The following is a 56,466-nucleotide window of genomic DNA, read 5'->3' on the forward strand; positions in this document are numbered from 1 at the left end:
CTGCAGCAGGAAGCCCGTGATCGGGATGACGACCGCCATCGTCAGCATGAACGCCGTGGTCAGCCACTGCGCCTGCGAGAGCGTGATGTCGAGGTCGGTGACGAGGTGCGGGATCGCGACGCCCATGATCGTCTCGTTGAGGAAGACGACGAAGGTGGCGGCGAGCAGCAGCCAGATGACCCGCGAGTTGCGGGCCCCGTGCTCGGGCTGGTGGGCGACGACCGCCGCGTCCTGGGCGGCGGCCTCGGCGCTGATCGCCGGGGTCGAGTCGGTGGAGGGATCGAGGTCGGATACGGCGCGTTCGGTCACAGCGGTGAGTCCAATCGAGATCGGCGCAGGCGCGCCGGAGTCAAGCGTCGAAACGTGAAGAGGTCGAATAGGTGGGTCAACCCGCGAGAGGCGACGCGCTATTCCCAGATGCCGAGATCGATCGGAATGCATGGAACGCGGTCGCCGTGACGACCGCGTTCACGAGAATGCGGGGTCGCGGGTTACGGCGCCGGCGCCGGACCGTCGGTCGGCGTCGGACGAGGCAGCCAGCCCTCGAGCAGCTGCTCCTCGGGGGCCAGCTCGTTCTCGACGCGGTGGTCGCGTGCGGCGTCGTCGGCAGGTGCGGGAGTGGAATCGCTCATGGCGTCACGATACCGCGCACCGCCGACACCGCGCGGACCACGGCGGTCGCGGCATCCTCGATCTCGCTCGCCGTCGTCGACGAACCGAGCGTGAACCGCACGGCCGTCTGCGCGAGCTCGCCCGGCACGCCGATCGCCGTGAGCACGTGCGACGGCTCGTCGCTGCCCGCGGCGCAGGCCGAGCCGCTGGAGCAGACGACGCCGTCGCGCTCGAGTTCGAGCAGCACCGCTTCGCCGCTCGTGCCGGGGAAGACGAACGACACCGTGCCCGGCAGCCGCCGGGTCGCGTCGCCCGTGAGCCGGGCGTCGGGCAGCTCGGCGAGCACGCGCGCCGCGAGCCGGGCGCCGAGCGAGCCGACGCGGGCACAGGACGCGACGCGGTCGGCCTCGGCGAGCCGGAGCGCCGTCGCGAAGGCGACCGCGCCCGCGACGTTCTCGGTGCCCGAGCGTCGCCCGCGCTCCTGGCCGCCGCCGTGCAGCACGGCCTCGATCGGCAGTCGGCCGCGCACGACGAGTGCGCCGGTGCCCTTCGGGGCGCCGACCTTGTGTCCGGCGAGCGAGAGCGCGTCGACGCCGAGCGCGTCGAGCGAGAGCGGCAGCCAGCCGGCGGCCTGCACCGCGTCGCTGTGCATCAGGGCGCCGTGCTCGTGCGCGAGCGCCGCGAGTTCCGCGACGGGCTGCACGGTGCCGATCTCGTTGTTCGCGAGCTGCACCGAGACGAGGGTCGTGTCGGGGCGCAGCACGGCGGCGAGCGCCTCGGGCGAGACGAGCCCCGCGGCGTCCACCGCGACCTCGGAGACGGCGAAGCCGTGATGGCGTGCGAGGTACGCCGCCGACTCGAGCACCGCCTCGTGCTCGATCGGCGAGACGACGAGGTGGCGCCTACGGGGGGAGGCCAGCGCGAGCCCCTTCACGGCGAGGTTGTCGGCCTCGGTGCCGCCGCTCGTGAACACGACATCGCCCGGACGGGCGCCCACGACCTCGGCGACCGCGAGACGGGCGGCGGCGAGGGCGCGTGCGGCCTCGTCGCCGAGTCCGTGCCGGCTCGACGGGTTGCCGAACGCCCCCGTCAGGTACGGCCACATCGCCTCGAGCGCCTCGCGGCGCACGGGCGTCGTCGCCGCGTGGTCGAGGAAGATCACGGATGCCCCGCAGCGTCGTCGGCGGCGCCGCGCGCCGCCGGCGGCGTCTCGACGACCACGTCGAGTCCGAGGTCGAGCGAGCGCACCGAGTGGGTCAGGGCGCCGACCGAGATCACGTCGACCCCGGTCGCGGCGATCGCGGCGACCGTGTCGAGCGACACCCCGCCCGAGGCCTCCACGACCGCACGGCCCGCGATGCGGGCGACGCCGTCGACGAGCTCGTCGGTCGTGAAGTTGTCGAGCATGATCGTGTCGGCGCCGCCCGCGAGCACCGCGTCGATCTGGTCGATGCGGTCGACCTCGACCTCGAGGTGGGCGGTGTGGGGCATCCGCTCGCGCGCCGCGCGCAGCGCCTCGGCGAGGTCGGTGCCGTCCGCCGTGAGCACGGCGAGGTGGTTGTCCTTCGCCATGATCGCGTCGGAGAGCGAACGCCGGTGGTTGCGCCCGCCGCCGTCGCGCACGGCCTGGCGTTCGAGGCTGCGGAGGCCCGGCGTCGTCTTGCGCGTGTCGACGATGCGCGCCCGGGTGCCCTCGGCCGCGGCGACGTAGCGCGCCGTCAGCGTGGCGATGCCCGACATGCGCTGCACGAGGTTGAGGCCCACGCGCTCGGCACGCAGGATGCCCCGCGCCGGACCCTGCACGCGCGCGAGCACCTGGCCCGCGGCGAACGGCTCGCCGTCGGCGGCGAGCGGCTCGACCGCGATGCTCGCGTCGACGAGACGGAACGCCGCGGCGAACACCTCGATGCCGCTGAGCACACCCGGTTCGCGGGCGACGAGCTCGGCCGTCGCGGTCGCCGAGTGCGGGATCAGCGTCTCGCTCGTGAGGTCGCCCCACGGGGCGTCCTCGTCGAGCGCCATCGTCACGACGCGGTCGATCTCACGGGCTTCGGTCATCAGGCGGCCTCCAGTTCGGGAGCGGGTGCGGCGGCGTCGGGCGCGGCGGCGTCGGTGCGGAAGTGCGCCCCGACGCTGTCGCGCCGCGCGAGGGCGGCGGCGACCGTGAGCCGGGCGAGGTCGAGCAGGTTGCGGTCTTCCGCCGAGCGGCGGTCGACGGGTTCGGGGGCGCGCCAGGCGTCGAGCAGCTCGGATGCCTCGCGCAGGCCCTGCTCGTCGCGCTCGAGCCCGACGCGGTGCCACATGAGCTCCTGGAGGCCCGTGCGATCGACCAGGGTGCCGCTGCTCGTGCAGGAGAAGTGCTCCGACACCCGCTGTGGCGTGGTGCCGGTGCAATTCTCCTGCACGAGCAGCGCGGTCGACGCCGGGTCGGCGGCGATCGCCCGGGCCGCCCGCTCGGCGAACACCGCGGCCTCGAGCAGCGAGTTCGAGGCGAGCCGGTTGGCGCCGTGCACGCCCGTGCGGGCGCACTCGCCGACGGCGTAGAGCCCCGGAAGGCTCGCCCGCCCGTCGAGGTCGGTCGTGATGCCGCCCATCGCGTAGTGCGCCGCGGGCGTCACGGGCACGGGCTCGCGGCCCCAGTCGAATCCGGCGTCGCGCACCACGCGGTCGAGGCCCGGGAAGCGCTCGGCGAGGAACCCCGCGCCGAGCGCGGTGGCGTCGAGGCGCACGGGCTCGCCGCCCTGCGCGGCCATGCGCCGCCAGACCGCACGGGCGACCACGTCGCGCGGGGCGAGCTCGGCGTCGGGGTGCACGTGGGGCATGAACCGGTGCCCCGCCGCGTCGCGGAGCACCGCGCCCTCGCCGCGCACGGCCTCGGAGATGAGCGGAGTGCCTGGGGCGGCGAGCGCCGTCGGATGGAACTGCGTGAACTCGAGGTCGGCGACCGCCGAGCCCGCACGCCACGCGGCCGCGACGCCGTCGCCCGTCGCCACGTCGGGGTTCGTGGTGTGCCGGTAGAGGCGTCCGCTGCCGCCGGTCGCGAGCACGACCGCGTCGGCGCGTCGCTCGACGATCGCGCCGTGCTCGTCGAGGAGACGGGCGCCGACGACGGCCCGTCGGCCGCCGGGGCCGGGTTCGACGAGGAGGTCGAGGAGCATCGTGCGCTCGTCGATGCGCACCGCGCGCCGTCGCACGGTGCCGACGAGCGCCGCCTCGATGGCCGCGCCCGTCGCGTCGCCGCCGGCGTGCACGATGCGGGCGCGCGAGTGCGCCGCCTCGAGCCCGCGCGAGAGGCCGGAGTCGCCGCGGTCGAAGGCGACGCCGAAGCGGATCAGGTCGCGCACGCGCGCGGGCCCCTCGTCGCAGAGCACCCGCACGGCCTCGGGGTCGGCGAGCCCCGCCCCCGCAGCGAGCGTGTCGGCGACGTGCCGGGCGGCCGAGTCGTCGGGGAAGAGCGCCGCGGCGATGCCGCCCTGCGCGTACCTCGTGTTCGTCTCGGCGAGCTCGGTCTTCGTGACGAGCTCGACCGAGCAGCCGGCATCGGCCGCGCGCACCGCTGCCCAGAGGCCCGCGATGCCGCCGCCGATGACGAGCACGCGCGTCATGTCAGGCCCCGACGGATGCGGTCGCCGGTGCGGGAGGCTTCGCCGCGAGCATGCGCTCGAGGGCGAGGCGCGCGGGCTCGGCGACGTCGGCCGGCACCTGGATGCGGTTGACGACGCGCCCGGCGACGAGCTCCTCGAGCACCCAGGCGAGGTAGCCGGGGTGGATCCGGTACATCGTCGAGCACGGGCACACGACGGGGTCGAGGCAGAAGATCTCGTGCTCGGGGTGCTCGGCCGCGAGGCGCTGCACGAGGTTGATCTCGGTGCCGATCGCGAAGGTCGACCCGGCGGGGGCGGCCTGGATGGCCTTCACGATGAAGTCGGTCGACCCCGCGGCATCCGCGGCGTCGACGACGGGCATCGGGCACTCGGGGTGCACGATGACCTGCACGTCGGGGTGCGACGCGCGGGCGGCGGCGATCTGGTCGACCGTGAAGCGCTTGTGCACCGAGCAGAAGCCGTGCCAGAGGATGACCTTCGCCTCGACGAGCTCGTCGGACGAGGACCCGCCGAGCGCCTTCCTCGGGTTCCACATCGGCATCTGCTCGAGCGGCACGCCCATCGCCTTCGCGGTGTTGCGGCCGAGGTGCTGGTCGGGGAAGAACAGCACGCGCTGCCCCCGCTCGAACGCCTGCTCGAGCACGACGCGCGCGTTCGACGAGGTGCAGACGATGCCGCCGTGCCGGCCGACGAAGCCCTTGAGCGCCGCCGAGGAGTTCATGTACGTGACCGGGATGACCGGCACCCGCCCCGTGGCATCCACCGCGTCGAGGTCGCCGTAGACCTCGGCGAGCTGCTCCCAGCACTCCTCGACCGAGCTCTCGTCGGCCATGTCGGCCATCGAGCAGCCGGCGGCGAGGTTCGGCAGGATCACGGCCTGCTCGGGGCGCGAGAGGAGGTCTGCGGTCTCGGCCATGAAGTGCACGCCGCAGAACACGATCGCCTCGGCGTCGGGCCGGGTGAGCGCCGCGTTCGCGAGCTGGAACGAGTCGCCCACGAAGTCGGCGTGCTCGACGACCTCGTCGCGCTGGTAAAAGTGGCCGAGCACGACGACGCGGTCGCCGAGCGTCGCCTTCGCGGCGCGGATGCGTGCGTGCAGCTCGTCGTCGCTCGCGAGCCGGTAGGCCTCGGGCAGGGCGCCCTGGCGGGGCGAGCCCGTCGGGATGACGTCGCCCATCGAGGCGCCCGGGCCGTAGCCGGCGGGGCCGGCGTCGAACTCCCAGGGGCCGGCCGCGAGCTCGGGCGCGCAGCTCGCGCCCTCGGTCGCGCCCGCGGCGATGAGCTTCAGGCTGCGGTCGACGGATGCCGCGCGGCGGACGTCGGGGCTCGTGATGGTCATGAGGCGGGCCTCTCGCTCTGGAACGGTTCTCTGGCCTCGGCCGTGCGGGTGGCCGAGGGGTCGTAGCGGTACAGCTTCGGGGGGCGGTGCGCGGCGCCGGCGAGGAGCTCGCCGGTCTCGCGGAGCCGCCCGGAGGCGATCATCGTGCGGCGGAAGTTCGCCGGGTCGAGCGGCCGCTGGAGGACCGCTTCGTAGACCTCGCGGAGCTCGGCGAGCGTGAACGTGCCGCCGAGGAACGCGTGCGCGATCTCGGTGTACTCGACCTTCGTGCGCAGCCGCCAGAGCGCGTACTCGACGATGCGGTTGTGGTCGAACGCGAGGCCGGGCAGCGTGTCGGCGGGCACCCAGCGCACGTTCGGGCCGGCGACGGCGCGCGCCGCCTCGTCGCTCTGCACGAGCGCCCAGTAGACGACGGAGACGACGCGGGCGTCGGGGGAGCGGTCGACCTCGCCGAAGGTGTAGAGCTGCTCGAGGTACTTGGGTGCGAGCCCCGTGGTCGCGCGCAGGGTGCGGGCGGCGGCGACCTCGAGCTCCTCGTTGACGGGGAGCCAACCGCCGGGCAGTGCCCAGAGGCCGAGCTGGGGTTCGCGGGTGCGGCGGACGAGCGGGGTCCAGAGCACGGGCCGGCCTGCGGCGTCGGGGCGCAGCGCGAAGATCACCGTCGAGACGGCGAGCCTGGTCGGTGCGTCGAGCTGGTGCGGCATCCCTCGGTCCTTCCTGTCGGCCGGTGGATCAGCTTCGAGTCAGCATGACTCGAAGTGCGATCGACGTCAGCTTACAGTCATCGTGACCAGAAGGCGAACTCGGGGAACGCGCTGAGCGGGGATCCGTGCCGCCACTGATGCCGCGCCGAACGGCCGACGGTCACGATGGGGCATCCCGAACCCGATCGCCCTGGAAGCGAGGCGCCGCAATGCGCAAGCTCTACCTGACCGTCACGATCCTCTTCGCCGCCGGCGTCATGCTGCAGCTCTACCTGGCCGCGGTCGGCGTCTTCTCCGACCCCGAAGACGAGCTCTTCGCGATCCACGGCACCACGGGCCGCATCGTGCTGCCGATCCTCGCCCTGCTGCTGATCATCACCGCAGCCCTCGCGAAGGCCGGCAAGCGCACCGTCTGGCTGTCCGCGCTGCCGCTCGTCCTGCTCCTCGTGCAGACGCTGCTGTTCATCCTCACCGGCGTCGTCTTCGGCCTCGGACCCGACGACCACACCGCGCCGCCGCTCGGCGCGACGCTCATGGTCTCGCTGCACGGACTCAACGGCGCGATCATCCTGATCACGGCGATCGTGCTGGTCGGCCGGGCCCGCAGGCTCGTGCGCGAGGGGCGCCCGGGCGAACCGGCGGTCGACGGTGGGGCGGATGCCTCGGCGCCCGTCTCGCACGCGTCGACGGAGCCGACCGTCGATGCCGCCGCCGACCCCGCGGGCCGCTGAGCCGGCAGCGACCACGCTCACGGTGAGGAGGGCGCGATGACCACCGCCGCCCTCCTTGCCGTGTACGCGGTCGCAATCCTCGCCGCCGGCGGTGCGCAGCTCGCCGCCGGATTCGCCGCCGCCGGCACGGCGCACCCGCCGAACGCCCGCGAACGGCGGCTCGTCGTCGGGCTCGTCACGGGAGCCGCCCTCGCCGTGCTCGTCGCGACGCTCGCCGCGCTGCTCCTCGCCGCGCGCGGGTGGTGGTTCGCCGGCGAGAAGCTCCTCGTGGCGCTGCCCTTCACCGCGGTCGGCGTCGGCTGCGCGATCGTCGGGCTCGTGCGCTGGCGCCGCGAACCCGTCGCTCCGGGCCCTCGAGTGCTCCTCCTCGGCGGCGGCCTCGCCGTCACCGCCGGTGCCGTCGCGTCCTGGATCATCGGATACCCGCCGTCGCCCGTCGCCACCGCACTCCTCGCGGTGCTCGTGCTGCTCGGCACCGGGCTCGCCTGGGCGGTGCTCGCCCGCCGCGGTCGCCGCGCGATCGCCGGGTTCGCCGGCATCGCCGCGATCGTGCTCGCCGGATCGATCGGCTGGGTGTGGCTCGCCGACACGGCACCGCCGTCGATCGAGGCCTCGGCCGCGCACGCCCACGCCGACGGCGAGCCCGGCGCCGACCCGGACGACTCCGAGGGCGGCGCGGGGGGCGAGGCATCCGCCGTGGTCTCGGTCGACGAACTCCGCACCCCCGACACGGTCGACGCCCCGGTGCTCGGCATCGAACTCGTCGCCGCGCACCGCGAGTTCACCCTGTCGAGCGGCACCGAGGTCGAGGCGTGGTCGTTCGGCGATCGGCTGCCCGGTCCCGAGATCAGGGTGACCGAGGGCGACCTCGTCGAGGCGACGCTGCGCAACCGCGACATCGACGACGGCGTCACGCTGCACTGGCACGGCGTCGACGTGCCGAACGGCGAGGACGGGGTGGCCGGCGTCACCCAGGACGCGGTCATGCCGGGCGGCGAGTTCGTGTCGCGCTTCGTCGCCGACACCGCGGGCACCTACTGGTACCACACGCATCAGGTCTCGTCCGAGGGCGTGCGGCGAGGGCTCTACGGCATGCTCGTCGTCGAACCCGTGGGCGGGGTGGCCGAGGCGGTCGACCTCGCGGTCCCGGTGCACACGATCGGCGGCGCCGTCCTCCTCGGCGGCGACGACGGCGAACAGGTGCAGGTGGTCGAACCCGGCACCGCCGTGCGGCTCCGCGTCGCGAACACCGACCGCACGCCGCTGCGCGTCGCGGTGGGCGGCGCACCGTTCCGCGTCGTGGCGGTCGACGGACGCGACCTCGCCGGCGGGCGCGAGGTGACGGGGGAGTCCGTCCGGCTCGGCGCCGGAGCGCGCGCCGACCTCGTCTTCGACATGCCCGACGGCGAGGTGCGCTTCGGCGTCGACGCGTCGGACGACTCGGCGCTCGTGTTCCGGCCGAGGGCGGGCGTCGTTCCTGCCGCGGCATCCGCCGGCCCCGTGGCATCCGCGCTCGCCCCCGCCGAACTGCCCGAGCTCGACCTCCTCGACTACGGCCGACCGTCGGCGACGCCGGGCGAAGTGCCCGCCGAGTTCGGCGAGGTCACCGCCACCGCCGAGCTCGTGCTCGATCGCATGCCCCGATTCGTCGGCGGTGCGCCGAACTACGCGTACACCGTGAAGCGCCGCGTGTTCCCGCACATCGAGCCCATCGAGGTCGACGAGGGCGACGTCGTGCGGCTCACGATCGCGAACCGCGGATTCGAGGTGCACCCGATGCACGTGCACGGCCACCACGTGCTCGTGCTCTCGCGCGACGGCGAACCCGCTCGCGGGGCGCCGCTCTGGCTCGACACCGTCGACGTGCGCCCCGGCGAGGTGTGGGAGGTGCTCCTCGTCGCCGACAACCCTGGCATCTGGATGGACCACTGCCACGACCTCGAGCACGCCGCCGCGGGCATGATGATGAGCCTCGCCTACCGCGGCGTCGTGACGCCCTTCGAGCACGACGCGCACGGCAACCGGCCCGAGTGAGTCCGGGACGCGGCTCAGTCGCCGGCGCAGCGCCCGTTCGGCATCACGGTCAGGAGGCGCGCGAGGCCGGCGTACCCGCCGGACACGACCGTCGGTTCGTCGTACCGGCACACGGCATCGCTCGCGATCGCAGCGTCGAAGCGCGCCCGGCTGAGGTCTGAGAGGGCCCAGCCGAGCGGCGGCACGACACCCGGCGTGGAGTCGGGAGCGACGACCACGGTGCCGCCGGGCAGCACCTCGTCGCCGTGCAGCCAGCCGAGGGACTTCTCGCAGGTCTCGCCCTCGGGGCCGTCGGGGCATGCCCCGGCCGCCGCCAGCGTGATCCGCTGGATCCACGAGTCCTCGGCGGTCAGGTTGGTCTTGGCCGCCCCGCCGGTGATGGGCACGAGGGGCTCCGACTCCGCCCGCGCGACGTCCTCGGCGAGGTCGTAGCCCTGGGTGTTGCGCAGGTACACGAGCGTCGGCAGCAGCCAGGGCTCGCCCTCGACCCGCTCGCCGTTGTGCTCGGCGATCTTCTGGGAGATCAGCGGCGAGAGGTCGGCGAGCGCGGCGAGCGACGTCGGTTCGACATAGCCGCCGTCGACGAACTGGGCGCCCTTGGCGACGTCGCACCGGCCGGCACCGGGAAGGCCGCCGGTGGGCGTGATGATGGCGAATCGCGCCGACAGCATGACCGCCGTCGACCAGTCGAGCGACATCAGGCACTCCGAGATCGACTCGGGGTCGCTCTCCTCGTTCACCTGCAGGTCGCGGAACCCGAGCATCGAGGGGTTGCCGCCCACCGCCTCGCAGTCGGACGCCTGATCGACCAGCGAGGACGCGACCCCGGCCTCGGCCGCCGCCTCGGACACGAACGGCGCCTGGTCGACGAGCAGGCGGCATCGGGACACGACATCGGTCGAGCTCAGGATGAGCGATCCCGTGAGCGGCGAGATCTCGGGCGAGAACTGCTCGGCGAGCGTCGGCGAGCCGCGCTCCCAGAGCGCCTCGACGAACGCGGCACGGTCTCGCCAGCGCCACTGCACGGGGTCGTCGGACTCGGGGCCGAGTTCGAGGAACGAGGGGATGCGCACGCCGGTGCCCGCGGCGAACGCGTCGCCCACGGTGAGTCCGAGCACCGCGGTCGAGACGACGTCGGGTCCGGAGGTCTTGCGGGCGGCCTCGAGGATCGCCGAGCGCTCCTCTGCACGGAACTCGTCGTCCATGGCCGACTCGGCCGCCGAGGCGGGGTCGTCGAGGTCGTCGAAGGATCCCACCCGGTCGGCATCGATCGTCGAGGCGATCGCGAGCCCGAGAGAGCCGCCGCTGATGCCGTTGGCGACGAGTCCCGAGGTCGCGGCGCAGCCGTCGAGCTCGGCGAGCGCCGCCGCGGTCCAGTAGGCGGCGCGGATGCCTCCGCCTTCGGCGGCGATGAGGAACACGGGACGGACGGTGACCGGCTCGTCGCCCTCGTTCGGAGACAGGCCGAGGTCCTCGGTGATGTCGATCGCGCAGTCGTCGTGCTGGAGCGCGTCGAGCCGTTCGTCGATCGTGGTCGGGAGCCCGCTCGTGACCTGCGCCGCTCCGTCGTTGGAGACCTGCACGGCGTGCAGCGCCGAGTCGGCGGCGATCGACGACACCATGATGTTCACCACGAAGGGCACGAGGAACCCGAGGGTGAGGACGGGCGGCGCCTTCAGCCCGAGCCATCGGAACGGCGCGATGAGCTCGCGCGGTTGCACGATGAGCGTGAACGCGCCGAACACCGTCACCCACGCGGAGATCGCGACGAGGGCGGCGGCGACGCTGCCGATGCCCCACCCGAGCCAGCTCGGCACGACGAGGGCGAGCGCGAGCACGGCCGCGCCGACGATGAACGCGATCCACTCGACGGCGCCGGCATCGGCGACCTCGGCGACCGGCGGTCGCGCGGGACCGTCCTCCGTGGCGGCGGAGACGCCCACTCCGTCGTCGGGTGCGACCGCGCTCGCCGCGGCGCCCGCGTTCTCCTTCACCGCCGACACCGGGTCGAGCGCCGCTCGGCCCCAGTTCCAACGGCGGACGCGCGGCAGTACGCGCGGCGCGGCGACGGCGACCGCTGAGCCGAGCAGCACGACGGGCACGGACCAGGCGAAGGTCGAGGGCACGCCGGGATCGATACCGAGGACGAATGGGATGAAGAAGGACCGGACGACGCCGATCGAGCCGACGGCGATCACCAGCACGGCGAGCGCGTCGCCGACGATCCAGGCCGCCGCGGCACGCTCGGGGTCGTAGTCCAGCCGATCCTCGCGAGGTGCATCCTTCGCCGGGTGGAAGACGGCGGCGAGCACCGGCACCGCGCCGGTGATGACGAACACGCTGAGGAAGGTCGGGAGATGGATGCCGATCGGCCCGCCGGTCGCGAGCCCGACGACGAGCGCGACGAGACCGGCGGCGAGCACGATCCCGGGCGCGATGCACCACGGTGCGGCCGAGTGCCAACGGCGCTCGGGCCGACGGCGGTGCAGGCGGAGCACCCGGATCTCCACCATGAGCCGGGTTCGGCGACGACCGAGCACGAAGTTCACGAGGGCCGTCGCGAGCAGGGCCGCGCCCGCCCACAGGGCGTGGGTCCAGCCGAGGCGGTCGGCCCACTGCCGTTGGACGTCGGGCAGCTGGTCGAGAAGGTCGGACGCGGGGATGCAGGACAGGACGGCGATCACGGCGATCGCGAGCGTCGCGAGCCGGTGCACCCAGATCGCTTCCATGAGCCTCGCGAACCGAGGACGCATGGCCGCCCGGTAGTCGGGCAGGCGGAGGATCGCGACCACGAGCACGACGAGGGCGACGACCTTGAACAGCGTCGGGAGGATCATCACCAGGCCGGCCCCGGCCGCGACGGCCGCCGACCCGGCCATCACGCCGCCGCCCGCGACGATCTGCGCCGCGTTCTCGGCCACTTCGCTCACGAGGTACACGGCAAGGGCGACCTCGGGCACTCGACGCGGCCGGCCCTCGACCACGCCGATCGCTCGCCGACCGAGCTTGATGATCGCGAGCACCAGGGCGAAGTCGATCACCGCCGAGGCGATGATCCAGAACCCCAGTTCGACGTGGAGCGGTGCGTCGGCCCAGCGCGACCAGCTGTCGCCCTGCGTCACCGAGAGCGGGGTGAGCAGGACGTTGAGCGAATGGCTGCGGCCGTCAGAGCCGGGCACGCTCGTGATGAGCCGGTCGAGCTCGCCGAGCACGACCGCCACGAGCGACGCGACGACGAGCCACGACAGCAGCGATCCTGCACCGCGCCATCGGGCGTCGAGCCGCGACGGTGCGAACGCGGGGTCGGAGAGCCCCAGGGGCGGCTGTTCTCCGCCCTCAGGCGTGGACGCGCGCGACGATGCTGTCTGCTGCGACACTTCGGCCTCCAACGAAGCGAACCCGGACGATGCGAGCCTAGTCTCGCCGCCACCGCGGCTGTAGCCCCCGCATGCGGGACATCGTCGCGCCGATGGAGCCGGAGGGAGGCGAAGGCCGCCGTTCCGGGCGTCGGGGCGCTGCTAGGATCACGGTACAACCTCATACCGGGCCATCGACGCGTCGCGGGAGAGCCGGCAGCACTGTTCGCAGCGCAGCGCCGGCACCGAAGGAGCAAGCCTCCCTGCCAATCTCTCAGGTCTCACACCGCGACGACGAGGCCACTCTGAAAAGTGCTCCCGCACGAGATCGACGAATCTCAGCGGGGCCGCCCACGGTGAAAGCGCGTCAACGCGTGAAACTCTCAGGCTCATGACAGAGGGGGAGTTCTCATGCGGCATCCGCCGCACGAATCGCGACCGCGCGCACTGCACCCGCAGCCGCCAGTCAAGGAGAACTCGTGACGAACGACCCCGGTACCACCGCCCCCGCCGAGGAGCGCCTCAGCCCGCTCGACGCCGTGCACCGCGCCGTGGGCGCGAGCTTCACCGACTTCGCCGGCTGGCAGATGCCGGTGCGCTACTCGAGCGATCTCGCCGAGCACCACGCCGTACGCACCACCTCGGGCATCTTCGACCTCTCGCACATGGGCGAGATCGTGCTGATCGGCCCGCAGGCGGCCGCGGCGCTCGACTTCGCGCTCGCCGGCAAGCTCTCGGCGATCGAGATCGGCCAGGCGAAGTACTCGCTGCTGCTCGCCGAGGACGGCGGCATCATCGACGACCTCGTGGTGTACCGCACGGGTGACGACCGCTACATGGTCGTCGCCAACGCGTCGAACGCGGCGGTCGTCGCCGACGAGCTGCGCACCCGCGCAGCGGGCTTCGACACCGTCGTGTCCGACGAGAGCGACGACGTCGCCCTCGTCGCGCTGCAGGGCCCCGACGCCCGCGCCGTGCTGCTCGAGACCCCCGGGTTCGGCGTCGACGGCCCCGGCAACGACGCGGAGGACTTCGACGCGCAGATCGCCGCACTGAAGTACTACCGCGCGTTCCCCGCCACGTTCGAGGGCCAGCCCGTGCTCGTCGCCCGCACCGGTTACACCGGCGAAGACGGCTTCGAGCTCTACGTCGCCCCCGAGCGCGCGGCGCGCCTCTGGGAGGCGCTCGTCGAGACCGGCGGACCGCGGGTCGTGCCGTGCGGGCTCGCGAGCCGCGACACGCTCCGCCTCGAGGCGGGCATGCCCCTCTACGGGCACGAGCTCAGCCGCGACATCCTGCCCGTGCAGGCCGGCCTCGGCCGCGTCGTCGCCCTCGCGAAGGAGGGCGACTTCATCGGGCGCGCCGCCGTCGAGCAGGGCCCCGCCGCGGATGCCCCGGTGCTCGTCGGTCTCGCGGCCGAGGGCCGCCGGGCGCCCCGCGCCGACTACGAGGTCTTCGACGGCGACGGGGCCGACGCGGCCCGCGTCGGCGTCGTGACGAGCGGCGCGCTCTCGCCGACGCTCGGCCACCCCGTCGCCATGGCCCTCGTGAGCCCCGCGCTCGCCGAGGCCGGCACCCAGCTGTTCGTCGACGTCCGCGGCACCCGCATCCCCGCCGCCGTCGTGGCGCTGCCGTTCTACAAGCGCACCTCCTGATCCCGGCGCCGCGGTCTCGACGGCCGGCGGCGCGAACCCGAGTCATCCACACCACAAGGAGCACCCCATGACCGACCTCAACGCACTGCACTACACCGAAGAGCACGAGTGGATCGCGATCGACGGCGACGTCGCCACGATCGGCATCACCGACTACGCCGCCGAGAAGCTCGGCGACGTCGTCTACGTCGACCTGCCCGCCGCGGGCACCGCCATCACCGAGGGCACCGTCGTCGGCGAGATCGAGTCGACGAAGTCGGTCGGCGAGCTCTTCGCCCCGGTCAACGGCGAGGTCGTCGAGGCGAACCAGGCCGTCGTCGACACCCCCGAGCTCGTGAACAGCGACCCGTTCGGCGAGGGCTGGCTGCTGAAGGTCTCGACCTCGAGCCTGCCGAAGCTGCTCACGCGCGACGAGTACACCGCCCTCACCGGCGAGTAAGGACCCGACCCGATGACCACGCCCTCCTCCGCCTTCGACCTCGACGCCTTCGGGCGCCGCCACATCGGCACCACCCCGAGCGACCACGCGCTCATGCTCGCCGAGCTCGGCTACGACTCGCTCGAAGCGCTCATGTCGGCCGCGGTGCCGTCGTCGATCCGCATGGGGGAGGTGCTGAACTCCGCGATCCCCGCTGCGGCGACCGAGCGCGAGGCGCTCGCCGAGCTCGCCGCACTGGCCTCGCAGAACACCGTGCGCACGCCCATGATCGGCCTCGGCTACTACGGCACGATCACCCCCGCGGTGATCCAGCGCAACGTGCTCGAGAACCCGAGCTGGTACACGGCCTACACGCCGTACCAGCCCGAGATCAGCCAGGGACGCCTCGAGGCGCTCATCAACTTCCAGACGATGGTCGAGAACCTCACGGGCCTCGACATCGCCAACGCCTCGATGCTCGACGAGGGCACCGCGGTCGTCGAGGGCATGCTCCTGGCCCGCCGCGGCTCAAAGTCGACGTCGAACCGCTTCGTCGTCGACGCCGACGCGCTGCCGCAGACGAAGGCGCTGCTCGTCTCGCGCGCCGAGGCCGTCGGCATCGAGCTCGTCGAGGCCCCGCTCTCCGAGGGCACGGACGTCGCCGCCCTCGGCGAGCACTTCGGCGTCTTCGTGCAGTACCCGGGCGCCTCGGGGCGGGTCTGGAACCCGGCGGAGGTCATCGCGGCATCGAAGGCCCAGGGCGCCCTCGCCGTGGTCGCCGCCGACCTGCTCGCGCTCGCCCTCATCACGAGCCCCGGTGAGCTCGGCGCCGACGTCGCCGTCGGCACCTCGCAGCGATTCGGCGTGCCGATGGGCTTCGGCGGCCCGCACGCCGGCTACATGGCGGTGCGCAAGGGCCTCGAGCGGCAGATGCCGGGGCGCCTCGTCGGCGTCTCGCAGGACGCCGCCGGCCACCCCGCATACCGGCTCAGCCTGCAGGCGCGCGAGCAGCACATCCGTCGCGAGAAGGCGACCTCGAACATCTGCACCGCGCAGGTGCTCCTCGCCGTGATGGCCTCGATGTACGCGGTCTACCACGGGCCCCGCGGCATCCGCGCCATCGCCACCCAGACCGCCGGCAAGGCGAAGCTGCTCGCCGGCTGGCTCGAAGACCTGGGCCAGCACGTCGCGCACGACGCCTACTTCGACACGCTGAGCGTGCACGTGCCCGGCCTCGCGAAGAACGTCGTGGCGCGCGGGCGCGAGCTCGGCGTGCTGCTGTGGGAGGCCGACGAGGCGACCGTCCACGTCTCGGTCGACGAGACGACGACGCTCGACGAGCTGCACAAGGTCGCACAGGCCTTCGGCGGACCCGAGGAGCGCGAGCTCGACGGCCCGATCACCGAGACGGCGATCCCCGAGGCCCTCCGTCGCACGAGCCCGTACCTCGAGCACCCGGTGTTCAACACGCACCACTCCGAGACGCAGATGATGCGCTACCTCAAGCAGCTCGCCGACCGCGACTACGCGCTCGACCGCGGCATGATCCCGCTCGGCTCCTGCACGATGAAGCTCAACGCGGCCACCGAGATGCAGGCCGTCACGTGGCCGGCCTTCGCGAACCTGCACCCGTTCGCGCCCGAGGCCGACGTCGTCGGCTCGCTCGGCCTCGTCGAGCAGCTCGAGTCCTGGCTCGCCGAGGTCACCGGCTACGACACCGTCTCGCTGCAGCCGAACGCGGGCAGCCAGGGCGAGCTCGCGGGCCTGCTCGCGATCCGCGGCTACCACCTCGCCAACGGCGAGGGCGAGCGCGACGTGTGCCTCATCCCGTCGAGCGCGCACGGCACGAACGCGGCCTCGGCCGTGCTCGCGGGCATGCGCGTCGTCGTCGTCGCGACCGACGAGCTCGGCAACGTCGACCTCGACGACCTGCGCGCGAAGATCGCCGAGCACGCGGCATCCATCTCGGCCCTCATGATCACGTACCCGTCGACGCACGGCGTGTACGAGCACGAGGTCAAGCAGATCACCCAGGCGGTGCACGACGCCGGCGGCCAGGTCTACGTCGACGGCGCGAACCTCAACGCCCTGCTCGGCTACTCGCGCTTCGGCGACTTCGGCGGCGACGTCTCGCACCTGAACCTGCACAAGACGTTCTGCATCCCGCACGGCGGCGGCGGCCCCGGCGTCGGCCCGGTGGCGGCGAAGGCGCACCTCGCGCCCTACCTGCCCGGCCACCCGATGGCGCAGCGCGCCGACCACGCCGGCGGCTTCGTGCACGGCGGCGGACCGGTCTCGGCGGCGCCGTACGGCAGCCCGTCGATCCTGCCGATCTCGTGGGCGTACGTGCGCATGATGGGCTCGGAGGGCCTCAAGCAGGCGACCGCCTCGGCGGTGCTCGCGGCGAACTTCGTCGCCTCGCGCCTGCGCGAGCACTTCCCGGTGCTCTACACGGGCGACAACGGGCTGGTCGCGCACGAGTGCATCCTCGACCTGCGCCCGCTGACGGCCGAGACCGGCGTGAGCGTCGACGACGTCGCGAAGCGGCTCATCGACTACGGCTTCCACGCGCCGACGATGTCGTTCCCGGTCGCGGGCACGCTCATGGTCGAGCCGACCGAGTCGGAGGACCTCGCCGAGCTCGAGCGCTTCGTCGAGGCGATGGTCGCGATCAAGGCCGAGGCCGACGCCGTCGGACGCGGCGAGTGGCCGGCCGACGACAACCCGCTGCGGAACGCCCCGCACACCGCCGAGTCGGTCATCGCGGGGGAGTGGGAGCACCCCTACACCCGCGAGCAGGCCGTCTACCCGGTGCGTTCGCTCGTGCGCAACAAGTACTGGGCCCCGGTGCGGCGCATCGACCAGGCGTACGGCGACCGCAACCTCGTGTGCGCCTGCCCGCCGGTCGAGGCCTTCGCCTAAGCGGCGGAGCCCCAGCTCGCTCCAGGCTCGTCAGCTCGGGAGCCCGCCCCATACGGCGCGGGCTCCCGAGTCGCCGATGAGCACGAGCAGCACCATGGTGCCCGCCGCCACCACGACGGATGCCACGGCGAGTGCGACCCGGGTGGCCCTCGCAGCGCCGGGGGACGTGCGGCGCAGCCGTTCATCGGCGAACCGGAACCAGGCCCACTGTCCCGCGGCGACGACGAACAGCGCGATCGCCCACGGCAGGAGCATCTCGCCGAACTGCTGATGGCGTGCCACGGCGGGAATCGGCCCGAGGCGCTCCGCGAGCGAGCGTCCGGCGAGGACCGTGATCGGCACGAGCGCGAGCACGACGGCCGCCCCGAGGGCGGTCACGATGCCGAGCCGCCGCCTCGCCCGCGGCCAGAACGCGCCGAGCAGCAGCGCGAGTACCGTGAGTGGGGTGAGCACGACCACCGCGTGCACGATGAGCGGGTGCAGGGGCAGGCCCGCGACCTGGAAGAGGTCCTCCGCGGCGAGCGGCCCGAGTTCCGAGGGATCCATGCCGAGAACACGTCGTGCACGGCCCTCCGGTTCACCGCGGCCCGAAGTTGAACCATTCACCGAGCTCTCTCGTTCTCCCTGCAGAGGACAGGAGGTGGCGGATGCCGCTCGATGACGACCGTCGGCTGGTCGCGCTCTACGAGGCGCACGGGCCGTCCGTCTGGAGGTACGTCGTGCACCTCACCGGTGATGCCGCCGGTGCCGACGACATCGTGCAGGAGACGCTGCTGCGCGCCTGGCGGAGCCCCCGCATCCTGGCCCAGGAGCCGGCCTCCACACGATCGTGGATGATCACGGTGGCCCGCAACCTCGTCATCGACGAGGCGCGCAGCGCCCGCCGACGGCACGAGATCGGAGTCGCCGAGACGCCGGAGCGGCTCGCCGACGACGCGACCGACGCGCTGTTCGAGAGCCTGCTGGTCGAAGAGGCGCTGGTGACGCTGAGCCTCGAGCACCGGGCGGTGATCGTGCACGCGTACTACGGCGGATGCAGCGTGGCCGAGGTCGCGCGTCGGCTCGGCATCCCGGAGGGTACGGTGAAGTCCCGGCTGCATTACGGGCTTCGGGCGCTGCGGCTCGCGCTGCAGGAGAAAGGGGTGACGCGATGAACCCGGATCACGCGCGCTTCGCGGACTGGGACTCGGCCTACGTGCTGGGCGCGCTGTCGCCTGCCGAGCGCGCCGAGTACGAGCAGCACCTCGAGGCCTGCGAACGGTGCCGGCGCGCCGTCGCCGAGCTCGCCCCGATGCCCGGGCTGCTCACTCGACTCTCGCCCGAGCGTGCGTACGCCCTCCTGGGCGACGGTGACGCCGAACCGATCGCAGTTCCGCGCGACGACCTCCTCGACGTGGTCCGCCTGGAGGGCCGTCGTCGTCGCCGGCGGGCCCGCACCTGGTGGATCGCGTCCGCCGCGGCGGCCGTGCTCGTCGTCGCCGCGATCGCCGTGCCGCTCGGGATCGCCCGGTCGCCGATCGTCGGCGAGTCGGTGGCGTTCGAGTCCGTCGCCGAGGTGCCGCTCTCCGCGACGGCGACGCTCACCCAGGTCGCCTGGGGCACGAGGATCGAGCTCGACTGCCGGTACGCCGACGCCGTGGCATCCGATGCCCCGCCGGAGGGCTGGCCGTACGCGCTGGTGGTCGTGGGCCGCGACGGCGAGCGCACGGATGTCTCGACCTGGCGGGCGAGCCCCGGCGCCGCCGCACGCCTGTCGGCGGGGGCCGCGCTCGACCTCGACGACATCGCCTCGCTCGAGATCCGTGCGATCGGCAGCGGCGAGGTGCTCATGCGGGGCGCCTTCGACTGATCGGCGCCGGTCGGCGCCGTGCCGGATGCGCGGTGAACGATTCGGGGCCCGGTCTCGTGCTTCTGGAGAGGCCGCGATCGCGGCCGGGAGCATGAGAGAAGGACTTCGAATGAAGCTGCGCATCACCACAGGACTGGCCGCGTTGGGGCTCGTCGTCGCACTGGCGGGCTGCTCGGCGCCGGGCTCGGGCGACTCGGGCGACACCGGCTACGGCGGTGGGACCTCGACCGAGACGGAGGCGCCCGACACCGGGGCCGCCTCGTCGGGAGCGCTCCTCACGACCGCCGACTCGGACCTCGGCGAGATCGTGGTCGACGGGGAGGGAATGACGGTCTACATGTTCGACACCGACACCCAGGGCGGGGACGCGAGCAGCTGCGAGGGGCAGTGCGCCACGAACTGGCCCGCCGTGACGACGGACTCCGACATCCCCGAGGTCGAGGGCGTCACGGGAGAGGTCGGCACCATCACCGGCGTCGACGGCTCGATGCAGCTCACCCTCGACGGCTGGCCGCTCTACACCTTCGCCGGCGACAGCGCCGAGGGCGACACGAACGGCCAGGGCGTCAACGGCGTCTGGTGGGTGCTGAGCCCCGCCGGGGAGAAGATCGGCGGCTGACGACCGCGACTACGCGGGGCGCGGTGCCGCATGGCGACCGCGTTCCGCGTAGCCGCGCCGGGCGCTCTGCGCGGCGACCTGTTCGGCGCGCCGGGCCGCGACGCGCTCCTGCGCTTCGCGGATCTCCGTCTCGGTCGTGCGGAAGCGGCGGTCGGTTGCGCGGGCCGCGAGGTGGCCCGCGGCGAAAGCTGCGGCGAGGTGCATGGTTCCGTTCCATCGGTCGATCCCGGCGATGCCGGCGAGAGGCCCTCGGGTCGAGGGTTCCTCCATGCTCGCGAGCGTCGAGGATCGGCGGATCAGGGCGACCCCGTGGGCTTCCCCCGGGAGTACACTGAGGTTCACTCGGAAATCTCGCCCGGTGGCGGTTTCCGACGACCATTCGCACGAGGAGGTGCCGCATGCCGAGCATCGACGTGATCGCGGGACTCGCGTTCATCGTGACCTTCATCGCCGTGAGCATCGCGACGGCCGACACGGCCGGGCTCGAGCAGCGTCTGCGCCGCCGGGGGAGCGTCGCCGAATCCGCCCAGGCCATGCGGCACGCCCAGGACGTGATGGACTTCGCCCGCGGAGGCTACCTCGGCGTGGTCTGCACGCCGAGCCGTCGGGCCCTGCATCTCAGCGGCGACCTCGACGTCGAGACGCCGACGCCGCCAGAGCCGCCGCGCGCCGACGTGGTCGCGGCCGTGGTCGCGGTCGAGCGACGCTCGACCGAGCCGCCCGCCCGTCCCGCCGCGGACGCCCGGCACCTCGTCGCCTACCGGCGCCGGCCGCGCCGACGCCTCGCGCGGGGCATCCGCGCGCTCCTCCTCGCGAGGTCGGGGATCACTCCGCCGGGGGCGCGAAGAGCGTCGGCCACCACGCGACCGCCAGGGGATAGCCGATGAACGACACCATGTCGAGCACCCAGTGCGCGACGACGAGGGGCATCGTGCGCCCCCAGCGCTGGTAGCACCAGCCGAACACGACGCCCATCAGGGCGTTGCCGACGAACGGCCCGAAGCCCTGGTAGAGGTGGTACGTGCCGCGCAGCAGCGCGCTCGAGATGATCGTCGCCCACGGGCCGACGCCGAGCTCGCGGAGGCGCGTGAAGAGGTACCCGACGACGATCACCTCCTCGACGAGCGCCGCCTTCAGCGCCGCGAGCACGAGGATCGGGATCGTCCACCAGTGGGTGTCGAGCGGTGACGGCACGACGGTGACGGTCACGCCGGCGGCGCGCCCGATCGCGTAGAGCGCGAGCCCGGGCACGCCGATGACGGCGACGAGCGCGAGGCCGGATGCGACGTCGCGACCCGGTCTCGTGAAGTCGAGGCCGATGCGCCGGAAGGGACTTCCACCGGGCCGCGAGAGCAGGTAGAGCACGAGCGCCACGACGAAGAGCCCGAAGAACACGTCGAGGAACTGGTAGGTGAGGTCGAGCCACTCGCGGCTCGCGCGCGACTGGTTGATCGCGGCCGACTGCTCGGCCAGCGGACGGTCGTCGGTGACCCGCGCGATGATCGAGACGATCGAGTACACGGCCGATGCGCCCAGCGAGAGGCCGAGCACGATCGCGAGCTCGATTCGCAGTCGTCGTGCATCGGGCATGCTGCAATCCTCGCATGCGGGGCTCTCGCGCAACGATCGTGCGTGATCACGACGTTCCGTGTCGCTCCCGATGACGCTAGGTTGCGCATCGGTAACGGTTTCCGTCTCGACTTTGCTTCTCAGGGAACGATTCGTAGTCTTGCACCACGAAGCGCACAGTGCGGTCACGAGCCGCTCTGCCCCCGCGCACATCTCACAGGAGGAACATTGAAGATCAAGAGAATCGGCGTTGCAGCCATTGCTCTTGCTGCAGCCGGCGCACTGGTGCTCACCGGTTGCACGAGCGGCGGCGGAACCGAGGCCACCTCGCCCGCCGGTGACCCTGACGCGATCATCACGACGAACGGCTCCGAGCCGCAGAACCCGCTGATCCCGACCAACACCACCGAGACCGGTGGCGGCAAGATCATCACGTCGCTCTTCGCGGGCCTCGTTTCGTACACCGCCGACGGTGAGATCGAGAACGACGTCGCCGAGTCGATCGAGTCCGACGACTCGCAGCACTGGACGGTCAAGCTGAAGGAAGGCCAGACCTTCACCGACGGCTCCGACGTCACCGCGAACTCGTTCGTCGACGCGTGGAACTACGGCGCGCTCTTCAGCAACGCGCAGGGTTCGTCGTACTTCTTCGACAACATCGAGGGCTTCTCCTACGAGGCCGACTCGGAGCTCACGGGTCTCAAGGTCGTCGACGACCTGACCTTCGAGGTCACCCTCACCGCGCCCGAGGCCGACTGGCCGCTGCGTCTGGGCTACTCGGCCTACTCGCCGCTGCCCGAGGTCGCCTTCGACGACATGGAGGCCTTCGGCGAGAACCCCATCGGCAACGGCCCGTACATGCTGGCCGAAGAGGGCGCCTGGGTTCACGAGGAGCGCATCGACCTCGTGACCAACCCCGACTACGACGGCGTCCGCAAGGCTGCCAACGGCGGCCTCTCGATCGTCTTCTACGCTTCGCAGGACTCGGCCTACGCCGACGTCCAGGCGGGCAACCTCGACGTCCTCGACGCCGTGCCCGACTCGGCGTTCGAGACCTACGAGGACGAGTTCGGCGACCGCGCGGTCAACCAGCCGGCAGCCATCTTCCAGGGCTTCAACATGCCGTACTACCTCGAGCACTGGAGCGGCGAAGAGGGCGAGCTCCGTCGCGCCGCCATCTCGATGGCGATCAACCGCGACGAGATCACCGACGTGATCTTCCAGGGCACCCGTACCCCGGCGACCGACTACACCTCGCCGGTCATCGCGGGCTGGACCGACAAGCTCGAGGGCGCTGAGGTCCTCGAGTTCAACCCGGATGAGGCCAAGAAGCTCTGGGCCGAGGCCGACGCGATCGCCCCGTACGGCGACACCGTCTTCGACCTCGCGTACAACGCCGACGGCGGCCACCAGGCCTGGGTCGACGCGGTCGTGAACTCGATCGCCAACACCCTCGGCATCCAGGCCGTGGGCAAGCCCTACCCGACGTTCGCTGCGGCCCTCGACGACCGCACCAACGACAAGCTGACCGGTGGCACGCGCGCCGGCTGGCAGGGCGACTACCCCTCGATGTACAACTTCCTCGCCCCGCTCTACCAGACCGGTGCCGGATCGAACTACGAGGACTACTCCAGCGAAGAGTTCGACAACCTCCTCAAGGAGGGCGCTGTCGCCGCTTCGGTCGAGGACGCGACCGCGATCTACCAGCAGGCTCAGGAAGTCCTGCTGAAGGACCTGCCCGCGATCCCGCTGTGGTACTCGAACGTGACCGGCGTCTCCGCCGACACGGTCGACAACGTGGTGTTCGGCTGGGACTCGGTGCCGCTCTACCACCAGATCACCAAGGGCTGAGGCGTAACTCTCGTCTATAATCCCGTCTAGCATGATGTCCGGGGCGACAACGCCCCGGACATCATGCTGATATCCGATCGATTCTGTGATTGCGGCCCAAAATGCTCTCAGCACTACACCCTGAGGAGCGCTGATGCTCTGGTACACCGGAAAGCGCCTCCTCCAAATCATCCCCGTGCTCCTCGGAGCCACCTTCCTCATCTACTTCATGGTCTTCGCCATGCCGGGCGACCCGATCGCGGCGCTCTACGGCGACCGTCCGCCGGCCCCCGGCGTGATCGACCAGATCCGCGAGCAGTACCACCTGAACGATCCGTTCATCGTGCAGTACTTCTACTACCTGCTCGGGATCTTCCAGGGCGACTTCGGCGTGACCTACTCGGGTCAGCCGGTCAATGAGGTGCTCGCACGCACCTTCCCGGTGACGATCCGCCTCGCCCTCCTCGCGATCTTCTTCGAGATGGTCGCCGGCATCACCGTCGGCCTCATCAGCGGTCTGCGCAAGGGCGGCATCTTCGATGCGACCGGCCTCGCGGTGAGCCTCGTGCTCATCTCGCTGCCGATCTTCGTGATCGCCTTCGTCGCCCAGTACTTCATGGGCATCCAGTGGGGCTGGTTCAGTCCGACCGTCGGCACCGGAGCCCCGCTCGAAGACCTGATCCTGCCGGCCATCGTGCTCGCGACGATCAGCTTCGCCCAGATCGTGCGATTGACGCGCTCGTCGGTCATCGAGACCTCCGGCCTCGACTTCGTCCGTACCGCGTACAGCAAGGGGCTCACGCGACGACGCGTCGTCCCCGTGCACATCCTCCGCAACTCGCTGATCCCGGTGGTCACCTACCTCGGCACCGACTTCGGCACGCTGCTCGTGGGCGCGACCATCACGGAGGGCATCTTCAACGTGCCCGGCGTCGGTCGCACCCTCTATCAGGCGGTCATTCGAGGCGAAGGCCCCACGGTCGTGTCCTTCGTGACGATCATGGTGCTCCTCTACCTCATCGTGAACCTCCTGATCGACCTTCTGTACGCCGTGCTCGACCCGAGGATCCGCTATGCCTGACACGTCTTCATCGAAACCCCGCATCGAGCACTACGTCGCTCCGCTCGAGGAGACGCCGCTCGAAGCCATCGACTCCATCAAGGCCGAGGGCAAGCCGTCGAACCTCTGGATCGACGCCTGGGCCGACCTGCGTCGTCGTCCGATGTTCTGGATCTCGTCCGCGCTGATCCTGCTCATCGTCTTCGTGGCGCTCTTCCCGGGCCTGTTCACGAACGAGTCGCCCAGCGAGGGCTGCCTGCTCGCGAACAGCAACGGCGCCCCCGTCCCCGGTCACCCGCTCGGGTTCACCCGCCAGGGTTGCGACGTGTTCGCGCGCATCGTCTACGGCGCCGGCACCTCGCTGTCGGTCGGCATCATCGTGACCGTCCTCGTGTTCACCCTCGGCGTGCTCTTCGGTGCGTTCGCGGGCTACTACGGCGGCTGGGTCGACGGAGTGCTCTCGCGCCTCGGCGACATCTTCTTCTCGATCCCCTACATCCTCGCCGCCGTCGTCATCATGTCGGTGCTCGCGAACTACCGCAACGTGTGGGTCATCTCCCTCGCGATCGGTATCTTCGCCTGGCCCGCGACCGCGCGTGTGCTCAGATCCGAGATCCTGCGGGTCAAGAACTCCGACTTCGTCACCGCCGCCACGGCGATCGGCGTGTCGCGGTTCAAGATCATGTGGGCCCACGTCGTGCCGAACTCGATCGCGCCGGTCATCGTGATCGCGACGATCTCGCTCGCGGGTGCGATCGTCGCCGAGGCGTCGCTCTCGTTCCTCGGCGTGGGGCTCCCCTCGAGCATCATGTCGTGGGGCAACGACATCGCCCAGGCGCAGACGACGCTCCGCACCGCTCCGCAGGTGCTGATCTACCCGTCGATCGCGCTTTCCCTGACCGTGTTCTCGTTCATCATGCTCGGTGAAGTCATTCGAGACGCACTCGACCCGAAGGCGAGGGCACAGCGATGAGCACCCCCCTGCTCCAAGTCAAAGACCTCGAGGTCGCATTCCGCACCCAGAACGGCCTCGTGCAGGCGGTCCGCGGTGTGAGCTTCACGCTCGACCGCGGCTCCAGCCTCGCGATCGTCGGCGAGTCGGGCTCGGGCAAGTCGACGACCGCGCACGCGATCATCAACCTGCTCCCGGGCACCGGCCACATCTCGGGCGGGCAGATCCTGCTCGACGGGCAGGACCTGGCCAAGGCTCCGCAGAAGGAGATGGAGGAGATCCGCGGTCGCAAGATCGGGTTCGTCCCCCAGGATCCGATGTCGAACCTCAACCCGGTGTGGTCGATCGGCTTCCAGGTCGAGGAGGCGATCCGTGCGAACGGCATCGCCAGTGGCCGCAAGGAGGTCAAGCAGCGCGCCATCCAGGTCTTGAAGGAGGCCGGCCTGCACGACGCCGACCGGCGCCTCAAGCAGTTCCCGCACCAGTTCTCGGGCGGCATGCGCCAGCGCGTGCTCATCGGCATGGGCCTCGCGGCCAACCCGCAGCTCCTGATCGCCGACGAGCCGACCTCGGCGCTCGACGTGACGGTGCAGCGGGTCATCCTCGACCACCTCGAGTCGCTCACCCGCGAACTCGGCACGACGCTGCTGTTCATCACGCACGACCTCGGCCTCGCGGCCGAGCGCGCCGAGCAGCTCCTCGTCATGTACAAGGGCCAGGTCGTCGAGTCGGGCCCGTCCGCCCAGATCCTGCAGAACCCGCAGCACCCGTACACGCAGCGCCTCGTCGCCGCCGCCCCGAGCCTCGCCTCGCGGCGGATCCAGGCGACGGGCAGCATCGCGGCGGCCGAGTCCTCCATCGCGGCCGATGCCTCGGCGGCGGCCGGTGAGACGATCGACCTGCTCGCGACGGCCGAGGCCCGCGCCGAGGCGCTCGAGGCCGCGGCGTCGCAGCCGCCGGCGATCGTGGTCGAGAACCTCACCAAGGTCTTCAAGATCCGCGGTTCGGGCGACTTCACCGCGGTCGACGACGTCTCGTTCCAGATCCCCAAGGGCACAACCATGGCGCTCGTGGGCGAGTCCGGTTCGGGCAAGTCGACCGTCGCGAAGATGCTCCTGAAGCTCGAGGACGCGACCAGCGGCAAGATCGTCGTCGGCGGTCACGACCTCGCGAGCGTGAGCAGCAAGGAGATGTTCGGTCTCCGCAGCCGCATGCAGCCGGTCTTCCAGGACCCGTACGGCTCGCTGAACCCGCTGCGCAACATCGGCAACACGATCGCCGAGCCGCTGACGACGCACAAGGTCGGCACGGCGGCGTCGCGTCGCGAGCGCGTGTTCGAGCTGCTCGACCAGGTTTCGCTGCCGCGCACGCTGGTCGGCCGCTACCCGAACGAGCTCTCGGGCGGACAGCGCCAGCGCATCGCCATCGCGCGTGCGCTCGCGCTCAAGCCCGAGATCGTCATCCTCGACGAGGCGGTCTCCGCGCTCGACGTGCTCGTGCAGGCGCAGATCCTGCGTCTGCTCGCCGAGCTGCAGGCCGAACTCAACCTGACGTACCTCTTCATCACCCACGACCTCGCGGTCGTGCGCGTCATCGCCGACAACGTCTGCGTGATGCAGAAGGGGCGCATCGTCGAGGCGGCGACCACCGACGAGGTGTTCGACAACCCCAAGGAGCAGTACACCCGCGACCTGCTCGCGGCGATCCCGGGCGCGAACATCAAGCTCGGCGCGTAGCTCCCGCCCGTCCAGAACGCCCGGCATCCGACCCACGGATGCCGGGCGTTCGGCATTCACCCGGGTGCGCACGGTAGGATTGCTTGGCGCGAACCGTCGATTCACGGTCGTCCGCGCTCCCACAGACTCCCATCCAGCGCATCCGCGGCGCCCGGCCGAGCCCGTTTCCGGGCGGTCGATCAGACCGGATGCCTCACCGCGAGGAACCCATCCATGGCGAACGCCACCCGTAACTCCCTGCGCAACGTCGCAATCGTCGCGCACGTCGACCACGGCAAGACGACGCTCGTCGACGCGATGCTCAACCAGACGAACTCCTTCGACGCGCACGCGCACATCGAGGAGCGCGCGATGGACTCGAACGAGCTCGAGCGTGAGAAGGGCATCACGATCCTCGCCAAGAACACGGCGATCACGTACAACGGCGAGCACGCGGGCGGCGAGCCCATCACGATCAACGTCATCGACACCCCGGGCCACGCCGACTTCGGCGGCGAGGTCGAGCGCGGCCTGTCGATGGTCGACGGCGTCGTGCTCCTCGTCGACGCGAGCGAGGGCCCGCTGCCGCAGACCCGCTTCGTGCTCCGCAAGGCGCTCGAGGCCCGCATGCCGGTCATCCTCCTCGTCAACAAGACCGACCGCCCCGACGCGCGCATCGACGAGGTCGTCGCCGAGAGCCAGGATCTCCTGCTCGGTCTCGCCTCCGACCTCGCCGACGACGTGCCCGACCTCGACCTCGACGCCATCCTCGACGTGCCGGTGGTCTACGCCTCGGGCCGCAACGGCGCCGCGAGCCACACGAAGCCCGAGAACGGCGAACTGCCCGACAACGGCGACCTCGAGCCGCTCTTCGAGGCGATCCTCAAGCACATCCCCGCGCCGACGTACGACGACGAGCACCCCCTGCAGGCGCACGTGACGAACCTCGACGCCTCGCCGTTCCTCGGTCGTCTCGCGCTCCTCCGCGTGCACCAGGGCACCATCAAGAAGGGCCAGACGGTCGCCTGGGTTCGGCACGACGGTTCGGTGCAGAACGTCCGCGTGACCGAGCTCTTCCTCACCAAGGCGCTCGACCGCTACCCGGCCGAGAGCGCCGGCCCCGGTGACATCGCCGTGGTCGCGGGCTTCGAGGACATCATGATCGGCGACACGCTCGCCGACCCCGAGGACGTCCGCCCGCTCCCGGTCATCGCGGTCGACGAGCCCGCCATCTCGATGACGATCGGCACGAACACCTCGCCGCTCGTCGGCAAGGTCAAGGGCCACAAGCTCACCGCCCGCATGGTGAAGGACCGACTCGACCGCGAGCTCGTCGGCAACGTCTCGCTGAAGATCGTCGACATCGGCCGCCCCGACGCGTGGGAGGTGCAGGGCCGCGGCGAGCTCGCGCTCGCGATCCTCGTCGAGCAGATGCGCCGCGAGGGCTACGAGCTCACCGTGGGCAAGCCCCAGGTGGTCACGAAGCAGGTCGACGGCAAGACGCACGAGCCCTACGAGCACCTCACGATCGACGCCCCCGAGGAGTACCTCGGCGCGATCACGCAGCTGCTCGCCGCCCGCAAGGGCCGCATGGACAACATGTCGAACCACGGCACCGGCTGGGTCCGCATGGAGTTCATCGTCCCGAGCCGCGGCCTCATCGGCTTCCGCACGGAGTTCATGACCACGACCCGCGGCACGGGCATCGCGAACGCGATCTCGCACGGCTACGACGCGTGGGCGGGCCAGATCGTGACCCGCAACAACGGCTCGATCGTCGCCGACCGTTCGGGCGTCGTCACGCCGTTCGCGATCATCGCCCTGCAGGAGCGCATGACCTTCTTCGTGAACCCCACCGAAGAGGTCTACGAGGGCATGGTCATCGGCGAGAACTCGCGCGCCGACGACATGGACGTCAACATCACGAAGGAGAAGAAGCTCACGAACATGCGTTCGTCGACGGCCGACACCTTCGAGTCGATGACGCCCTCGCGCCAGCTCTCGCTGGAGGAGTGCCTCGAGTTCGCACGTGAGGACGAGTGCGTCGAGGTCACGCCGACGGCGGTGCGCATCCGCAAGGTCGAGCTCGACGCGACGGCGCGTGCGCGCATCACCTCGCGTCTGAAGAAGCAGGGCTGATCGGCCGCGCACCACGCAGCTGAACGCGGATGCCACGGGGGAGACCCCGTGGCATCCGCGTTTCTCGTCGGTGGGATGCCCGGCTTTCATGCATGTGCATCGGAGGGTTCTCCCAGAATCGCTGCGTACGGTACATGAGATTGTCTCGATCTCGAACCAGTTTCGCCACGAAACCCGACCCCCTCATACGTAACCTGTGATGACTTCCTTCCCCCAACGCGGCCGCCGCGCGGCCACCGCCCCCGACTCCACCCCGACGACGACCCCCCGTCGCGGACGCGTCCTTCCCCGATTCAGCGCCCGCCAGACCTTCTCGGTGATCGCCATGGCCTTCACCGGCGGCATGATCGTCGCCACGAGCGTGCCCGCACTCGCGATCACCGCGACCGACGTCGAGCAGCGCGCCTCCGTGTACGCCCCCGTCGAAGACACGGTGACCTTCACCCCGCAGACCGTCGAGGTCGGCAGCGAGGCGGTCGAATCGACCCTCGCCTCCGAGGCCTACGACGTGCACGAGGCGCCGCCGCCCATCGTCTCCCAGGTCGCCAGTGTCGGCGCCGTCTCGCTCGTCGAGACCGGCGCCGTCGTCTGGCCGGTGCAGAACCCCGACCGGCGCAGCTCCGGCTTCGGCCCGCGCGAAGCGCCCTGCGGCGGCTGCTCGACGAACCACGACGGCGTCGACTTCAACCCGGGTGACGGCACCCCGGTGATGTCGATCGCCGACGGCGTCGTCGTGCTGGCGACCGAGAACGGCGGCGGACTCGGCGTGAACGTCGAGGTCCAGCACAACATCGGCGGCCAGGTCGTCACGAGCTCGTACGGGCACATGCAGTTCGGCTCGCTCGCGGTCTCGGAGGGCCAGCGCGTCACCGCCGGCCAACAGATCGGCCTCGTGGGCACGACCGGCCAGTCGACGGGCCCGCACCTCCACCTCGAGATGTTCGGCAGCGACGGCGTACGGTTCGACGGCTTCGCCTGGTTGGCCGCCCACATCGGCTGAGTCCCGGCCGACGAGCAGATCGACGAGCCCGTCGAGACCCGCGTGGTCTCGACGGGCTCGCTCCGTCTCGGGCCTAGGCGCCCGTGAAGCGGGGTTCGCGCTTCTCGAGGAAGGCGGCAACGCCCTCGCGCATGTCGTCGGTGCGGAACGCGTCGCCGAAGGCTTCGATCTCGAGCAGCGTGGCGGTCGCCGTCGGCTGCCCCGTGGCATCGACGAGCACGCGCTTGGCGAGCCCGACCGCGGGCGCGGCGTTCTGGGCGATCAGCTCGAGGGTCTCGCGGGCACCCGCGAAGAGCGCCTCCCGATCGGCGAAGCGGCGGGCGACGAGACCGGCGGCGACGGCCTCCTCGATGCCGATGCGGCGGCCGGTGTAGATCAGCTCCTTCGCGAGTGCGAGCCCCACCACGCGGGGCAGCCGAACCGTGCCGCCGAAGCCGGGGATGAGCCCGAGCTTGACCTCGGGCTGGCCGAACGACGAGGCGTCCGTGGCGTAGATGAAGTCGCACGCAAGCGCCATTTCGAGGCCGCCGCCGAGCGCGAAGCCGTCGACGCACGCGATCACGGGGGCGGGCAGCGACTCGATCATGGCGGCGGCGCGGTGGCCGGCGTCGGCCGCCTCCTCGCCCTCCGCCGGCGTGCGGTCGGCCAGCGCGCGCAGGTCGGCGCCCGCGACGAAGGCCCGTCCGCCGGCGCCGGTGAGCAGCACGCCCCGGACCGCGGGGCCTTCACCGGCGAGGCCGGCGAAGGCGTCGGCGAGGGCGGCGAGCACGGCAGGGGAGAGCGCGTTGAGGGCCGCGGGGCGGTCGATGGTGACGATCGCGAACGGCCCGTCGCGCTCGACGCGCACCTCGGGCTGCTCGGCCGTCACGGGGCTCGTGCCATCGGTCATCGTCGTCGATCCTCTCCGTCGGGCGGTGTCGGCTCCACGCTACGGCACCGGTCGGGCCCGCAGCACGCCCCGGTAGACTCGGAGCCATGTCCAGGAGCCTCGTCACCGCACGCCGGGCCGCAGCGGCCGTCGCGATCGCCGCGCTGTCCGCCGCCCTCTTCACCGGCTGCGCCAACCCGATCGAAGACCTCGTGAACGACGGCGTCGAGGGCGCGATCGAAGACGCCACGGGCGGCGAGGTCAGCCTCGACGGCGAGCTGCCCAGCGACTTCCCGGCCGAGATCCCCCTCGTCGACGGCACGATCGCGCTCGGTGCGGGCACGGGCGGCGCCGACGGCTGGATCGTGATGATCACGACGACCGCCGCCGATCCGACCGCCGACGCGGTCGCGAAGCTCGAGGGCGCCGGCTTCACGAAGAGCACCGAGCTCTCGGGCAGCGGCGCCGACGCGCTCGTGTACTCGAACGGCACGTACCTCGTCCTCCTCGCCGCCGACGGCGAGACGGTCTCCTACACGGTCACCACGGCACCGTGAGCGGCCACACGGAGGCCGGCGGCCTCTCGCTCGCCAGCCGGATCGGCGGCCTGCTGATCGCGGCGGTGGTGGGCGTCGTCTTCGGGGCGGTCGCCACCGTCGGCCACCGTCATGTGCTCCGCATCGGCGAGGTCGCGATCCCGTGGGGCCTCATCGCGGCGCTTGTCGGCGTCGCCGCCCTGATCCTCGGCGTCCGCCTCCTGACCCACGGGCGTGCGACCGCCGCCGCGACCGCGGCCGGCATCGTCATCATCGTGGCCGTCCTCACGCTTCCGGGCCCCGGCGGCTCGGTGCTCGTGGCGGGCGACCTCGCCGGCACCGTCTGGGCGGTCGCACCGGCACTGATCGGCGTGCTCATCGTCGCCTGGCCCGAGCTGCCTTCGCGTGCCCGCTCGCGCGCGGCGGCCGACGCGCACGCATAGACTGAAGTCCCCGCCTCTCCGAAGGAGCACGAACCACCGTGACCTATGTCATCGCCCTCCCGTGCGTCGATGTGAAGGACCGCGCCTGCATCGACGAGTGCCCGGTCGACTGCATCTACGAGGGTGAGCGCTCGCTCTACATCCACCCCGACGAGTGCGTCGACTGCGGTGCGTGCGAGCCGGTGTGCCCGGTCGAGGCGATCTACTACGAAGACGACCTGCCCGACGAGTGGGCCGACTACTACAAGGCGAACGTCGAGTTCTTCGAGATCTCGACCGCGACCGTCGAGGCGGTCGGTTCGCCCGGCGGCGCAGCGAAGGTCGGGGTCATCGCGATGGACCACCCCATCATCGCCGCCCTCCCGCCGCAGGGCCACTGACCGTGGCTGGGCGCGAGCTGCCCGACTACCCGTGGGACCTCATGGTCCCGTACCGCGCGCGAGCCGCGGCGCACGCGGGCGGTGCCGTCGACCTGTCGATCGGCTCGCCCGTCGATGAGACGCCCGCCGTCGTGCGCGAGGCGCTCGCCGCCGCGAGCGACGCCCACGCCTACCCGCAGACGGTCGGCACCGACGAGCTGCGCGACGAGATCGTCGCCTGGTTCGCGCGACGCCGGGGCGTGACCGGGCTCAGCCGCGAGAACGTGCTGCCGACGGTCGGATCGAAGGAGCTCGTGGCCCTGCTCCCGTTCCTGCTCGGGCTCGGCGAGGGCGACGTCGTCGTGCACCCCAAGGCCGCGTACCCGAGCTACGAGATGGGCGCGGTGCTCGCGGGGGCGACCGCGATGGCGAGCGACGATCCCGCCGAGTGGCCCGCGGCCACGAAGCTCGTGTGGCTGAACAGCCCGGGCAACCCCGACGGCCGCGTGCTGTCGATCGACGAGCTGCGGGTGGCGCGCGAGCGGGCCCTCGAGCTCGACGCGGTCATCGTCGGCGACGAGTGCTACGCCGAACTCGGCTGGGCGGGCGACTGGGCGGATGCCCCGGTGCCGAGCCTGCTCGACCCCAGGGTCGTCGGCGACAGCCGGCGCAACACGCTCGTCGCGTACTCGCTCTCGAAGCAGTCGAACATGGCGGGGTATCGCACCGCGTTCCTCGCGGGCTGCCGCACGGTGATCGGCCGGCTCACGAACGTGCGCAAGCACGCCGGGCTCATGCTCGCGCAGCCGCTCCAGCAGGCGATGATCGCCGCGCTCCGCGACGACGCCCACGTCGCCGAGCAGAAGGCGCGCTACCGCGCCCGTCGCGAGCTGCTGCTGCCGGCGCTCGAGGCGGCCGGGTTCCGCATCGACCGCAGCGAGGCCGGGCTCTACCTCTGGGCGACCGAGGGGCGCGACGCCTGGGAGTCGATCGGCCGCCTCGCCGATCTCGGCATCATCGGCGGGCCGGGGCACTTCTACGGGGTCCACTACCCCGAGCACATCCGGCTCTCGCTCACGGCGAGCGACGAGCGCATCGCCGCCGCCGCCGAGCGCCTGCGAGCAGCCGCGGGCTCGTAGCCTCCGGTCACCACGAGGCATCCGTCGCTGTGACGACCAACCAATGTATACAAGGATCTCTTGGTGGATGCGACAGTGTGCCCCGAGCACGTCTAGGCTGTAGGTCGGGCCGCAGCCGACCCTACGCCGACGGCCCTGAAAGCAGGTGACCGCGCAAGTGACGATCACAGGAGGCGCCGTGAGCGACGTCGTGAACCCCGCGGCGGGGCAGAACCCCGAGACCGCAACCCTCAGCTTCCCCGGCGGGACCGCCGAGTTCCCGGTTCGACGCGCCGTCGAGGGCAATTCCAGCCTCGACCTCTCGACGCTGACCCGGCAGACCGGCCTCACCGGTCTCGACTACGGGTTCGTCAACACCGCGTCGACGCGGTCGGCGATCACCTACATCGACGGCGAGCAGGGCATCCTCCGCTACCGCGGCTACCCGATCGAGGAGCTGGCCGAGCACTCGACCTTCCTCGAGGTCGCGTGGCTGCTCATCTACGGCGAACTGCCGAGCGCCGACCAGCTCGCCGAGTTCGACGAGAAGGTGCGCCGCCACACCCTGCTGCACGAAGACCTCAAGCGCTTCTTCTCGGCACTCCCGCACACCGCCCACCCCATGTCGGTGCTCTCGAGCGCGGTCGCGGCCCTGTCGACCTACTACGAGGACTCGTCCGACCCGCACGACCCCGACCACGTCGAGCTGACGACGCTGCGCCTGCTCGCGAAGCTGCCGGTCATCGCCGCGTACGCGCACAAGAAGAGCCTCGGGCAGGCGTTCCTCTACCCCGACAACTCGCTCGACTTCGTGCCGAACTTCCTGCGACTGAACTTCGGCAACATGGCCGAGCCGTACCACATCGACCCGACGCTGGCGAAGGCGCTCGATCGCCTGCTCATCCTGCACGAGGACCACGAGCAGAACGCGTCGACCTCCACGGTCCGCCTCGTCGGCTCGACCGGCGCCAACCTGTACTCGTCGATCTCCGCCGGCATCCAGGCGCTCTCGGGCCCGCTGCACGGCGGCGCGAACGAGGCCGTGCTGCAGATGCTCGCGCGCATCCAGGATTCGGGCGAGGGCGTCGGCCGCTTCGTCGAGCGCGTGAAGAACAAGGAAGACGGCGTGAAGCTCATGGGCTTCGGACACCGCGTCTACAAGAACTACGACCCGCGCGCGAAGATCGTGAAGCAGTCGGCCGACGCGGTGCTCGAGAGCCTCGGGGTCAACGACCCGCTGCTCGACATCGCCAAGGAGCTCGAGCAGTTCGCCCTGCAGGACGACTACTTCAAGGAGCGCCGCCTCTACCCGAACGTCGACTTCTACACCGGCGTCATCTACAAGGCGATGGGCTTCCCGACGCGCATGTTCACCGTGCTCTTCGCGATCGGCCGCCTCCCCGGCTGGATCGCGCACTGGCGCGAGATGAACCTCGACCCGCAGACGAAGATCGGCCGCCCGCAGCAGCTCTACACGGGTGAGCCCGAACGGCACTACCCGGGCGTCTGAGCCCGGCCCGCGCCGAGCGCCCGCAACGACCGAACGGCCCCGATTCCTTCGAATCGGGGCCGTTCGCGTGCGTCGGAGGCGACCCGGCTCAGCCGGCCGGCCGCAGCACGAGCGTGTCGCGCGCGGCCTCGGCGACGGCGTCGAGGGTGAACGGCCACGGCCGGGTCTCGCCGCGCTGCCAGAGCGGCGCCTGGTCGTCGTAGTGCGGGTTGAAGGCGTGCCCGGATGCGCCGGTGAGGTTGATCCAGCGCGACTCGTCGAGGTCGTCGAGATCGACCACCATGCGCATCGACGGCACCCAGTCCACGCCGTAGCCGAGGCTCGCGTCCCAGCCGATCGCGTTGACGATCGCCGATCCGCCGCCGAGCTCGTACGGCCCGCGGTTGAAGAGCCACTCGATGGGGCCGATGCCCGACTCGCCGAAGCTCTGGTTGGTGAGGGTGAGGGTGTGCAGCTCGCCCCAGGTCCACGAGGCGGCATCGCCGCCCATGAGCTCGGAGGCCTCGCCCCACGCCGCGTCGAGCGCGCCCGCGATGGCCGCGTCGCGGCCGCCGTCGCCCCACCAGGCGTTCTCGGGTTCGCCGAGCAGCGTGCCCACGACGTTGAACCAGCGGTCGCCGCCCTGGGGTCGGCTCTCGTCGGGGAGCCTGCCGAACATGTCGTCGAGCAGCGTGCGCCAGAACACGGCGAAATAGGCGGCTTGGGGGCTGTCGGCGTCGGCCTTCGCGTCCCAGCCGTCGAGCAGGGCCGCGCCGCGCGCGGCATCGCCGTCGAGGCCGGTCGCGAGCTCGGCGATGAACGGCAGGAACTGCTGCGCGTTCATGTCGCTCGTGTCGAGCTGGATGGCGAGGAGATCGTCGGCCGTGAGCTTCTCGCCGGCGTCGAGACGCTCGCGGAGCAGCTTGTCGATGCCGGCCGCGCGGTAGCCGTAGTCCCAGTCCATCGTGAGCAGGGGGCCCTTCGGGCCCGCCGCGGCGTTGTTCGCCGTCACGATGTAGCCCGCGGGCGGGTTCTGCACGCTCGGCAGCTGCTCGAACGGCACCATGCCCGACCAGCCGTTCGCGCTCGTCCAGCCCGGCATCGGCACGGTGCCGTCGCCCGACTTGCGTACGGGGATCTTGCCGGGCGCCTGGTAGCCGATGGTGCCCGCGTCGTCGGCGTAGATGAGGTTCTGCGACGGGACGTCGAAGAGCGCGGCCGCCTGGCGGAACCCCTCCCAGTCGCGCGCGCGGTCGAGCGCGAAGATCGCCCGGGCGGTGGTGCCCGGGGTGAGCGCCGTCCATTGCAGGGAGACCTGGTACTCGCCCGCGGGAGCGTCGGATGCCGCGGGGGAGGTGTCGGCGACGGCGGCGAAGTCCGAGCCGATGTCGGTGACGATCGGTCCGCGACCGGTCGAGCGCACCGTGATCGTGACGGGGTCGCCGCCCGCGACCTCGATGACCTCTTCGCGGATCGTGAGCGGCACCATCGCGCCGTCGAGTTCGTACGCGTCGCCCTCGATCCGTTCGAGGTAGAGGTCGGCGACATCGGGGCCGAGATTGGTGAAGCCCCACGCGATGCGCTCGTTGTGGCCGATCACGATGCCCGGCAGCCCCGAGAACGAATAGCCGGCGACGTCGAACGGACACGCGTCGTTCACGACCGCGCAGTGCAGGCCCATCTGCGCCCAGATCGACGGCATCGCCGGGCCGAGGTGCGGGTCGTTCGCGAGCAGCGGCTTGCCGCTCTCGGTGAGGGCGCCGGAGACGACCCACGAGTTGGAGCCGAGGTCGCCGCCCTCGGGGCCGAGGAGTTCGGGGATGCCGTCGATCGTCTGCGCGAGCGAGGCGAGCGCCGCGAGGTGCTCGGGCGCCGAGGCATCCGCCTCGCTGCTCACCGGTGCCGCGGCGATCGGTTCGCCCGACTCGTCGAGCGGGGTGACCGAGGAGGCGGCCGGCGCCGCGGCGATCGGGCCGCCGACGATCGTCGGCATTCTGCCCCACGGGAAGTCGGGGTGGAGGCGCGCGACCTCCTCGGCCGGCAGTGCCGAGGCGAGGAGCGCACGATCGATCTCGTCGCCGAGGTTCGAGCGGAGGTCCCAGGCCATCGCCTTGAGCCAGGCGATCGAGTCGACCGGCGTCCACGGCTCGGGGGAGTAGGCGCCGTTCTGGAGGCCGAGCACCGCGTACTCGAGCGAGAGGTCGGCGCCGCTGCGTTCGCCGAGGTAGGCGTTCACGCCCGCGGCGTACGCCTCGTAGTAGGCACGCGACTCGTCGTCGAGCTGCTCGTACTCCTGCTCGGCGATGCCCCGCCAGTTCAGCGTCCGGATGAAGGTGTCGGTGCCGACCTGCGACTCGCCGAACATCTCGGCGAGGCGGCCCGCCGTCACGTGGCGGCGGAAGTCCATCTCCCAGAATCGATCCTGCGCGTGCACGTAGCCCTGCGCGAAGAAGAGGTCTCGGCTCGTCTCGGCGACGAGCTGGGGGATGCCGGCGTCGTCGCGGTACACCGTGACGCTCGCGGTGAGCCCGGGGACGTCGATGCGGCCGGTCGTCGTCGGGAACGAACGCTGCACCGTCCACCAGCCGAGCCCCGCGCCCGCGACGCCGAGCACCAGCACGGCGATCAGCAGGCCGATGAGAAAGCTCAGGCCGCGATGGCGGCGGGTCCTCGGGGCGTCGGTACCCACGTCACTCCTTCGTGAGGTGCAGGCGAGGCCGCCACGCGGCGACCTCGGAAGCACCACACTAGCCGAGCGGCGAGCGGCCGATCGTGCGATGCCGACAGGACGTGCCGAGCTGCATCCGAACCGTTACGCGTGCAGCGCCGCGTTGAGCGTCACGCCCTCGCCCGTGCGGCTCAGGGCCTCGACCTGCCCGTTCAGCGAGTTGCGGCGGAACAGCAGGTTGGGCACGCCTGACAGCTCGACGGCCTTGACCGCGCGCGGTCGCCCGTCGGGCCCGCCGAGGAGGACGACCTTCGTGCCGGCGGTGACGTAGAGGCCCGCCTCGACGACCGAGTCGTCGCCGATCGAGATGCCGATGCCCGAGTTGGCGCCGAGCAGCGCCCGCTCGCCGATCTCGACGCGCTGGGTGCCGCCGCCCGAGAGGGTGCCCATGATCGAGGCGCCGCCGCCGATGTCGCTGCCGTCGCCGACGACGACGCCCTGCGAGATGCGGCCCTCGACCATCGAGGTGCCGAGCGTGCCGGCGTTGAAGTTCACGAAGCCCTCGTGCATCACGGTGGTGCCGGGCGCGAGGTGCGCGCCGAGGCGCACGCGCGAGGCATCCGCGATGCGCACCCGCTCGGGAGTGACGTAGTCGAGCAGGCGCGGGAACTTGTCGAGCCCGGTCGCGTGGATGCCCGCGCGCTGGAGTGCGGGACGCAGCCGGTCGAAGTCGGCGGGATGCACCGGGCCGGCGTTCGTCCACACGACCGCAGGCAGGTACCCGAAGACGCCGTCGAGGTTCACCGTGTTCGGCGCCGCGAGCAGGTGCGAGAGCACGTGGAGGCGGAGGTACGCGTCGGCCGTGCCGGCGGGCGCCGCGTCGAGGTCGATCGTGAGCTCGAGCTGCTCGACGCGCACGTTGCGGCGCGAGTCGTCGCCGGCGAGCGCGGCGTGCTCGGCGGCGAGCGGGGATGCCTCGGCGCCGAGTCGCGGCGCGGGGAACCACGCGTCGAGCACCGTGCCGTCGCCGGCGATCGTGGTGAGCCCGGCGGCGGAGGCGGTGCGGGCAGGGCTGGAGACGGTGTCGGTCGCGGGCATGCTTCAAGGGTATCGAGGGGCGGCCCCGTGTGACGCGCGGTCTCGGGCGGGCCGTGCGCGGTCGGGCGTCGGATGCGGCGTTTGGACGCGCGGGGTCGGGCGTGCTACCGTCCACCGTATGACAGCGCTGTCTTATCAGGACACGGCCCGGGTGGACCCCGGCCCGTCGATCCGCGCCCCCCGCCCAAGACTCACCGCCATCCCGACCGCGCTCGCGCTGCTGGCCTCGGCCCTCCTGCCGCTGGCCGGGCCGGCGAACGCCGCCCAGGCCGCGACCGGCCCGACCGACTACACCCAGTACGTGAACCCGTTCATCGGGACCGAGGGCGACCACGGCCAGGACGGCCCCGGGGCCTTCGCCCCGTACGGACTGGCGACGGTCACCCCGACGACCACCCCCGGCAACCACGTGGGCTACGAGTACACGGCCGAGACCCTCCGAGGCTTCACGAACATCGCGCTCGACGGCGTCGGCGGCGGCGGCGGCGCGGGCGACGTGCTCGTCGTGCCCACCTATCAGAGCTACACGTCCCGGCCGTCGACGAGCAGCTACGACAAGGCGATCCGCACGAGCGACGGAGCCAAGGACGAAGCGGCGACGGCCGGCTTCTACCGGGTCGGCCTCGACGAGTCGGGCAAGAAGATCGACGCCCGGGTGACGGCCGCCACGCGCACGGGCGTGCACGACTACGCCTTCGACGACGGAGGCCACGCCTCGCTCGTCGTCGACCTCAAGCACACCGGCAACGGTCGCAAGGCCACCGACCTCGTGATCGGGACGAGCGAGGACGGCAACACGACGATCTCCGGTTCCTTCACCGGCTTCTTCTACAACTCGGCGTACAAGCTCTTCTACTACGCCGAAACCACCGTCCCGACGTCCTCCGTGCAGACGTGGGGGAGTGCAGGGCTCAGCTCCAGCGCGACGACGCAGGACGGCACGGACATCGGCGTCGTGCTCAACTTCGACGCCGACGCGGGCGAGCACGTCGGCCTCAGGGTCACGCTCTCCCCGGTGAGCGCGGAGCAGGCCGAACGCGACGCCGCCGTCGAGGTCGGCGGGAAGGCCTTCGACGAGATCCGCGCCGCGACGAAGGACGCGTGGAACGAGCGGCTCGGCAAGGTCGACGTCGACGCCACCGCGACGAACGACCCGACCGGCGACCTGCGGGTCCAGTTCTACACGCACCTCTACCGGCTCGCGAACACGCCGATGAACGCCACCTCGACCGACGGGACGTATCGGGGCGCCGACGGCGTCATCTACCCGGCTTCGGGCTACACGCACTACGACTCGTGGTCGCTGTGGGACGACTTCCACAAGTACGCGGCCGTGGCCTCGGTGTACCCCGACGTCTATCGCGACGTCGTGCAGTCGCTCGTCGACCTCTACGCGAGCGTCGCGACGAGCGGCAAGGGCTCGGTCGGGGGCCTCGTGCAGTCCGTGCCGACGGTGCGGTGGGAGCGCGCCCCGGTCGTCGTGGCGGACGCGATCTCGAAGGGCGTGCAGCTGCAGGGGCTCGAACGGGCCTATCCCGCGCTCGTCGCCCAGACCGGGGGCTCCGCGAGCCTCACGAACCTCAACTCCGTCAGCGGCGGCCTCCTCGGGTACTCCTACGACGCCTACGGCCTGTCGGTGATCGCCGACGCGCTCGGCGAGACGGCCGACGCCGAGCACTACCGGGCCGAGGGCGCGCGCTGGGCGAAGGCCTTCGACGAGGATGCCCTGAAGGACGACGCCAACGCGAAGGCCGCCACCGGCGTCGCCGAGGGCGTCGACGAGGTCGGCCTGCTCATGCCCCGCTCGAGCAACGACGCATCGGCGGGCTTCACGCGGAAGAACCCCGAGAGCTGGAGCAGCGGGCTCTACCAGGGCACGCTGTGGCAGTACAACTGGTACGACGCCCAGGACCTCGGCGGCATGGTCGACCTCATGGGCGGCAAGTCCGACGCCGCGAAGGCCGTGAGCTACTTCTTCGGCGACCAGGCTCCTGACGACTGCACGCGCAACCTCCACCTGTTCGCCAACGAGATCTCCGTGCACGCGCCGTTCCTCTACAACTACGTGGGCCAGCCCGCGCGCACGCAGGACTGGACGTACCGAGCGGTCACCGAGCCCGTGTGCGTGCGCTACACCGCCGACGGCAGCGGCACGACGCCGTCGAAGCGCATGGTGTTCCAGAACGATCCCAAGGGCCTGCTCCAGACGATGGACAACGACGCCGGGACCATGTCGGGATACTTCGTCTCGAGCGCGATCGGCCTCTACCCCGTGGTGGCGGGCGGCGATTCGTTCGAGATCACGACGCCGATCTTCGACCGCACGACGATCCACTACCCCGGCGGCAGGGACTTCGTCGTCGAGGCACCGGGCGTCAGCGCGACGAACCACTACATCCAGAGCGCGACGCTCAACGGCCGGCCGTTGGACCGCACCTGGCTCACCGCCGCGGAGATGAACGCCGGCGGGGTGCTGCACTTCACGATGGGTTCCGACCCGTCGTCGTGGGGCGCCGACGGCGTCGCAGCCGATTCCCTCAACGACCACGTCAGCAGCGCGCTCTACCACCCGGAGGACGCGATCTCCACGACCTCGCAGGTGTTCGAGGAGTCCGCGGCGAACGACGGCTCGATCGACGACGCGATCTCCGTGCAGGTCGGCGGGGCGACGTTCACCGGTGAGGTCGGCTCCGACCTGTCCTCGCAGGTCGAGGCGACCGGCCTGCCGAAGGGGCTCGAGCTCGTGGCGACGAAGTCGGGGAGCGAGACGCTCGACCTGACCCTGTCCGGCGAGGCCGCCCGGCATCTCGTCGACGACTCGACCGACGACCTCGTCGTCACGATCGCGCCCGGCGCCTTCTCCGGCACCGTGCCCGGCGCGGCCGAGCGGGAACTCGCGCTCAAGGTCCGCTTCGCCGGCCACCGCCTCACGCCCAGCACGACGACGCTCACCGCGGACGCGAAGGGGGCCGTGCGGGCGACGATCGACCTCACGCTCAGCGGCGGTGCGACGTTCGCCGGCAAGAACCGCCCGGCGCTCTCGAAGGGCGCCGTCGCGTTCCCGGGTCTCGACCCGGGCGTGACGGCGACCGTCCAGCGGATGAGCGACACCACGGCGCAGGTCACGTTCACGGGCAAGCTCGAGCGCTCGACGAGCTCGAACTTCACGGTGCTCCTCGACGACTCCGCACTCGACGGCGCCACTGCGGCCCAGGTGACCGGTGCCGGGACGACCGCGCTCGACCCGTTCACGGTCTCGCCGTCCTCGGGCACGCGCGCCGAACTGCAGGCGCTGTACGACGACGCGCGCCTCGTGACGGCCGACGGCTACTCCGCGGCGACGTTCGCGGCGCTCGGGTCCGCGGTGGCGGAGGCGACGTCGGCGCTCGACGACGAGGCGTCCTCGGAGCGCACGCTCTCCACGGCCCTCGCGCTCCTGCGGGCCGCGGCCGACCGGCTCGCGATCGGCGGCGACAGCTACCGGATGCTGCAGGCCGAGGCCTACGACCAGTGGTCCGGCGGGTCGCTCAAGACCGAGGCCGGCGGCAGCGGGACGAACGTCGGCGGCGTCTCGCCGGGGGCGTGGCTCGCGTTCCGCGGGCTCGACTTCTCCGAGTCCCCGCTCGCATCGGTCGTGATCGACTACGCGCACAATCCCGGCTCCGCGTCGGCGAACTCCGCCGTCGAGATCCGCACCGGCTCGGCGACCGGTCCGCTCGTGACCAGGGTCCCGCTGCCGACGACGAACGGCTGGGCGAACTACACGGCGCTCACGCACACGTTCACCGCCGAGGAGATCGCGAAGCTCGGCGGCGTCAACGACGTGTACTTCGTGTTCACCGGGCCCCTCGCGTCGGGTCAGAGCTGGATCGCGAACGTCGACTGGTTCCAGTTCCGTGCCGCCGCCGATGCCGTCGCGACCTCGAAGACGGTGCAGTTCGAGTCGATCCGCACCGGCTACGGCATGCTGAACGCCGCGGGCACGGGGCTCGTGGCCGGGACCGACTACTCGGGTGCCGACCTCAAGACCGAGGCCGGATCGGTGGGCGGCCAGGTCGCCGGCACGAAGAACGGTGCGTGGATCCGCTACCGCGACGTCGATCTGGGGGAGCGCAGCTCGACGAAGCTCAGCGTGCGCTACGACGCCCCGTCGACCAAGGTGGCCGACGGCCGGCTCGCCGTCTACCTCGACGAGATGTCCGGCGAACCGTTCGTCACCGTGCCGCTGCAGCCGACCGGCTCGAACTGGGGCACGTACGGCACCGCGACCGTCGCGCTCCCGTCCGAGATCACCGGCGAGCACGCGTTCTACTTCGCACTCCTGAGCACGCCCACGTCGACCCAGCCCTACGTCGGGAACCTCGACTGGTTCTCGCTCGAGTACGCCGTCGACAAGTCGGCGCTGCACTCGGCGATCGCGAAGCACTCGACCCTCGCCGCCGATGCGGGCTGGTACCTCGCGATGGACTTCGCCGTCTTCACCCGTGCGCTCGACACGGCGAAGCGCGTCGACGCGGCTGCCGCCGCGACGACCGGCGAGGTCGCGGAGGCGCTGCGCGTGCTGAAGGCCGCAGCCGGCCACCTGCAGTGGAAGGTCGTCAAGCAGCTCGCCGACCTGCGCGAGCGGGCCGGGGCGGTCGAGGCCGACGCGGTCACGCCCGTGTCCTATCGCAAGCTCCAGAACGCGATCGCCGCGGCCGACGAGCTCGACCCGGCTACGAGCACCCACGACGAGGTCGTGGCTGCGCTGTCCCGTCTCGTGTGGGCGTACGACGGCCTGGTCGACGCGAAGGCGAAGCGGTGACGACGGCCGTCGGCTGGGACGCCGAAAGCGCCGGGCGTCGGAAGGAGACCCGCGTGCACGCGACGTGATCGTCCGGCGGGTCGGCCTCGCGCCGGCCCGCCGAACACCCCCTCCGCCCGAACCGGTCGCGCCGTCGACCGGTTCGGGCTTGCTGAGACCAGGGGAGCCCGTGGAGCAACGGGCTCCCGGACGGAGAGAACACCGTGAATCCCAACCGGGTGCCGACCATCGAGCTCGGCGGAACCCACGTCGCCGTCGCCGTCGTCGACACGACCGCTCGCGCGATCGTCGACGGTACCTACCTGACCAGCCCGCTGAACTCGGGCGGCCGCGCCGATGCGATCCTCGAGCACATCGCCGCCGCGGCCCGAACGCTCGGATCCGACCACGACGGGCGATGGGCGGTCGCGGTCCCCGGCCCGTTCGACTTCGATGCGGGCATCGCGCGCTACTCCGATGTGGGCAAGTTCGACTCGCTGTACGGGGTCGACCTGCGCGCACGACTCGCGGACGACCTCGACGCGGACGCGACCTCGCTCACGTTCGTGAACGACGCCGACGCGTTCGCCCTCGGCGAGTATGCGGCCGGCGCGGCGCGCGGACTCTCGAGATTCTGCTGCGTCACGCTCGGCACCGGGGTCGGGTCGGGTTGGGTGGTCGACGGCGAGCGCACCGACGGCGCTGCGCCGGAGGGCGAGCTCCACCTGGTCGAGTTCGAGGGGCAGCGCATCGAGGCGCGGATGTCGCGGCGGGCGATCCGCGCCGCCTACGCCGAGCGGACGCGGAGCGCTCCGAATGCTCCGACGGTGCCCGACGTCAAAGAGATCGCCGAGCTCGCGCGCGGGGGCGACCCGATCGCGCGCGAGGTGCTCGACGATGCCTTCTCGTTCCTCGGCCGTGCGCTCGGCGGCCGGCTCGCGCAGTTCGGCGCCGATGCGCTCATCGTCGGCGGCACCATCGCCCGATCATGGGATCTCCTCGAGCCGCCGCTCTCCGCAGGAATCGGGCGCGCCGGGTTCCCCGTCCTCCGTGCGGAGCTCGACCACGAGGCACCGATGATCGGGGCCGCGTTCGCCGCCGGCGGGACTACTCGGCGCGCGGCGACTCCGAGTCGGAGGCTCGTCTCGCCGTCGATCGTCGCGGAGTGAGACGCATCGGGAGCACGACGTGCTCCACGGGCCGCGTGCGGTCGGCGAGCCGCGCGAGGGCCAGGCGCGCGGCGTGGTGCCCGGCCGCCTCGACGTCGCCGGCGACGGTGGTGATCCCCATCACGCGGGCCCACTCGGGTTCGTCGATGCCGATGACGGCGGGAGCGTCATCCGTGCTCGTCGTCGACAGCTCCTCGAGGACGCCGAGGAGGATCCGGTTGTTGCCCGCGACGATCGCCGTCGGCGGTTCGCGGAGCGCGACCAGCTCGCGGGTGAGCGCGCGGGACGAGGCGACGTCGTGCGCGTCATCGCGCAGGAGGTTCCGCCAGGACGAGGCCGCTTCGTCGAGGACTGCGGCCATGCCCTCGAGCCGTTCCCGATACGTGGGGAGCCACGCGTAGTCGCCGACGAAGGCGATCCGCGTGTGGCCGAGGCCGAGGAGGTGCCGGGCGGCGAGGCGGCCGCCCATCCGGTTGTCGAAGACGACGGAATCGGCGTCGAGACCGACGGCGGGGCGATCGACGAAGACCACCGGAACGCCGCGGGCCTGCACCTGCGCGTAGTCGGCATGGTCCGACATCGCCGAGACGACCACGAGGGCCTTGGCCTGGCGGCTGGCGAGGTCGTCGATGATGCGGCGCTCCTGCTCCGCCGACTCCCAGGACGTGGCGACGGACAGGTGCATGCCCTGCCGCCGGATGTCCTCTTCGACGCTCTGCGCGAGGGCGGAGTAGAAGGGGTTGGTGAAGTCGCCGGCGATGAGGCCGATCGACTCCGCGAGGTGCCCGCTGGCGAGCAGGCTCGCCGCCGCATTGCGTCGATAGCCCAGGGCGTTCGCCGCGGCGAGGACCTTCGTGAGGGTCTCGTGGCTCACGTACTGCTCTCCGCCGAGCGCGCGGGATGCCGTCTTCAGGCTCACGCCGGCGCGGTCGGCGACCTGGGCGAGGGTGACCCTCTGGGCGTGCTCACGTGCGTCCTGCATGACCCTCCCGGTGCCTTGGAGCAAGGACACAGTATCCCGTGCGATCGCTCCCCGGGCCGAGCCCCGCCCGCGCCGCCGACTTCTTCGCGGCGCCGCCTCGGTCGCTCACCCGGCGAGGAGCGTGCGCGCGATCCCGTCGAGGCCCTCGGGGACGAGCTTGTAGTAGGCCCAGGTGCCGCGCTTGCTCCGGCTGAGGAATCCGTTCTCCGTGAGGACCTTGAGGTGGTGCGAGACGGTCGGCTGGCTGAGGCCGACGGGCTCGATGAGGTCGCAGACGCACGCCTCCTGCCCCTCGGAGGCGGCGACGATCGAGAGCAGTCGCAGCCGGGTGGGGTCGGCGAGGGCCTTGATCGAGCGGGCGAGCCGTTCGGCGTCGGCGGCCGAGAGCGGCTCGCGAACGAGCGGCGCGCAGCACGCGCCGGCGGTGACATCGGTGACTTCGAGCATCGCGACCATGTATCGATACTAGTCGATATTGACAATCATCGATATCTGGTTCCATACTGACGACATCGACGTTCATCGATATCCATCGATCTCCAGGAGGAATGCAGTGACCCTGCTCGACGTGACCCCCCGGCCCGTGACCGACGACCGCCTGTCGGCGTTGCCCGTGGTGATCGTGGGCGCCGGTCCGATCGGGCTCGCCGCGGCCGCGAACCTCGTCGAACGAGGCATCGACTTCGTCGTGCTCGAGGTCGGCGACGGCATCGCCGACAGCGTTCGGGCGTGGGGGCACACGCGGCTCTTCTCCCCGTGGAAGCACCTCGTCGACCCGGCCTCGAGGCGCCTGCTCGAAGCGGAGGGCTGGACGCTTCCCGACCCCGAGCGTGCGCCGGCGGGCCGGGAGCTGGTCGACGCCTACCTGGTGCCGCTCAGCAGGCTCGAGCCGATCGCCTCACGCATCCGCACCGGTGCCGACGTGCTCGCGATCAGTCGCGAGGGGATGGACCGCACGCGGACGACGAACCGCCTCACCACGCCGTTCCTCGTGCGGCTCCGCACGGCGTCGGGAGTCGAAGAGCTGACCGCGCGCGCCGTGATCGACGCCTCGGGAACGTATCGCACGCCGAACTCGCTCGGATCGAACGGCCTGGGCCTGCTCGGGCTCGACGAGATCGCCGAACACGTGCAGCCGGCCCTGCCGGACGTGCTCGGGCGCGACCGGGAGGTCTTCGCCGGACGGCACACGACCGTGGTCGGTGCGGGCCACTCGGCCGCGAACACGCTGCTCGGGCTCGTGCAGCTCGCCCGCGAGGTGCCCGGCACCAGGGTCACCTGGCTGATCCGCAACGCCCAGGCCGTTCGGGTGTCGTCGTCGGCCGACGACGAGCTCGCGGATCGCGCGAAGCTCGGGGGCCGCGTCGACGCCGCCGTCCGCCGCGGCGACATCGAGCTCGTCGACGGGTTCGAGATCCTCCGCGCTCGCCGGGCGGGCGGCGGCGTCGAGCTCGTCGGGCAGCGCCACGGCGACCTGGCGGTGCACTCGACCGATCTCGTCGTGAACGCGACGGGCTTCCGGCCGAACCTCGACCCGCTGCGTGAGATCCGCCTCGAGCTCGACGAGATCGTCGAGGCGCCGAAGCGGCTCGCGCCGCTCATCGACCCGAACGTGCACTCGTGCGGCACCGTCGAGCCGCACGGCTTCGCCGAGCTCACCCACCCCGAGCGCGGCTTCTTCATCGTGGGCATGAAGTCGTACGGCCGTGCGCCGACCTTCCTGCTCGCCACGGGGTACGAGCAGGTGCGCTCGGTCACGGCCTGGATCGCGGGCGATCTCGCGGCCGCGACGAATGTCGAGCTCGTGCTCCCCGCGACCGGGGTGTGCTCGACCGACGTCGGCGGCGCGTCGAGCTGCTGCTCCGGCCCGGGGTGCTGACGGGGCCCGCGCCTCGCTCCCTCTGCCCGAGCCCGCCGGTCAGGCGCTCGTGCCCTGCGGGAGCAATTCGGCGAGGAGTGCCTCGACGCGGCTCCGGATCTCGTCGCGGATCGGGCGGACCGCCTCGATGCCCTGCCCCGCGGGGTCGTCGAGCTGCCAGTCCTCGTATCGCTTGCCCGGGAAGATCGGGCAGGCGTCGCCGCAGCCCATCGTGATGACGACGTCGGACTCCCGCACCGCCTCGGTCGTCAGCACCTTCGGCACGTTGCCGGCGATGTCGATGCCCTGCTCGGCCATCGCCTCGACGGCGATCGGGTTGATCCGATCCTTCGGCTCCGAGCCGGCCGAGAGCACCTCGACGCGATCACCGCCGAGCTCGCGCAGGAATCCGGCAGCCATCTGCGAGCGGCCGGCGTTGTGCACGCAGACGAACAGGACGGTGGGCTTGTCGGACATCGATGGATCCTCTCGTCGAACTCGAACAGCTCAATCATAGATCGTGGTCTATGCATAGCGAACGGCGAGCAGAGCGAGATTCACCCGACGTTCAGACGACCGGCTGCTCGAGGGCTCCGATGAGGCCGCGTACGCGCCGGTCGATGTCGTCCCTGATCGCGCGTACCTCGGCGAGCGAGCGTCCCACCGGGTCGTCGAGCTCCCAGTCGAGGTAGCGGGTGCCGGGGTAGACAGGGCAGGCGTCGCCGCACCCCATCGTGATCACCACGTCCGCGGCGCGCACGACCTCGTCGGTGAGCGGCTTCGGGAACTCGCCGCCGAGCGGGACGCCGACCTCCTCCAGTGCGGTCGCGATCGTCGGCGACACGGATGTCGCCGGCGCGGAACCGGCCGTCCGCACCCGGACGCGATCGCCCGCGAGGTGTCGCAGCAGCGCAGCGGCGAGCTGCGAGCGCCCCGCGTTCTGCACGCACACGAACAGCACCTCGGGGACCGCGCGGGCGCCGTGCTGCTTGGCCGCGACCGCGGCGAGCCGCTGCGCCGAGAACTCCGCCGTCCGTGACGCCAAGCGTGCGCCGCGGCCCGACCGGGCGAGCAGCTGCCGGCTCTCGGCGACGAAGCGTTCGACCGTCTCTCGGTTGAACGTGCCGGCGAACCGCACGGCCAGGTCGTCGGCGATCCGGGCGAAGACCTCGTCGTCCGGCTCCGCGGGTCGGCCGCCGAGCAGCTCCAGCACGTGATCCTGCTGGGCCGGGGCGACCGAGTACCAGACCTGCCGCCCCTCGGGTCGGCGCTCGAGCACGCCCGCCTCGGTCAGGAGCTTCGCGTGATGGGTGACGGTCGGCTGCCGCAGCCCGAGCTCCTCGGCCAGTCGTGTGACGGTCGAACGGCCGTCGGGGTCCGCGAGGATCATCCGGAGCGCGCGTGCGCGCGTCGGCTCGGTGATCAGCGCCGAGATCTCCGTCGTCCCGTCCGGTCGGCGCGCGGCCGCTGCATCCATAGGTGGAAGTCTATGCAACGCCGAAGGGGCACCGGGCTTCGCGCCGAGCCGGTCTGTGCGGCGACCGGCTACGCCGTCGTCCCGCCGCTCCCGCGCCCCAGCCCCGCGTCCCGCGCCGCGATGACGGCCTCGGCCCGGCCGGAGACCTGCAGCTTCGCGAAGATGTTCGAGACGTTGTTGCGCACGGTCTTCGGCGAGAGGAAGAGATGCTCGGCGATGTCGCCGTTCGAGCGGCCGGCGGCGACGAGCTCGAGGATCTCGCGTTCGCGACCGGTGAGCTCCGGGAACGCGACGGAATCGGCCGCGGCGGGCGGCCTCGCGAAGAACTCGGCGACCCGTGCGGCGATGCGCGGGCCGAAGATCGCGTCGCCGCCCGCCACGGCGCGGATCGCCCGCGAGATGTCGTCCTGGCCCGATCCCTTGAGCAGGTAGCCGCGCGCGCCGGCGCGCATCGCGTCGAACACGGTCTCGTCGGCCTCCGACATGGTGAGCACGATGATGCCGACGTCGGGATGCCTCGCCGCGATGCGGCGCGTCGCCTCGATCCCGTCCAGCCGCGGCATCTGCACGTCCATCACGATGACGTCGGGCGCGAGCGCCTCGGCGGCGGCGACCGCCTCCAGTCCGTCGGCGGCCGTGCCGACGACGTCGAGCCCGTCGATCGAGCGCAGCAGCACGGCGAGGCCGTCGCGGTAGACGGGGTGGTCGTCGACGAGCAGCACCCGGATGGCGGGCACGTCGTCGGGCGGGGTCTCGAGTGCGGGTTCAGACATCGACGTTCACCTCGGATTCGACGACGGGGTCGGGCAGGGGGAGCGCGGCGCGCACGACGGTGCCTCCGCCTGCGCGATCGGTCACCTCGAGCGTGCCGCCGAGTTCGACGGCGCGTTCGCGCATCGAGAGCAGCCCGACTCCGGCGGGCGCGTCGGGGGCGACCCCACGGCCGTCGTCGTCGACCTCGACGATCAGGCGTCCGTCGTCGCTCGAGAGCCGCACCCGAGCGCGCCGAGCCTGCGCGTGGCGCTGCACGTTGACGAGCGCCTCGGCGACGATGCGGTACGCAGCGACCTCGACCGCGGCGGGCAGCCGTTCGGGCAGCTCGCTCGTCGCGGTGACCTCGAACTCGCCGCCGAAGCGGCGGCACAGCTGCTCGACCGCGCCCGCGAGGCCGACGTCGTCGAGGCTCGGCGGACGCAGGTCGTGCGCGAGGCGGCGGATCTCGCCGACGGCCTGCTTCAGGTCGTCGGCCGCCGAGGCGAGCAGCCGGTCGGCCTCGACGGGGTCGGCCGCGCCGACGTTGCGGGCGGCCTCGATGCGCAGCTGCACCCCGGCGAGCTCGGGGCCGAGCCCGTCGTGGAGTTCGCGCCGCATGCGACGGCGCTCGTCCTCCCGGGCGTTCACGAGCTCGACCCGGATCTGCTGCAGCGCGGTGCTCAGGGTGCTCGCCCGCACGGCCGAGGTCGCGTGGCGCACGAGGTCGGCGAGCAGCCGCTCGTCGCCGGGGGAGAGGCGGGCCCGACGGCCCGGGGCCATCTCGAGCCGCCCGATGCGCTCGCCGCGGTACACGAGGGGGATCGACTCGGCGTCGCCGTCGGGCGTGCCGTGCCGCGCGATCAGGTTGCCGCCGTCTGGGGCCTCGACCTCGACGCCGACGTACGGCGACGCGAAGGCGGCCGCGATGGAGGCGGCGAGCGAGTGCAGCTGATCGCCCGGCTCCTCGGCCTCCTCGAGGCGGGCGGCCAGCGTCGAGACGACGCCGTAGGGGTCGCCGCGCCGCCCGTTCACGAGCCGGTTCGCGAGGCCGAGCACCCGGTCGCGGAGCGGAAGGTAGGCGAGCAGCACGATGAGCATGGCGGCGCCCGCGAGCACCTGGTGCCCGACCATCCCGCCGATCGCCGCGACGAGCAGCACGTCGACCACGACGACCGAGACGGCGACGAGCCCGTACACCACCGTCCAGCTGAGCAGCCGGTCGATGCGGTAGAGGCCGCGGCGGGTCACGGCGATGATGATCGCCGCGCAGATGACCGCGGTGCCGACGATGATCGTGGCCTGCCCGAGGTAGTAGGGCAGCGCGAGCGCCGAGACCACGAACAGGGCGGCGTAGACGAGGCCGGCCCACACGATCCACTTGATCTGCCGGCGCAGCTCGGCATCGGCGCCGACGAGGCGACCGAGCAGCACGATCGCGGTGAGCACGACGCTCGCGAGGATCGTCGGCATCCAGATCGCGCCGATGCCCTGCCAGACGGCCGGTGGCAGCGCCACGCCCCATTCGCCCGTCGCCCATCGCAGCAGGCGGAGGTCGGGGTCGCCGAACACGGCGCGCGCGACGCGCCACGGCATCGCGAGGTCGACCACCACGATCAGCACGTTGAGGGCGGCCGTCGCCATCGCCACGACGCGCAGCGGTCCGCGCGGGAACCGGCCGTCGGGGAACACGAGCAGCGCGAGCGGCAGCGCGAGGTACGCGGCGACCGAGAGGCGCTGCGTGAACACGAACGACTCGGCGAGCAGGGGCGCATCGGGCCAGAGCAGCACGCCGTGGTTGAGCCACGCGAGCGCGAGGCCGTCGATCGCCGCCAGCAGGCCGCCGGCGGTGAGCAGCACGGGCACCGGATGCCACGACAGCCGTGCGAGCAGCAGGGCGCCCGTGGCGCCGAGCACGAGCCCCCGCCAGGCGGCGACCCAACCCGGGGCGGCGGGAATCTCCTGCCCGGTGCGGAACGTCAGGTAGTCGAGCACGAGCGCCGCGACGGCGCACGCGAGCACCATCGTGAACGCGGCGACCGCGGTCGCACGCGCTGCGGGCAGGGCTCGGGCCGGGCGCATGGCTCCATCGTGGCAGGGAGCGCGGCGTCTGTCTCCGGGCGGATGTCCCGAATCGGGCGGGACATCCTCGGGCGGATCGAGGGCGCCGGCGCTCTGGAGGCCCGGGACGGTCGGCCGCGAGGCTCGGAGGGCGTCGAACCCGGCGCGCCACGATGCATCCGAAAGGCCTCGAAGCATGTCGACCGTACAGACCCCGCCCACCGCGCGCACCGACGCGCCCCCGATGCCGGCCCGGCCCGCCGCGGCCCGAGCCCAGCGGCGCCTGAGTGCGCTGCAGATCCGTCTCGCCGGCGCTGCGGCGCTCGTGCTGCTCGGGCTGTTCGCGCTGTTCACCGCCCTGCCCTGGCCCGCCGACGGCGACGCCTACCTCGGTGACGACGTCGCCTCGGTCGCCTACTCGGCGAGCCTCGCGATCGTGATCGGCATCGCCCTGCGCGCCGGCGCCTTCGGCCCCGGCCGGGTCTGGCGCGCCGTCGGCGCCGTCGCGTTCGCCGCGCTCGTCGGCGCGACGGCGTTCCTCGCGGTCGGCCCCCTGCTGCCGCAGGTCGTGGTCGAACAGGCCGAGCACGTCATCTCGCCGCTCACCCTCGGCGCCTTCTGGCTCGCGGCCGTCGGCATCCTCGCCGTCGGGCACTGGCACGGTCCGGCGCGCGCCCTGCCGTTCCTCACCTCGAGCTGGCCGATGACCGTGGTCGGCGTCGTGCTCGTCGGCGGCGCCGGGCTCGACGAGTCGGCGTGGCTCGCCTTCGTCGTCCACCTCGGCCTCGGGCAGGCGCTCACCGCCATCGCCCTCATCGCCGACGCCCGCCGGCTCGCAGCGGCGAGCTGAGCGGGCCGCGCGAACGGCGCTCGGCGACGCCGCGCCGGGCGGCGGGCATCCCACGTGAATAGACTCGTGGAATGCCCGCCGCCGCCCCGCTCTCGCTCGACCTCACCGCCGACGCCGTCGCCATCACGCAGGCGATCGGCGACATCCCGAGCGAATCGGGCGAAGAGCGGCTGCTGGCCGACCTCATCGAGCAGGCGCTCGCCGGGGCGTCCCACCTCGAGGTCATCCGCGACGGCGACACGATCGTGGCCCGCACGAACCTCGGCCGCGACCGCCGCGTGGTGATCGCCGGCCACATCGACACCGTGCCGATCAACGGCAACGTGCCCACCCGATTCGAGACGATCGACGGCGTGGAGTACCTGTGGGGGCGCGGCACCGTCGACATGAAGGCCGGCGTCGCCGTGCAGCTCAAGCTCGCGCTCGAGCTCACCGAGCCCATCGTCGACCTCACCTGGATGTGGTACGACCACGAAGAGGTCGCCGCCTCGCTCAACGGACTCGGCCGGCTCTCGCGCAACCGGCCCGAGCTGTTCGCGGGCGACTTCGCCATCCTCGGCGAGCCCTCGAACGGGCAGGTCGAGGGCGGCTGCAACGGCACGCTCCGCGCCGAGGTGCGCACCACCGGCCTGCGGGCGCACTCGGCGCGCAGCTGGGTCGGCGACAACGCCATCCACAAGCTCGCGCCGGCGCTCGCGCGCCTCGCCGAGTACGAGGCCGCGACCGTCGAGGTCGACGGGCTCGCCTACCGCGAGGGGCTGAACGCGGTGCTCGTGCGCGGCGGCATCGCGGGCAACGTCATCCCCGACGAGGCGGTGCTCACCGTGAACTACCGCTTCGCGCCGAGCCGCAGCGTCGCCGAGGCATCCGAGCTGGTCCGCGGGGTGTTCGAGGGCTTCGACGTCGAGATCGTCGACAGCGCCGAGGGCGCCCGCCCCGGGCTCGACGCCCCGCTCGCGCAGCAGTTCGTCGCCGCGGTCGGCGCCGAGGCGCGGCCCAAGTACGGCTGGACCGACGTCGCCCGCTTCAGCGCCCTCGGCATCCCCGCCGTGAACTTCGGCCCGGGCGACCCGCTGAAGGCGCACGCCGACGACGAGCGCGTCGCGCTCTCCCAGATCTCGGAGACCGAGCGGGCACTGCGCGACTGGCTCACGGGTGTCGTCTGACCGTCGCATGAGCGCCCCGGCCGAGGCGCGCGATCCCGATCCGGGGCGTGTCACGAGGTGGTCGCCGCGAGTGCGGTGGCGTCTCGCGCCCTGGTGGGCGAAGGTCGTCGGCGTGTACCTCGCGGCGCGCGTGCTGACCACGCTCATGGTGCTCGAGGTCGCGGGGCGGCAGGGGCAGAACGCCTGGACCGGCGCCCAGCCCGGCTACTTCGACTTCGCGAACATCTGGGACGCCCGCTGGTATGAGATCATCCGGGTCGTCGGCTACCCGCGGGAGCTGCCGGTCGGCGACGACGGCCACATCGGCGAGAACGCGTGGGCGTTCATGCCGGTCTTCCCGCAGCTCACGGGCCTCGTCACCTGGTTCGGGGTGCCGTGGAACGTGGCCTCGGTCGGCGTCGCCGTGCTCGCGGGCCTCGGTGCCGCGCTCGTCTTCCACCGCCTGATGTCGCGGTTCCTCGAACCCGACCGCGCGCTCTTCGCCGTGGTCCTGTTCTCGATCGCGCCGGTCTCGCCGATCATGCAGTTCGGCTACGCCGAGTCGCTCGGGTTCCTGTGGGTCGCGCTCGCGCTGCTCCTGCTCGTCGATCGGCGCTACGGATGGCTCGTGCCCGTCGTCGCGGCGTGGGCGTTCACGCGGCCCGGGGCGCTCGCCTTCGCGCTCACGCTCGGACTGCACTTCGTCTGGCGGTGGTGGCATCGCGCCCGCGACCCGTTCCCGGTGCGCGAGCAGCTCGTCGTGATCGGCGTCGGTCTCTTCACGGCCGCCGTCGGATTCGCCTGGCCGCTCGTCGTGTGGGCGGCCACGGGGGTGCCCGACGGGTACACCGCGACCGAGCTCGCGTGGCGGGCCGGGTACATCGGCTACCAGGAGCTCGTGCCGTTCGCCGCCTGGTTCCAGGGCGGCGCGTGGTGGGCGAACTGGGTGGGGCTGCCCGCGTGGTTCGGCATCGGAGCCGTCGTCGTGGTGGTCGCGACCTTCGCGGTCGTGCTGTTCCTCCCGGCGGTCCGTCGCCTCGGCGTCGACATCCGATTCTGGCTCGCGAGCTACGCGCTGTACCTGCTCGCGGTGTTCTTCCCGCAGTCGTCGACCTTCCGCATCGTCTCGCCGATGTTCCCGATCGTCGGAGCGCTCGCCGTTCCGCGCGCCCGGTGGTACCGCTGGTCGATCGTGTTGCTCTTCATTGCGCTGCAATACGCGTGGATCGCGCTCGTCTGGCGCATCGACGCGTACGACTGGACCCCGCCCTGATCGGGCAGGAATCCTGACTTCCGCGCCGTGAACGCGGCGGTGAACGCCCGGAGTCCGGTCGGCGGACGGCGTGCGAATACCCCCGACGGGTTATCCACATTTTCGGGGTGATTTCCCAGCACCGCCGCAGATGGCCGATAATGGAATCTCAGCCACGAAAGGGGAGCTCAATGGCGGCCATGAAGCCACGCACCGGAGACGGGCCTATGGAGGCTGTGAAGGAGGGTCGACTCATCATCGTGCGCGTGCCGCTCGAAGGTGGCGGTCGTCTTGTCGTCTCGGTGAACGACGCTGAGGCCAAGGAGCTCTACGACGTCCTCGGCGGCGTCGTGAACCCTGCCTGAGTCACACGCAATACGACGGCGAGCCCCGAGGACGTTCTCGGGGCTCGAGTCGTTTAACGAATCGTCGGGCGGCCGGGTCAGGCGCCGAGCTTGACGATCTGGAGCAGGCCCTCGCCCGCGGGCGAGATCGCGGTCGCCACCGCCGTCGAGGGGGCGAGCTCGGCGATGAGCGTGCGGAACGCGCTCGCCGCCTCGTCGCGCTTCGCCGGGTCGGCGACCCGGCCCTTCCACAGCGCGCGGGCCACGAGCACGCTGCCCCCGGGCTTCGCGAGCCGCAGGCCGTGCTCGGCGTACTCGATCACCGACGGGGCATCCGCATCGATGAAGACGATGTCGTAGGAGCTCTCGTTCATGCGCGGGAGCACCTCGCTCGCACGTCCGGCGATGAGCCGCACGCGCGCCGCCGCGACGCCGGCGTCGGCGAAGTGCTGGCGGGCGTGCTGCTGGTACTCGTTCTCGGTGTCGATCGAGGTGAGCAGCGCGTGGCGGGCCGCCTGCAGCATCCAGAGGCCCGAGACCCCGACGCCGGTGCCGACCTCGATGATCGAACTCGCGCGCGACGCGGCCGCGACGACGGCGAGCTGCGCGCCGACCGCGGGGGAGACGGGATCGACCCCGAGCTCGAGGGACTGCTGACGGGCCTTGACGATCGGCTCGGACTCGACGACGGACTCGTCGGCGTACTTCCAGTTCAGGTCGTGATCGGACACGTGGCGGCTCCCTGGTGGCTACTCTCAGCACCCAAGCCTACGGGCCGCGGCCGGTGGCGTTCGCATGCCTCGCCGCCGACTATCCTGTAGGCATGTTCGGTCTGACGTTCGAGAAGCTCCTCATCATCGGGGTGATCGCCGTCTTCCTGCTGGGGCCTGAACGGCTGCCGCACTACGCCGCGCAGCTCGGGCGGCTCGTGCGCTCGCTCCGCGACATGGCGAGCGGTGCGAAGGACCGCATGCGAGAAGAGATGGGTCCCGACTTCGACGACGTCGACTGGAAGAAGCTCGACCCGCGTCAGTACGATCCCCGTCGCATCATCCGCGAAGCCCTGACCGACGTCGACCCCTTCGCCGAGGAGACGCCCGCCGCGCC

At 71.8% G+C, this 56,466-nt stretch carries 49 protein-coding genes and 1 riboswitch (2 of these 50 cut by a window edge); of the genes, 28 read left to right on the top strand and 21 right to left on the bottom strand.

What is annotated here, in order from left to right; translation table 11 throughout:
• From ACFVAJ_RS20275 to ACFVAJ_RS20305, 7 genes are all read right to left on the bottom strand, one after another.
• A protein-coding gene (locus tag ACFVAJ_RS20275; protein WP_376947404.1) for a DHA2 family efflux MFS transporter permease subunit crosses the window boundary here: on the bottom strand, positions 1-309 show its start. Its footprint begins 1,230 nt before the window's first position; only the first 309 of its 1,539 coding nucleotides appear in the window; it begins with the start codon at positions 307-309; its stop codon lies off the left edge, out of view.
• A 182-nt stretch (positions 310-491) separates the two neighbouring features.
• Positions 492-632 (bottom strand): hypothetical protein, encoded by a 141-nt coding sequence (locus ACFVAJ_RS20280; protein ID WP_376947406.1) that lies wholly within the window; start codon positions 630-632, stop codon positions 492-494.
• Positions 629-1,774, bottom strand: coding sequence for a cysteine desulfurase family protein (locus ACFVAJ_RS20285; protein WP_376947408.1), 1,146 nt, complete (start codon positions 1,772-1,774; stop codon positions 629-631). The genes ACFVAJ_RS20280 and ACFVAJ_RS20285 overlap by 4 nt, the downstream gene beginning before the upstream one ends.
• On the bottom strand, positions 1,771-2,670 hold the full coding sequence (gene nadC / locus ACFVAJ_RS20290; RefSeq protein ID WP_376947410.1) for a carboxylating nicotinate-nucleotide diphosphorylase: 900 nt from the start codon (positions 2,668-2,670) through the stop codon (positions 1,771-1,773). The genes ACFVAJ_RS20285 and nadC overlap by 4 nt, the downstream gene beginning before the upstream one ends.
• Positions 2,670-4,217: an L-aspartate oxidase gene (nadB, locus tag ACFVAJ_RS20295; RefSeq protein WP_376947412.1), complete on the bottom strand. Its 1,548-nt coding sequence runs from the start codon at positions 4,215-4,217 to the stop codon at positions 2,670-2,672. The genes nadC and nadB overlap by 1 nt, the downstream gene beginning before the upstream one ends.
• Position 4,218: 1 nt before the next feature.
• On the bottom strand, positions 4,219-5,556 hold the full coding sequence (nadA, locus tag ACFVAJ_RS20300) for a quinolinate synthase NadA (protein WP_376947414.1): 1,338 nt from the start codon (positions 5,554-5,556) through the stop codon (positions 4,219-4,221).
• Positions 5,553-6,260 (bottom strand): NUDIX domain-containing protein, encoded by a 708-nt coding sequence (locus ACFVAJ_RS20305; protein WP_376947416.1) that lies wholly within the window; start codon positions 6,258-6,260, stop codon positions 5,553-5,555. Before ACFVAJ_RS20305 ends, nadA begins: the two co-directional genes overlap by 4 nt.
• Positions 6,261-6,469: 209 nt before the next feature.
• On the opposite strand from ACFVAJ_RS20305, the gene ACFVAJ_RS20310 reads away from it, so the two are divergent.
• Both ACFVAJ_RS20310 and ACFVAJ_RS20315 read left to right on the top strand, forming a co-directional pair.
• A complete protein-coding gene (locus tag ACFVAJ_RS20310; protein ID WP_376947418.1) occupies positions 6,470-6,991 on the top strand; it encodes a DUF6220 domain-containing protein in 522 nt (173 codons plus the stop codon).
• A gap of 36 nt (positions 6,992-7,027) precedes the next feature.
• Positions 7,028-9,025, top strand: coding sequence for a multicopper oxidase family protein (locus ACFVAJ_RS20315; RefSeq protein ID WP_376947420.1), 1,998 nt, complete (start codon positions 7,028-7,030; stop codon positions 9,023-9,025).
• A gap of 14 nt (positions 9,026-9,039) precedes the next feature.
• Here the strand turns inward: ACFVAJ_RS20315 and ACFVAJ_RS20320 are convergent, their stop codons facing one another.
• A complete protein-coding gene (locus ACFVAJ_RS20320; RefSeq protein WP_376947422.1) occupies positions 9,040-12,402 on the bottom strand; it encodes a hypothetical protein in 3,363 nt (1,120 codons plus the stop codon).
• A gap of 174 nt (positions 12,403-12,576) precedes the next feature.
• A riboswitch (glycine riboswitch) is annotated at positions 12,577-12,680 on the top strand.
• A 180-nt stretch (positions 12,681-12,860) separates the two neighbouring features.
• On the opposite strand from ACFVAJ_RS20320, the gene gcvT reads away from it, so the two are divergent.
• The 3 genes from gcvT (at position 12,861) to gcvP (ending at position 17,376) form a co-directional block, all read left to right on the top strand.
• A complete protein-coding gene (gene gcvT / locus ACFVAJ_RS20325; protein WP_376947424.1) occupies positions 12,861-14,036 on the top strand; it encodes a glycine cleavage system aminomethyltransferase GcvT in 1,176 nt (391 codons plus the stop codon).
• A 67-nt stretch (positions 14,037-14,103) separates the two neighbouring features.
• Positions 14,104-14,475, top strand: a complete 372-nt coding sequence (gcvH, locus tag ACFVAJ_RS20330; RefSeq protein ID WP_376947426.1) for a glycine cleavage system protein GcvH — start codon at positions 14,104-14,106, stop codon at positions 14,473-14,475.
• Positions 14,476-14,487: 12 nt separating this feature from the next.
• Positions 14,488-17,376: an aminomethyl-transferring glycine dehydrogenase gene (gene gcvP / locus ACFVAJ_RS20335; protein ID WP_376947428.1), complete on the top strand. Its 2,889-nt coding sequence runs from the start codon at positions 14,488-14,490 to the stop codon at positions 17,374-17,376.
• A gap of 30 nt (positions 17,377-17,406) precedes the next feature.
• On the opposite strand, the gene ACFVAJ_RS20340 is transcribed toward gcvP, so the two are convergent.
• On the bottom strand, positions 17,407-17,922 hold the full coding sequence (locus tag ACFVAJ_RS20340) for a DUF2231 domain-containing protein (RefSeq protein WP_376947430.1): 516 nt from the start codon (positions 17,920-17,922) through the stop codon (positions 17,407-17,409).
• 101 nt (positions 17,923-18,023) lie between these two features.
• Here ACFVAJ_RS20340 and ACFVAJ_RS20345 point away from each other — a divergent pair, with 101 nt between their 5' ends.
• From ACFVAJ_RS20345 to ACFVAJ_RS20355, 3 genes are all read left to right on the top strand, one after another.
• A complete protein-coding gene (locus ACFVAJ_RS20345) occupies positions 18,024-18,530 on the top strand; it encodes a sigma-70 family RNA polymerase sigma factor (protein WP_376947432.1) in 507 nt (168 codons plus the stop codon).
• Positions 18,527-19,225, top strand: a complete 699-nt coding sequence (locus tag ACFVAJ_RS20350; RefSeq protein ID WP_376947434.1) for an anti-sigma factor family protein — start codon at positions 18,527-18,529, stop codon at positions 19,223-19,225. Before ACFVAJ_RS20345 ends, ACFVAJ_RS20350 begins: the two co-directional genes overlap by 4 nt.
• Positions 19,226-19,334: 109 nt before the next feature.
• Positions 19,335-19,844 carry a hypothetical protein gene (locus ACFVAJ_RS20355; RefSeq protein WP_376947436.1) on the top strand — a complete coding sequence of 170 codons (510 nt, stop codon included), beginning with the start codon at positions 19,335-19,337 and terminating at the stop codon, positions 19,842-19,844.
• A 9-nt stretch (positions 19,845-19,853) separates the two neighbouring features.
• Here ACFVAJ_RS20355 and ACFVAJ_RS20360 read toward each other — a convergent pair whose 3' ends face one another.
• Complete coding sequence (locus ACFVAJ_RS20360) at positions 19,854-20,114, bottom strand: hypothetical protein (protein ID WP_376947438.1); 261 nt, start codon at positions 20,112-20,114, stop codon at positions 19,854-19,856.
• Positions 20,115-20,242: 128 nt separating this feature from the next.
• On the opposite strand from ACFVAJ_RS20360, the gene ACFVAJ_RS20365 reads away from it, so the two are divergent.
• Positions 20,243-20,731, top strand: a complete 489-nt coding sequence (locus ACFVAJ_RS20365; RefSeq protein ID WP_376947440.1) for a hypothetical protein — start codon at positions 20,243-20,245, stop codon at positions 20,729-20,731.
• Here the strand turns inward: ACFVAJ_RS20365 and ACFVAJ_RS20370 are convergent.
• Complete coding sequence (locus ACFVAJ_RS20370; protein ID WP_376947442.1) at positions 20,670-21,434, bottom strand: CPBP family intramembrane glutamic endopeptidase; 765 nt, start codon at positions 21,432-21,434, stop codon at positions 20,670-20,672. The genes ACFVAJ_RS20365 and ACFVAJ_RS20370 overlap by 62 nt on opposite strands.
• A 207-nt stretch (positions 21,435-21,641) precedes the next feature.
• Here ACFVAJ_RS20370 and ACFVAJ_RS20375 point away from each other — a divergent pair, with 207 nt between their 5' ends.
• The 6 genes from ACFVAJ_RS20375 (at position 21,642) to ACFVAJ_RS20400 (ending at position 30,109) form a co-directional block, all read left to right on the top strand.
• Positions 21,642-23,264: an ABC transporter substrate-binding protein gene (locus ACFVAJ_RS20375; protein ID WP_376947444.1), complete on the top strand. Its 1,623-nt coding sequence runs from the start codon at positions 21,642-21,644 to the stop codon at positions 23,262-23,264.
• 133 nt (positions 23,265-23,397) lie between these two features.
• The gene (locus ACFVAJ_RS20380) at positions 23,398-24,324 is read left to right on the top strand and encodes an ABC transporter permease (RefSeq protein ID WP_376947446.1); all 927 of its coding nucleotides are present in this window, start codon (positions 23,398-23,400) and stop codon (positions 24,322-24,324) included.
• A complete protein-coding gene (locus ACFVAJ_RS20385; protein WP_376947448.1) occupies positions 24,317-25,276 on the top strand; it encodes an ABC transporter permease in 960 nt (319 codons plus the stop codon). The genes ACFVAJ_RS20380 and ACFVAJ_RS20385 overlap by 8 nt, the downstream gene beginning before the upstream one ends.
• Positions 25,273-26,991, top strand: coding sequence for a dipeptide ABC transporter ATP-binding protein (locus ACFVAJ_RS20390; protein WP_376947450.1), 1,719 nt, complete (start codon positions 25,273-25,275; stop codon positions 26,989-26,991). The genes ACFVAJ_RS20385 and ACFVAJ_RS20390 overlap by 4 nt, the downstream gene beginning before the upstream one ends.
• A gap of 213 nt (positions 26,992-27,204) precedes the next feature.
• Complete coding sequence (typA, locus tag ACFVAJ_RS20395) at positions 27,205-29,109, top strand: translational GTPase TypA (protein ID WP_376947452.1); 1,905 nt, start codon at positions 27,205-27,207, stop codon at positions 29,107-29,109.
• A gap of 199 nt (positions 29,110-29,308) precedes the next feature.
• Positions 29,309-30,109: a M23 family metallopeptidase gene (locus tag ACFVAJ_RS20400; RefSeq protein WP_376947454.1), complete on the top strand. Its 801-nt coding sequence runs from the start codon at positions 29,309-29,311 to the stop codon at positions 30,107-30,109.
• 73 nt (positions 30,110-30,182) lie between these two features.
• Here ACFVAJ_RS20400 and ACFVAJ_RS20405 read toward each other — a convergent pair whose 3' ends face one another.
• Complete coding sequence (locus ACFVAJ_RS20405) at positions 30,183-30,998, bottom strand: enoyl-CoA hydratase/isomerase family protein (RefSeq protein ID WP_376947456.1); 816 nt, start codon at positions 30,996-30,998, stop codon at positions 30,183-30,185.
• An 86-nt stretch (positions 30,999-31,084) separates the two neighbouring features.
• On the opposite strand from ACFVAJ_RS20405, the gene ACFVAJ_RS20410 reads away from it, so the two are divergent.
• The 5 genes from ACFVAJ_RS20410 to ACFVAJ_RS20430 all read left to right on the top strand — a co-directional run bounded on the left by ACFVAJ_RS20410 (position 31,085) and on the right by ACFVAJ_RS20430 (position 34,943).
• Complete coding sequence (locus ACFVAJ_RS20410; RefSeq protein ID WP_376947458.1) at positions 31,085-31,534, top strand: hypothetical protein; 450 nt, start codon at positions 31,085-31,087, stop codon at positions 31,532-31,534.
• Complete coding sequence (locus ACFVAJ_RS20415; RefSeq protein ID WP_376947460.1) at positions 31,531-31,956, top strand: hypothetical protein; 426 nt, start codon at positions 31,531-31,533, stop codon at positions 31,954-31,956. Before ACFVAJ_RS20410 ends, ACFVAJ_RS20415 begins: the two co-directional genes overlap by 4 nt.
• Positions 31,957-31,994: 38 nt before the next feature.
• The gene (gene fdxA, locus ACFVAJ_RS20420; RefSeq protein WP_376947462.1) at positions 31,995-32,336 is read left to right on the top strand and encodes a ferredoxin; all 342 of its coding nucleotides are present in this window, start codon (positions 31,995-31,997) and stop codon (positions 32,334-32,336) included.
• Positions 32,337-32,338: 2 nt separating this feature from the next.
• Positions 32,339-33,454: a succinyldiaminopimelate transaminase gene (gene dapC, locus ACFVAJ_RS20425; protein ID WP_376947464.1), complete on the top strand. Its 1,116-nt coding sequence runs from the start codon at positions 32,339-32,341 to the stop codon at positions 33,452-33,454.
• A 178-nt stretch (positions 33,455-33,632) separates the two neighbouring features.
• Positions 33,633-34,943 (top strand): citrate synthase, encoded by a 1,311-nt coding sequence (locus ACFVAJ_RS20430; RefSeq protein WP_376947466.1) that lies wholly within the window; start codon positions 33,633-33,635, stop codon positions 34,941-34,943.
• An 88-nt stretch (positions 34,944-35,031) separates the two neighbouring features.
• Here ACFVAJ_RS20430 and ACFVAJ_RS20435 read toward each other — a convergent pair whose 3' ends face one another.
• Positions 35,032-37,611: a penicillin acylase family protein gene (locus ACFVAJ_RS20435; RefSeq protein ID WP_376947468.1), complete on the bottom strand. Its 2,580-nt coding sequence runs from the start codon at positions 37,609-37,611 to the stop codon at positions 35,032-35,034.
• A gap of 123 nt (positions 37,612-37,734) precedes the next feature.
• A complete protein-coding gene (gene dapD / locus ACFVAJ_RS20440) occupies positions 37,735-38,688 on the bottom strand; it encodes a 2,3,4,5-tetrahydropyridine-2,6-dicarboxylate N-succinyltransferase (protein WP_376947470.1) in 954 nt (317 codons plus the stop codon).
• 118 nt (positions 38,689-38,806) lie between these two features.
• On the opposite strand from dapD, the gene ACFVAJ_RS20445 reads away from it, so the two are divergent.
• Both ACFVAJ_RS20445 and ACFVAJ_RS20450 read left to right on the top strand, forming a co-directional pair.
• Positions 38,807-43,492, top strand: coding sequence for a GH92 family glycosyl hydrolase (locus ACFVAJ_RS20445; RefSeq protein WP_376947472.1), 4,686 nt, complete (start codon positions 38,807-38,809; stop codon positions 43,490-43,492).
• A gap of 203 nt (positions 43,493-43,695) precedes the next feature.
• The gene (locus ACFVAJ_RS20450) at positions 43,696-44,640 is read left to right on the top strand and encodes an ROK family protein (RefSeq protein ID WP_376947474.1); all 945 of its coding nucleotides are present in this window, start codon (positions 43,696-43,698) and stop codon (positions 44,638-44,640) included.
• Here ACFVAJ_RS20450 and ACFVAJ_RS20455 read toward each other — a convergent pair.
• Together ACFVAJ_RS20455 and ACFVAJ_RS20460 are read right to left on the bottom strand one after the other, a co-directional pair.
• Entirely contained in the window at positions 44,579-45,622 is a 1,044-nt protein-coding gene (locus tag ACFVAJ_RS20455) for a LacI family DNA-binding transcriptional regulator (RefSeq protein WP_376947476.1), read from the bottom strand. The genes ACFVAJ_RS20450 and ACFVAJ_RS20455 overlap by 62 nt on opposite strands.
• Positions 45,623-45,727: 105 nt before the next feature.
• Positions 45,728-46,078: a metalloregulator ArsR/SmtB family transcription factor gene (locus ACFVAJ_RS20460; RefSeq protein ID WP_376947478.1), complete on the bottom strand. Its 351-nt coding sequence runs from the start codon at positions 46,076-46,078 to the stop codon at positions 45,728-45,730.
• 97 nt (positions 46,079-46,175) lie between these two features.
• Here ACFVAJ_RS20460 and ACFVAJ_RS20465 point away from each other — a divergent pair, with 97 nt between their 5' ends.
• The gene (locus tag ACFVAJ_RS20465; RefSeq protein WP_376947480.1) at positions 46,176-47,501 is read left to right on the top strand and encodes an NAD(P)-binding domain-containing protein; all 1,326 of its coding nucleotides are present in this window, start codon (positions 46,176-46,178) and stop codon (positions 47,499-47,501) included.
• 39 nt (positions 47,502-47,540) lie between these two features.
• Here the strand turns inward: ACFVAJ_RS20465 and ACFVAJ_RS20470 are convergent, their stop codons facing one another.
• The 4 genes from ACFVAJ_RS20470 to ACFVAJ_RS20485 all read right to left on the bottom strand — a co-directional run bounded on the left by ACFVAJ_RS20470 (position 47,541) and on the right by ACFVAJ_RS20485 (position 51,789).
• Positions 47,541-47,957, bottom strand: a complete 417-nt coding sequence (locus ACFVAJ_RS20470; protein ID WP_376947482.1) for an arsenate reductase ArsC — start codon at positions 47,955-47,957, stop codon at positions 47,541-47,543.
• A gap of 91 nt (positions 47,958-48,048) precedes the next feature.
• Complete coding sequence (locus ACFVAJ_RS20475; RefSeq protein WP_376947484.1) at positions 48,049-48,957, bottom strand: metalloregulator ArsR/SmtB family transcription factor; 909 nt, start codon at positions 48,955-48,957, stop codon at positions 48,049-48,051.
• A gap of 68 nt (positions 48,958-49,025) precedes the next feature.
• Entirely contained in the window at positions 49,026-49,730 is a 705-nt protein-coding gene (locus ACFVAJ_RS20480) for a response regulator (protein ID WP_376947486.1), read from the bottom strand.
• Entirely contained in the window at positions 49,723-51,789 is a 2,067-nt protein-coding gene (locus ACFVAJ_RS20485; RefSeq protein ID WP_376947488.1) for a sensor histidine kinase, read from the bottom strand. The genes ACFVAJ_RS20480 and ACFVAJ_RS20485 overlap by 8 nt, the downstream gene beginning before the upstream one ends.
• A gap of 175 nt (positions 51,790-51,964) precedes the next feature.
• On the opposite strand from ACFVAJ_RS20485, the gene ACFVAJ_RS20490 reads away from it, so the two are divergent.
• From ACFVAJ_RS20490 to ACFVAJ_RS20505, 4 genes are all read left to right on the top strand, one after another.
• Positions 51,965-52,618, top strand: coding sequence for a hypothetical protein (locus ACFVAJ_RS20490; RefSeq protein ID WP_376947490.1), 654 nt, complete (start codon positions 51,965-51,967; stop codon positions 52,616-52,618).
• 71 nt (positions 52,619-52,689) lie between these two features.
• The gene (gene dapE, locus ACFVAJ_RS20495) at positions 52,690-53,784 is read left to right on the top strand and encodes a succinyl-diaminopimelate desuccinylase (RefSeq protein WP_376947492.1); all 1,095 of its coding nucleotides are present in this window, start codon (positions 52,690-52,692) and stop codon (positions 53,782-53,784) included.
• 7 nt (positions 53,785-53,791) lie between these two features.
• Positions 53,792-55,036 (top strand): hypothetical protein, encoded by a 1,245-nt coding sequence (locus ACFVAJ_RS20500; RefSeq protein ID WP_376947494.1) that lies wholly within the window; start codon positions 53,792-53,794, stop codon positions 55,034-55,036.
• A 170-nt stretch (positions 55,037-55,206) separates the two neighbouring features.
• Positions 55,207-55,380: a DUF3117 domain-containing protein gene (locus tag ACFVAJ_RS20505; RefSeq protein ID WP_067875042.1), complete on the top strand. Its 174-nt coding sequence runs from the start codon at positions 55,207-55,209 to the stop codon at positions 55,378-55,380.
• 77 nt (positions 55,381-55,457) lie between these two features.
• On the opposite strand, the gene ACFVAJ_RS20510 is transcribed toward ACFVAJ_RS20505, so the two are convergent.
• Complete coding sequence (locus ACFVAJ_RS20510) at positions 55,458-56,090, bottom strand: O-methyltransferase (protein WP_376947496.1); 633 nt, start codon at positions 56,088-56,090, stop codon at positions 55,458-55,460.
• A gap of 92 nt (positions 56,091-56,182) precedes the next feature.
• Here ACFVAJ_RS20510 and ACFVAJ_RS20515 point away from each other — a divergent pair, with 92 nt between their 5' ends.
• Positions 56,183-56,466: the 5' portion of a sec-independent translocase gene (locus ACFVAJ_RS20515; protein ID WP_376947498.1), read on the top strand. It continues 112 nt past the right edge of the window; 284 of the gene's 396 nt are visible here — the first part of the coding sequence; its start codon is at positions 56,183-56,185; its stop codon lies beyond the right edge, outside the window.

The organism is Agromyces sp. NPDC057679, from assembly GCF_042799635.1.
GTDB lineage: Bacteria > Actinomycetota > Actinomycetes > Actinomycetales > Microbacteriaceae > Agromyces.

Excerpts from the sequence above, each read along its gene's own strand:
- ACFVAJ_RS20445 (WP_376947472.1), top strand. The coding sequence starts at position 38,807 with ATGACAGCGCTGTCTTATCAGGACACGGCCCGGGTGGACCCCGGCCCG.
- typA (WP_376947452.1), top strand. The coding sequence starts at position 27,205 with ATGGCGAACGCCACCCGTAACTCCCTGCGCAACGTCGCAATCGTCGCG.
- ACFVAJ_RS20470 (WP_376947482.1), bottom strand. The coding sequence starts at position 47,957 with ATGTCCGACAAGCCCACCGTCCTGTTCGTCTGCGTGCACAACGCCGGC.
- ACFVAJ_RS20315 (WP_376947420.1), top strand. The coding sequence starts at position 7,028 with ATGACCACCGCCGCCCTCCTTGCCGTGTACGCGGTCGCAATCCTCGCC.
- ACFVAJ_RS20355 (WP_376947436.1), top strand. The coding sequence starts at position 19,335 with ATGAAGCTGCGCATCACCACAGGACTGGCCGCGTTGGGGCTCGTCGTC.
- ACFVAJ_RS20410 (WP_376947458.1), top strand. The coding sequence starts at position 31,085 with ATGTCCAGGAGCCTCGTCACCGCACGCCGGGCCGCAGCGGCCGTCGCG.
- ACFVAJ_RS20340 (WP_376947430.1), bottom strand. The coding sequence starts at position 17,922 with ATGGATCCCTCGGAACTCGGGCCGCTCGCCGCGGAGGACCTCTTCCAG.
- ACFVAJ_RS20475 (WP_376947484.1), bottom strand. The coding sequence starts at position 48,957 with ATGGATGCAGCGGCCGCGCGCCGACCGGACGGGACGACGGAGATCTCG.
- ACFVAJ_RS20350 (WP_376947434.1), top strand. The coding sequence starts at position 18,527 with ATGAACCCGGATCACGCGCGCTTCGCGGACTGGGACTCGGCCTACGTG.
- dapE (WP_376947492.1), top strand. The coding sequence starts at position 52,690 with ATGCCCGCCGCCGCCCCGCTCTCGCTCGACCTCACCGCCGACGCCGTC.
- ACFVAJ_RS20345 (WP_376947432.1), top strand. The coding sequence starts at position 18,024 with ATGCCGCTCGATGACGACCGTCGGCTGGTCGCGCTCTACGAGGCGCAC.
- gcvP (WP_376947428.1), top strand. The coding sequence starts at position 14,488 with ATGACCACGCCCTCCTCCGCCTTCGACCTCGACGCCTTCGGGCGCCGC.
- ACFVAJ_RS20405 (WP_376947456.1), bottom strand. The coding sequence starts at position 30,998 with ATGACCGATGGCACGAGCCCCGTGACGGCCGAGCAGCCCGAGGTGCGC.
- ACFVAJ_RS20360 (WP_376947438.1), bottom strand. The coding sequence starts at position 20,114 with ATGGAGGAACCCTCGACCCGAGGGCCTCTCGCCGGCATCGCCGGGATC.
- ACFVAJ_RS20365 (WP_376947440.1), top strand. The coding sequence starts at position 20,243 with ATGCCGAGCATCGACGTGATCGCGGGACTCGCGTTCATCGTGACCTTC.
- ACFVAJ_RS20310 (WP_376947418.1), top strand. The coding sequence starts at position 6,470 with ATGCGCAAGCTCTACCTGACCGTCACGATCCTCTTCGCCGCCGGCGTC.
- ACFVAJ_RS20505 (WP_067875042.1), top strand. The coding sequence starts at position 55,207 with ATGGCGGCCATGAAGCCACGCACCGGAGACGGGCCTATGGAGGCTGTG.
- nadA (WP_376947414.1), bottom strand. The coding sequence starts at position 5,556 with ATGACCATCACGAGCCCCGACGTCCGCCGCGCGGCATCCGTCGACCGC.
- ACFVAJ_RS20485 (WP_376947488.1), bottom strand. The coding sequence starts at position 51,789 with ATGCGCCCGGCCCGAGCCCTGCCCGCAGCGCGTGCGACCGCGGTCGCC.
- ACFVAJ_RS20400 (WP_376947454.1), top strand. The coding sequence starts at position 29,309 with ATGACTTCCTTCCCCCAACGCGGCCGCCGCGCGGCCACCGCCCCCGAC.
- gcvH (WP_376947426.1), top strand. The coding sequence starts at position 14,104 with ATGACCGACCTCAACGCACTGCACTACACCGAAGAGCACGAGTGGATC.
- ACFVAJ_RS20390 (WP_376947450.1), top strand. The coding sequence starts at position 25,273 with ATGAGCACCCCCCTGCTCCAAGTCAAAGACCTCGAGGTCGCATTCCGC.
- ACFVAJ_RS20460 (WP_376947478.1), bottom strand. The coding sequence starts at position 46,078 with ATGGTCGCGATGCTCGAAGTCACCGATGTCACCGCCGGCGCGTGCTGC.
- nadC (WP_376947410.1), bottom strand. The coding sequence starts at position 2,670 with ATGACCGAAGCCCGTGAGATCGACCGCGTCGTGACGATGGCGCTCGAC.
- ACFVAJ_RS20385 (WP_376947448.1), top strand. The coding sequence starts at position 24,317 with ATGCCTGACACGTCTTCATCGAAACCCCGCATCGAGCACTACGTCGCT.
- dapD (WP_376947470.1), bottom strand. The coding sequence starts at position 38,688 with ATGCCCGCGACCGACACCGTCTCCAGCCCTGCCCGCACCGCCTCCGCC.
- ACFVAJ_RS20455 (WP_376947476.1), bottom strand. The coding sequence starts at position 45,622 with ATGCAGGACGCACGTGAGCACGCCCAGAGGGTCACCCTCGCCCAGGTC.
- ACFVAJ_RS20305 (WP_376947416.1), bottom strand. The coding sequence starts at position 6,260 with ATGCCGCACCAGCTCGACGCACCGACCAGGCTCGCCGTCTCGACGGTG.
- ACFVAJ_RS20500 (WP_376947494.1), top strand. The coding sequence starts at position 53,792 with ATGAGCGCCCCGGCCGAGGCGCGCGATCCCGATCCGGGGCGTGTCACG.
- nadB (WP_376947412.1), bottom strand. The coding sequence starts at position 4,217 with ATGACGCGCGTGCTCGTCATCGGCGGCGGCATCGCGGGCCTCTGGGCA.
- ACFVAJ_RS20370 (WP_376947442.1), bottom strand. The coding sequence starts at position 21,434 with ATGCCCGATGCACGACGACTGCGAATCGAGCTCGCGATCGTGCTCGGC.
- ACFVAJ_RS20280 (WP_376947406.1), bottom strand. The coding sequence starts at position 632 with ATGAGCGATTCCACTCCCGCACCTGCCGACGACGCCGCACGCGACCAC.
- ACFVAJ_RS20490 (WP_376947490.1), top strand. The coding sequence starts at position 51,965 with ATGTCGACCGTACAGACCCCGCCCACCGCGCGCACCGACGCGCCCCCG.
- ACFVAJ_RS20480 (WP_376947486.1), bottom strand. The coding sequence starts at position 49,730 with ATGTCTGAACCCGCACTCGAGACCCCGCCCGACGACGTGCCCGCCATC.
- ACFVAJ_RS20380 (WP_376947446.1), top strand. The coding sequence starts at position 23,398 with ATGCTCTGGTACACCGGAAAGCGCCTCCTCCAAATCATCCCCGTGCTC.